We start from the raw sequence: 52,625 nt of genomic DNA, 5'->3' as shown, positions 1-52,625 counted from the left end.
TGGGCGCACGCCTATGGAAACATTGCTTGATGGAAAACAGATTTGGGCTGAAAAGAATCTAGCTCAAATTTAACCTGACACTCATCATCAAAACGGGTAACTGTCAGATCAGGTTTGAGCTAGTACAATTAAAGCCAGCCAAGGTTGACTCCCTGCGCATGACCTATGAAGAACCGATTGATACCTCTGATTGTGTCGGCCAATAAGCTAAAGGGAACTTCGGTTCCCTTTATGTTGAGCTGGCATTTATTTACGGAATCCCCTCATCCATTGAATGGCACTCCTTCCCGCACCATGATTGCAAACCTATAAAATAAAAATAAAATACACCCTCTGGTCTTGGAAGGAACAGTGTGCCGATAGCAATCCAAGCAGAGCTGCCTCAATGCCCCTTCTCTGTGAAAGAAGGGGCGGGGGTGGCTCTGCGGATTTTTTTATTGGCTCAGGTGATTGCAAGTGATGGTGGCTGATAGGCCACATTAAATCGTTGTGCCAGTTGATGCAGACGTTTATCCAGTGTCCATAACCGGGTGTCTGGCGTAATTAGGGTTGCCGCCAGCAAGGATAAGTCCACCAGTCCACAGCCCAACCCATACAGGCTATGCTGCTCAATTAATTTTGTCACTTCTGTAAATGTCGCCTGATTGGCATGACGCAGGTTATCAATATCGCGCAGGGTTTGCAGCCGTGGCGCTGGCGGTGTGCCACAGCACAGCTCCAGCACGATCATGGGATGGGTTGTTGCGATATCCACCAGTAATAATTCAATCAGGTGATCGTGCCGGTATTTGAAGTGATTGACCCAGACAGAACTATCAACAAGGACATTCATCAGTTGTGTTCTGTCCCACGTCGTGGAATATCCTGCATGTCAGGCATTGCCCCACCCAAGGCAGCCAGTCGCTTGGCAGACTGCACCCGGATAAAGGTCTTAATGGCTTCACGGAATAAATCCGATTTATCCATGGATTGGTCAGCCAGCTCAATGGCCTGCTGGTATAGGGTATCTTCAATGGTTACTGTGGTACGCATATGATCCACCTCATCAGTATTGATGCATGTATGCACCCATAATAGCATCAATAGCAAATACTGTCGTGATGCTATTATAGGTGATGGCAGGTCAATGGATGAATGATCAGGATAGATCGCTAATGGTAAAACTCAAGCAATCAGGATGCTAATGGCGGTTCAGTTTGCTCGCGGGCTGCAACCTTGGAATCAATCCAGTCACTAATCTCCTTGGCCACCCAGCCGACCCTACCTACTGTCAGCTCTACTTGTTTTGGAAAGGTGGGATCATAGTATTTTGACTTTGGCTTAAGCATTTCGTAAATGGTCGAACGGCTAAGACCAGTGAGTTGGATCACTAGCTTGATATTAATGATTTGTGTGATGGCAATGGTCATCATGGTGTTTCTCCCAGTGTGATTGAGAGTGGTTTCTCTCGATACAACCGGGCGGCTGGTGATTTTTTGCCAGAACCCTGCCTCAAAACCAAAAGTCTAAAACCCAAAAAAACCTGTCATCGATACTGGCATGCCAAAAAAAGATCAGCAGTAGGCACTCAACACTAAAAAAAAGAGAAGCCATGAGCTTCTCTTTTGGATGCAGGTTGATTGCTACTACAGCCCCATAGACATAACCACTAACTAAACTGGTAGTGGCAGTCATTACAGTGCAGGATCATGGAAGCTTGACGGGATGGCGGGTCAATAGCCTGTCCCAGGATGGAACCAATCAGTCCACCCGCCAGTTGCCCAAAGGGACTCGGCAATGGCAAGTGCCTGGCCAGTTGCGTGCCTAAAGCAGCCATGCCCAGTTGGGAACCTATACCTGGACTAGCAGATTGCTGGATACGGCTGACATTGTTGCTGTAACAGCGCGGACAATAGATCGACATGGAATACACCTCCTCAAATGAAAAAAGGCTGATCAGTTGATCAGCCATTGCCGTTGAATGTCAGGGTTGAATGAACATTCAATGCTCATGTTAATGATGTATATCCTCAGTTATTTGCAATCCAGCCTGGGCAGAGGCTAGCCAAAGCAGCGCATCCCCGGAATCCTTGCCCGCAGGTGCTGATCTTCTTTTTCAGCCCTTGCCAGATAACTGATGGCTTTTAGGGCATTTTCTACTTCCCGCTCATTGCTGCGGTGAATCATGCCAATACCCAAGGTGCCAAACCTGCGGTAATTGTCCTTATGGCCTTTACGGTTACAGTTAAATGAGTAGCCGTCACCGCCAGTAATGTCTTGCCATACCTCAGCCATCTGCTCGCCATAATAACCATCCCGCATGCATTTTGAACCGTTATAGATTAAAAGAAAGTGGCAGTGATAACCCTTTTCCCGGCCTTGCTCAATCGCCCATGAATAAGTGAGCACATCTTTAAAACAGGTATCACGGCTCTGGATGCGACGACGCAATCTTCTCAGGTCAGCATTAAACTGGTGGATATCGATGTCAGCCTCATACTGGTAACTTACATCTACCCGCACCAGTAGTAGCTTACAATGCCTGGCTACTAGCCTTTCAAACTTGTCCACTAATCTACTGAAATTGGAACGACGCTGTTGTTGCTGACGTCTGATAAAACGCTCATGCTTATCAATCAGGTCATCACACTGGTTCAGGAAATCTGTCTTGGACACAAACAAGGCGCTAGCTGATTTTCTTGGCCTGCCTATGCCTGATGAGTGGCTAATACCCATCCAGTTGAAATAGCCTTCTAGCAGTGGTGAATAATCAAGCTCAGGATCATAAATATCGCAAGCTGTTTTAAAGAGATACTCAAGTTCTTCAATCGCATTTTTCCAGTGATACTTACCTGAACAGATATCGATCATCAGGTCTTCGATCTGTATTAGGGTTTCATTACGGCTCATGTCTGTCTCCTATGGGTTAGAACCATAGGAGGGGTCAATCAGTAATTAATTAACTCACTGTTATTTACCAATTTAACCTTATCTAATAACGATCACTTTTATCCACGCGACTTGATGTTGTTTAAATATTAAGTAATTAAATTTATATCCTAGCTGGTTGATCAAGTTAAATAATAGCGGCCTGCCTGAAGTTAGGCCTCCTCAAACCATTTAAGCACAATACTTTCATTCTAATTTTCAAAATCATCATCCTGCCAAAAATGCGCCAAGATGACTGGTACAAGTTAAGGCTTGGTGGCAGTCCTGAATCAAGCCGACTAGGCTATGCGTTTTAATGGTAATTCACCGTTTTACTTGGTCTGCTTAGTCTTTTTTCTGGTTCTACCTTCTGTACCCCGGATAAGCCACTTTGGTATGTCTTGGTAAATTTTATCGTTCAATACATCTTTATAGACCACAAAGCTGGAAAGATGCTCGATAAACTCCTTTTTACGTTTTTTATTAATGGTTTCAAGGAGTAACTGATTTTTATTATATGGCAGGCTTAAAGACCAAGCAGGAAGCGGTAGGCAAGACGCCTCATATTTTAAGTCTCTTTTGATAATGTTGTAGAGTTGCGCCTGCTCAGGGTTAAGTGACTTAAAGAATTTATTACAAGCGCTTTGCCATGCCATATTCAGCTCACTATGTAAATCTTCATATTTTTGTATGGCATGTGATTTGAAGATAAAGAAAATATTTGCTGCAAAGTTTGTGTAATGACCATCAACCGATGCTGTGCCCTCCCAATAGCCTAGATACGCAGTGATTTGTGAAAGTGGCATGCGTCGCTTGCCAGCATGCAACATCGTATATAAGGCTTTTGACAATGCCTGCTGCGGTAAGGCATGCTCTTTTTCCGTCTCTAAATTGAGTTCTTCTGACGAGCTTTCAAGCAGTTCCACACCAGTACAATTAAAACGGCAACGAACCACCATCACATCAGACTTCATGGCAGACTTTAAATAGCTTCTTACTGCTTCAAGCCGGTTCTGATGGCGTGGTATATCGATGAGCTTTACTATAGCTGGCGGTTGAGTGTCATTTTCTAGAGATGGCATGCTGATTAACGGCTTTTCCTTAATGGCTCTTTTTTCAAAAAGCTCGTCTGGATAAAGAAAATCTTTGATCAGTCGTTCAAGTTTTTCGCGTCCCTTATTACGGCTAATATTAAGGCCAAGAATGGCTTCAAGCTCCGCCTTTTGCTCTACCCTATCTAGCTTTTGCTGATAGATCATCAAAAAGTGATGGAGTAGTTTTGACCTGTCGCGGTGAGCCAGTTTATTAGCCACTTCAGCAATTGCTTCCTGCTGCATCTGTAATTGAATAAATTGCAGCAAAGGACGAGTTGCCAGTTCTTCAATATGCTGCACTTGGAATTCACTTAGCTCCCGTACCGACGGGTGAGTTTCAAACGCAATATGGAGTGCCTCTTTCAAGCTCAACATGAATATTTCAATATTAACAATCAGGCTTATAGGCAAGTCTATTTTTTGGGCACTTAAAATTTCTTGGTAAACTATGGATAGATTTTCAAGGTAGTAGGCCGCATAACTGGATAAGTGGGTGGTTGACCAAACCAATGCTGCCCGGGGCACCCCCTTTAATAGATAAGGGTAGTAAATTTCTTGTGGCTCATTAGGCCTCCAGTAGCTTAAATCATGTTTTCTTGAGGCATGAGCATATTCCTGACCGATATGTCGAAAAAATTTCGGACTAATGTGCTGATAAGTTTCCCAATAGTATAAGAATCCAAAAATCCACTTCCATACCAATTTATTATTATGTCCAGAAAAATCACTCAGGAAAAACTCCCCCTGATTATCGGTTATTTCATCACTACGCAGAATAGTATTAAAATTGGTGATATGAACCACCAGCTCGGGACTCCATCTGCGATAAACTCGTAGCAGTTCCTCTTTTAAGGTTTGGATCAGACTCGCTTCTGAAAATGAATGGTCGCAATCCTGAATCAATAAAATAGCAAAGTACCCCAGGGTATTAGCAGCTCCTATTATAGGTTTAGAAACCACCCTTAGAACCCTGGAATCAAGGCCGCATATATCAAGAAAACGCTCAAAAGATGAGAAAAAATTAACAAGGTCATCAGTCTCTTTTAGGTTATGAACAAGCTCTATTTTTAAACCCAGCACGTATAGCATTCCTGCTTTTGATACGAGTTCGCTAATATCAGCCTGAACCTCCTGCTTAAATTTATCGAGCTGCTGTGCAAATTTAGTAGGCTTTGTTACGACCTTCTCGCCTTCTTCCAATAAACGCATTGGAGAGCGTTTTAGATAATGCCAGTATTTTTCAATGGTAGTTTCTGGCTTTCCATAAAAAACATTAATAATGTCGTTGTGTTTTTCAGGATTTATCTGCTTTCTAGCTGTATTGATAAACTCAATGAAATGCACAATTTCAGCGTGCTGCTGGATCAGCATACTATTTTCAACACTCGCCACCGCAGCAAACGTCACACTATTTAGTGCCACCATAAGGGATTGAACATGAGCAGTGGATAGCTTTCTTTCCATGCTTTGATCCCAGTGCCGTGCGTGAATATCTTCTTTAAAAAAATCTACGACAAGTTTCACCCATCTAAATGCTTCAAGCACTTCAGGATGGCCACCACTGCTAACCTGATTCTGTTTTACATGCAGTTGCTTTAACAATAAAAAGAAATCAGGGGGGATCATTTCCCCGTCACTATTTAACATTGCTATTTCCCAAGATATTCAAAATATGTTTTTATAGCTTAAAATGGCACTTTCCCTTGGCACTCGGTGCTATTGGTCAATTTACCTTACAAGTTTATCACATCGTAAATCATTTAATTTAACTATGTTAAATTGATGTCAAATTCAACTAATTTTCTATAAAATTAGTACATCAATTTTTAGCAATTTAAGTTTAGTTTATGAATAAGGTAGTTCTGCAATTGGGGTGGCTGAACAGTTTTTATACGTTTATATATTCAATTTCATTGCGGAAGTCACAATGGAATATCTATTAAACTAGGCATACAACCATCCTTTAACTACCTGCTCATACCAGTCCATCATTTTGACCCTCTCATCCCAATACAAAGCCCTGTTATAGGCAGCACGGATTCTATTTTGTGGAACATGGGCAAGTTGCCGTTCAATGGCATCAGCATTAAATAAATTGGACTCATTCACTACGGTGCTAAATAGCGATCTAAAACCCTGTGTAGTTATTTTTCCTGCATAACCTGAGCGTTTAATAACCTATAAAATAATGGCTGTATTAGCTCCAGAACTAGGGTAATTTAATGAATTAGACCCTGCCCACTAACCAGCTAATTAACCTGACCTAGAACTAATAATTGCCTCTAGGGATCGAACCCGGTACAATTTAAGGGATGCCTAGATGCTCAAAAAATGGATAAATTTGTTGGTATTTCTGTTGGTATTTTTACGATTCCAAAATTCTAAATTCTTTGGTATATAAGCCTTTGAATACTCAATTCGATCCTGCTTATCCCACCATATTTAGATTTAAAGAAGTCCAAAATCGTCCGAAAAGCCTTGAAGCGTATAGCTCCAAGGCTTTTTTGTTGTCCAAATTAAACGTATTTAATCTATCTAATCAAATGTCTAAGCGTTTTTCTTTAAAACAAGATAAATATGATCTAGGTGACTGTTCCAAATCTATGCAACAGTCATTATCGTCTTAAATTAAAAGCTTGCTTGTTTCAATATGACTTATTAACGCGCTGCCAAACGTAAGTGCAACAGGTGCGTGGCTATGGTATGCCGGATATGATCAGGCCGCTGGTTAAAATAACGCGCATTCATTGCAGCACCTGATAAATCTTCAACCACTTCAAAACCCATTTCTTCTACTGCCTGATGTAATGCTGAAGGTCTAAACTGACCAATTAACGGCTCTTTTAAAAACTGGGTAAATTGTGATACCGCAAAGCTTCCTAATCGCTCAATGCCCTGCAATTCCTGATAATGGATCGAATAATCCAGCACTACTTCGCTCAACGGTGCAGCAAAATCGGCAATGTGCTTAAGAGTATTTAATGTGGTTTGTGGTTCCAGATAGTGGGTGGTGCCTAACCACGAGAAAAATCCAGGCACCCCTTGCTGATAACTGCTGCGTGCCAGTGCATCGGCCAAAGATTCTTTTTCAAAATCAATCGCAACAAACTCAACATTTGCAGGCACCGTACCAAGCTGTTGTAATTTATGCTGCTTAGTGGTCTGTGTATCAGGGTGATCAACCTCAAAAATTTTAAGATCGGGATTGCACGGATTCTGGCGCAAGGCAAATGAATCCAGTCCGGCTCCCACAAGAACATATTGATTGATCTGGCGAGCCAGTGCCTGTTGCAGCAAATCCTCTGCATATCTGGAGCGCCCTACCACCTGCCCGCTCAATAATCCCAACGTCCGGTTCAATACTGGTGAATTCATGATCTTTACCAGCGATGGTGAACGCAATAGCTTTTGCCAGCCAATACTGGTGAGCGCGTAGGCATAAGGATCAGCAAATACAGGGTCAACCGTATTTTGAAAATGGTTTGCCCGTAAAGTTGCGGCAGCTAATGCGGTTCTGCTTGACTGCCCTTCTTTCATGAGAATCCTGTATTGCTATAATCACAATTTAAGTTTTTATAGCGCAATAAGCAGCGAGTACATATGGCACAAATCATAAAATTTATTCTCTGTAATTAGATATTCGGTCAGTAAATAGACTTCTTTCATAAGTTGTACCAACTCGCCTTCGACATGCTCAGGCAGCGTTGGTTGAGCTTGTCGAAACCAGACTTATGCAAGAGATCTAATGACGCATCAATAACTGATTTAAAGATTCACCCTAATATAGGATTTAATGCCCTGAATGCTTGCTGTAAGCCAATGAGTTTAAGGATGCTTTATGTGTCCAGCTAATTGATTCAACCTAGAGAAATAATGCATTGCGGCCAATAAACAACCAATCAATCCATGATTATTAAATTAGTGTTTGCCTTGCGCCAGCGAACATTATAGAATTTGCGCCAAGCCTAGATGCTCAAGCACATGAACAACTTGTTGATTTGCTAATTATTGTCCCTATCGTCTAGAGGCCTAGGACATCGCCCTTTCACGGCGGTAACCGGGGTTCGAATCCCCGTAGGGACGCCAAATTCATAAAAAAGCCTGCACCTGATGCAGGCTTTTTTATTTTTAGCCTTTCCCCTCATAGTAGCAGCTTTTTATTGAAAGGCTGGTTTAGGGCATTTACCTTAGATGCAGGTTAAGCATCAGTACAGGCCAGGGTCATATAAAATTCACCCAGCCTGTAGGCATTAGCTCATTGATACGCTGTACAGCTCTGGCGAACGCCAAAATTCCAGACAATCAGGTTTAATCCCGGTCATGGTGCTTGCCACCAATCTTGGGAACAATTTGTTCAATATTGCCACGCAGGTTATCGCGTAAGGCTCGCCCAATATTGCTCAGGCTGGATTTTTCAGTAGGCAGGCCAATGTCCAGGTCATTGCCAAAATTGGCCTCCAGCGCGGCAATCCGCTGTTTGAGCTCGAGTGGCATGGCTGCTTTTTCAAAGGTTTTGGCATCTACCATCACCACTATGGCTTCGCCAGTGGCCACAATCTGCGACTGCTGGTTGCTATGCAGCACGTAAGCCATACGAAAACCGGAATTACGAACTTCCACCACCCGCACGCCAACTTTCAGGCTGTCCGGATAAAATACTGGTCTTAAATAACGGCAACTACTGGCCGAAATCACACTGACCAATCCATGATTAAAAGCCTCGATATGGCTTAAGTATTCAATACGCGCGCTTTCCATATAGCGGTAATACATCACATTGTTGACATGGCCAAAGGCATCCATGTCACCCCAGGCGACTGTCTGGTGATAAACCACAGGACATTCTTTGATGGAACTCATACGTATTTCCTAACCTCAGGATTTAAATGACCACATTAGTGCGGTGAATTTGAATGATAACCTGTTGAGCTGATTTTTGAATTGGCCTGATTTTCAAGCTGGCAACGCGCCTGATGCAATAATTCCAGATCCGCCAGTAATTCAGGCTGGCTGGCAAGAGCCTGGGTTAGGCGTAAATAGCCAAAATCCGGATGTTGCTGCCAGTTTTGCAAGATGGCCTGTGCGGCTTCAGTTTGCTGATCTGCCATTAATTGATGCCACTGGGCTAATGCAATCGAAGGCTGCCCAGGATAACGCTGCGCCAGTTCATTAAGGCGCTGGGTAAAATGCTGGCACTCCACATTGCCTTCCTGCAACTGGTTTTGCAACCAGATGGTTAAAACCCGTGGGTCAAATTCCAGCCTTAATAGTTGATCAGCCAGTTGCTGGCGCTGCTGAATCAGGCTGTGCTGCTGTTCCAGTGACAAAGCTTGGTCGCTAATCTGTCTCAGGATAAATAGCCACTGACGCGCACTGGCAATATCCTGACCGAATTCCGGTTGGGCCTGCACTGTTTGATAATAGGCAAACAGTTGTTGTAGCTGCTCAGGGCTAGCCTGAGAAAGTTGTTGTTGCAATGCACTGAGCCAGCCGTAATGCTGCTCAGGTGTTAATGCTGGAATGTTATCTATAGCCAGCAACAGCCAAGGCTGCGCCATCAGTAATCTGGCCCATAACCCCTGAACATACGCACTCCATGCCGGATTTAATGACTGGGCAAATGCTGAAACCGGTTGCTGGCTCAAAGTTGTTAATGCAGCCTGCGCCTGTGTATAGTCTTGTGCAGCAAGGTATAGCTCAATTTGTTCCAGCACCAGCAAGTCAGTCAGGGCCGAACCCTGATTCAAGGCTTGCGCAGCCTGTTCCGGTTGGGCATTTTCACGCAGTAAATGTGCCTTAACTAACTGTTTTAAACTGGCGGACTGGTTAAAAATGGCTTCAATTTCACTTTGCTTGCTGGCTTTGGCATTTAATAGCCATAAACAGCCCAGTTGTTCAAATGGCAGTAGCTGCTGGTAATGCTCAATTTTTTGCGGATGGCGCAAGTGCCAGTTTTTAATCCAGCGATTAATACGCCGAATGGCATAAACCCCAGCCAGAATAAGGACAAACAACAGCAGCATGAATACTGTTGCACTGGTTTGCACTTCCCAGCCCAGCCACACCACCAGCACATAACCTGCCCCTGACCACAACCCCAGCAGGATAATGAGGCCAACACCTAGCAAAATCAGCCATAGCGCACGATGTTGTAAGGGCTGGTATTTCATGATGAAGCCTTTTGCCCAGTGAGCAGGGTAAGGGAAGTTAATTCAATGCTAGCAGGCCACGGTTGGTTTTTGAGTTTTTCCAGTTGCTGAGCCATTTGACGGCTGGCCGGATCAGCTAATAAATCTAGCTGGGTGAGTGATTCAGTTAAGTTGCTGGTGAAATTAAGCTGATCGCCCTGCGCCAATGCCAAGCGTGCAATCGCCACGTTAATGCTGGCCTGCTTATAAATAAAACTGCGATCCAGCATATGCTGACCAGCCTCTGGGGTTGCACGCTCAATCAAGAACAGGTGTTTAAACCAGTTGCCAATTCCTGTTTCCTTTCGCGCTGACGACTGTGCCAGCAAGCTTTGGGGTGCCTGTACCGCCATCAGGTTCAATTGTTGTTGAATCTGCAAAAGCGACTGGTTTAGGCCAGCACGAGCCTGCTGCTGCCGTGTGGCGTGCTGGTCCAGATTTAACTGGTCAATTTTCAAGGTTTGGAGCAAGGTGCCATTAAAAGGATCATTAGCGTCCTGCTGGTCTTCAATAATATTTTGCTGCAGTTCCAGCAGCAGTTGCTGCGCTTTTTTGGGATTACCCTGCCGTAAGCTGTCCTGTGCCAGTGTGAGGGCTGTCAGTGCCCACTGCCGCTGTTGTTGCCTCAACGTATTGCGCTGCTGGTTGAGTTGTATCTGTTGCGCTGGGCTAAGGTGAAGGGGCTGCGCTGAGTTAGCTGCACTGGCATGGTTGGCACTGCCAGTTTGTTGCCGTGCCACTGCAACCAGACGGTCATTCAGGTCGGCAATCTGCTTTTGTGCAGCCTGCTGGCTTTGCAGCAACTGTTGCTGGCGCTGCTGATCTTTTGCATACAGCAGATAGCTCATGCCAGACAGCAGTATCAACAAAACCAGCCCCAGCAGGACAATCAGTTTTTTTTTCATAGGTGGTGCTCACGGGACCAGACTGAATCAGTTGCCAGAGAATTTAGCAAACCGCTTATGTTTCATAAATCACAGCCCCGGTTAGGTTTTTAGCAAATTATCAGCAAAGCATAAAGAAGCTTTGGTATTGATACAATATTACATTTACGTCTGCTGACACTTTTGTAACTGGTCCAGCATGGCCAGAATGCTGGCCGGATTTAAATTCTCCAGCAGGATGACTTTAGGGCTATTGGCATGGCACGTGTTGGCATAAGCAGTTGTCGTCACTGTCATGTGCGCTGTCTGCTGGCAGATTTTCTGGTAAATCCGCGGGCCCAGCACCAGAATATAAGGCGGCGTCATGGCGCCAAACTGCTGGCCCAATTCCAGCCAATACTGCCATGACACACCACTGGTGATGATCAGTACCTGCGGCGGATGGTTTAAAAGCTGCTGATACTGCGCCTTACTGCTTTTGGGTAACTGGCGGTCATACAGGTTCAGGCTGATGACCTGCTGCTGGCTGGCCAGTTGCTTGAGCATAAACTGACGGCCACCATGCCCGCGCCAGAACATGATTGGTCCTGCTGCTGCTGAATCTGACGTTTTGTTACATGATGCCGTTGAATGCTGAGCCTGCTGAAAGATATCCAGTGCCAGCATGCCCTCACTGGTTTCCAAGGCTGGAACCTGCGCGGTAATGCCTGCCTGTGCCAGTATGGCTGCTGTACCCTGCCCTACAGCGACCCACTGGCAGGCTAACTGGCTGGGCAAGATATCAAGCTGTTTTAATCCGGCAAGGCCCAGTTGTGCGGCGGCTGGACTCACCACCACCACGACAGCCACCTGCCAAATTTTAGACAATTGCGGTTGAATCGCTTCAAAAGGTTCAGCCACCAGTTCCAGCAGCGGCAATTGGCTTACTCGATAACCAGCCTGCTGCAAGGCGTGATTTAAGCCATCAGCCCGCTCAGCAGGTCGGGTATTGAGTACATGCAGCATGGTCAATGGCGGGTACTGGCTTTAAGCATACAGGGCCGCAAGCAATTCCCCTGCTCCCTGTTCCAGCAAGCGTTGCGCCAGTTGCTGCCCCAGTTGCTCGGCCTGTTCAGGCGCCCCACTAATTTCAGCTTTTAATAATTGCTGTCCATCGGGACTACCGACTCTGCCCTGCATTGTTAGCTGATTATTTTCAAGCACGGCAAAACCGGCAATCGGCACCTGACAACCACCCTGCAAAGTGCGATTAAAGGCACGCTCGGCCCTAATGCAAATATTGGTAGCAGGATCGGATAATGGTGCAATCAGCGTCAGGACAGCCTGATCATTGCTGCGGCATTCCAGCCCTAGTGCGCCCTGTCCCACAGCAGGCAGGCTTAAATCCGCTGGGAGAATTTGCTTAATTCGTGATTCAAGCTGCAAGCGCTTTAGCCCGGCGGTAGCCAGAATAATGGCATCGTATTCACCAGCATCCAGCTTGCCCAGTCGCGTGCCGACATTGCCGCGCAAATCAATAATGGTTAAATCCGGGCGATAGGCCTGAATCTGGCTTTTACGGCGCAGGCTGGATGTGCCAAGGCGTGCACCTTGCGGCAAGTCATCCAGCGTTAAATACTGGTTGGACACGAAGGCATCAAACGGATTTTCACGCTCACAAATCACGGCCAGTGTTAAATTATCCGGCAAGTCCATAGGAACATCCTTCATGGAATGTACTGCCAGATCGGCACGGCCATCCAGCAAGGCATTTTCCAGTTCCTTGACAAATAAACCCTTGCCGCCGATTTTGGCCAGTGGCGTATCCAGAATTTTGTCACCCTGCGTCACAAACTTAACCAGCTCAACCGTCAGTCCCGGATGCAGTGCCTGCAAGCGTGCCTTGATGTGTTCAGCCTGCCACAGCGCCAGTGGACTTTGCCGGGTGGCAATTTTTAGGGTATTCATCAACTGGGTATCCTGTGGTTAAGCCTGTACGAGACATTGATAAGGGGTAGCATGCCAAATTTGCGTCACAGGCTCAAGTTATGGCGGCGGATGTCAACCAAGCGCCATTTTGCCAGTTAAGCCTAGACATAAAAAAACCAGACCCTGACAACACCAAGGTCTGGTACTCGCAAAGACTGTGCTGGTGCCTTTAAAATAACGGCTAAAACAACTGTCAGTGAACTGCTTTCTTAAATATGATGAATTTTTTCCCGTAATTGCGGTAAATGGCGACGGCTCACCGCCAGACGCTCATTAATCCCACGGCAGCGTACCTGATACTGGCCAGTGCCTACAAACTCCAGCCCTTCCAGATAAGGTATGGCTAGCAAGGCATTACGGTGAATCCGGATAAAACGGTCATGGAACTCGTTTTCAAGATCCTTGAGGGTTTCATCAATCAGTACCTGCCCGCCCGAATGGCGCACGGTGACATATTTCTGGTCAGCCAGAAAATAATAAATATTTTCAATGGGAATCAGCTCAACCCCACGATGGGTACGGGCAGCAATGTGTTTGCGGGCAGGACGGTCTGGCGATTCGCTGGCGTTCGCGTGCTGTTGCAGTGAATTGACCTGCGCACTGTTAAGCTTGCTGGCACGCTTTAGTGCATTTTCCAGTTGCTGCTGACTGATGGGTTTGAGCAAATATCCAATGGCCTGCGTGTTAAAGGCATCAATGGCATGCTGGTCAAATGCAGTCACAAAAATTACGGCTGGTGGCACGTCAAGATCAAGCAAGGCCTGAGCGCACTGAATCCCGTTCATTTCGGGCATGCGGATATCCAGCAATACCACATCAGGGCGATGTAGCCGAACCTGTTCCAGTGCCTGAAATCCATTACTGGCCTGGGCAACCACCTCGTGGCCTGCCACCTTGACCATACGCGACAAGCGCTCTCGTGCTAATGGTTCGTCGTCACAAACCAAAATATTCATGCATTCCTCCTTGCAGCATTGATTATCCTTGAAATAACCAATGTTTTTTTTATTGTTCCACGTGTGGATAATTTAAATATGTCGTAAATAATCCATTGGTTTGATGCGTTTGTAACCGGGCCTGTTTCCCGTAATACGCCTGCAATCGCTCCTGAATATTGTCTAGCGCCATCCCATTGCCAGCTCGTATGCCTGTTTTACCAGTTTGACACGGATTTGTCACCACGATTGTGACATCTTTGGCATTCACCTCGATTAAAACACTAATTGTACTACTGTGACTAAAGCTTTCAACGCCATGATAAATCGCATTTTCCAGCAGGGGCTGCAAGGTAAGTGACGGAATATTCACATCATACAGGTCATCCTCATCGGGCAGTCGCCACTCCACCTGTAAACGATCTCCCAGCCGGATGGATTCAATATCCAGATAGCTTTTGCACAGCATAACTTCATCCAGCAAACTAATTTCACCACTGGCATTCAGGCTGGCCCGAAACAGGCGCGACAGGTTTTCCACCATGTGTTCAGCCTTGGGCGGGTCAATCTGGATCAGGCTTAGCACACTATTCATGGTATTAAACAAAAAATGCGGACGAATGCGGGCCTGCAATGCCTGAATTCGCGAGAGCAACTCGGCCCGGTGACGCTTGATCATTTGTTCGCGGACATACAGGTAGCGCATAATCACCATGCCAAGGCAGCCGCCCAGAATCAGGTGATACAGCACGCGCCACCACCACGGATGCTGCACGTCCAGCGCCCAGGCCAGCCCGATATTGCAGACGATGGTTGTGATCGCAATAATGCCTTCCAGCAGCACAAAGCTCCAGATCACCGCCTCAAGCCGTGGCCGGGTACGCAGCCAGCCACGCAGCAGGTCGGCCAGCCAGGCAAATGACACTGTCACCCAGTTGACAAAAAACACGTACTGGGCCAGTCCACTCCAGTGCAGGCCCGTCAAGCTCTTGGCTTCAATTAAAGCCAGAATCACCGCCAGCAGATTGGTACTGACCAGCAGCTCCAGCACAGCACGGTTTTCGGTAAAATCCGGTAAAAAAAACGCATCCTTGTTTTGTATAGGGTTACGCATCGGCGTACTCATGGATGCCGAGGCTGATCTTTGCGCAGGATTTGCTATAATCGGTTTTATTTTGCCTAGCCTTAGTTTGCTGATACCCATATGACCGCACCCTCTCAATCCGCTGAACACCAATCTACTGCACACCAATCCACCGGGGAAAGCGCTGTTAATCCTGCTGAGCATGCGACCTCAGGCATGTGGGGCGGCCGTTTTAGTGAAGCGACTGATGCCTTTGTGGCTGAATTTACCGCATCTGTGCAATTTGACCAACGCTTTTATAAGCAGGATATTGCCGGCTCCATCGCCCATGCCACCATGCTGGCCTCGGTTGGCGTGCTCACCCATCAGGAACGCGATGACATTATTGCCGGGTTAACCGCCATCAAGGCTGATATTGAAGCAGGCCGTTTTGAATGGCGCATTGACCTTGAAGACGTGCACATGAATATTGAAGCCCGTCTGACTGACCGAATTGGCATTACTGGCAAGAAATTGCATACTGGCCGTAGCCGTAACGATCAGGTCGCCACCGATATCCGCCTGTACCTGCGTGATGAAATTGATGAATTACTGGGTTTGCTAAAAAAACTGCAAAGCGGCATTTTGGGTCTGGCGGCCAAACATACCGATACCATCATGCCCGGCTTTACCCATTTGCAAACCGCACAGCCGGTTACTTTTGGCCATCACCTGCTGGCATGGTTTGAAATGCTGGTGCGTGACTCCGAGCGCCTGATTGATTGCCGCAAGCGGGTGAATCGCATGCCACTGGGTTCGGCAGCACTGGCGGGAACTACTTATCCCATCAACCGGGCCTACACTGCCGAGCTACTGGGCTTTGAAGCCGTCTCGGAAAACTCGCTGGATGCGGTGTCTGACCGTGACTTTGCCATTGAATTTAGCAGTGCAGCGTCTTTAATTATGATGCACCTGTCGCGCATGTCTGAAGAACTGATTCTATGGACATCTGCCCAGTTCAAGTTTGTACAGATTCCGGATCGCTTTTGTACCGGTTCATCCATTATGCCGCAAAAGAAAAACCCGGATGTACCAGAGCTGGTGCGTGGTAAAAGTGGCCGCGTATTTGGTGACCTGATGAGCCTGCTCACCCTGATGAAAGGTCAGCCACTGGCCTATAACAAGGACAATCAGGAAGACAAGGAACCATTGTTTGATGCGGTGGATACCGTGCGTGGCTGTCTGCTGGCATTTGCTGACATGATTCCTGCGCTACAGCCCAATATCCCGGTAATGCGTGAAGCCGCGCTGCGTGGTTTTTCAACGGCTACCGATCTGGCCGATTATCTGGTGAAAAAAGGTATTGCCTTCCGTGATGCCCATGAGATTGTCGGCAAAGCAGTTGCTTTAGGCGTACGTGAAGACAAAGATTTATCTGAACTGTCACTACAGCAGCTCCAGCAATTTTCTGACAAGATTACCGATGATGTATTTGCCGTCCTGACACTGGAAGGTTCGGTGTCCGCACGGGATCATATTGGGGGTACTGCACCGGCACAGGTAAAAGCTGCCATTGAGCGCGCCCAGCAGCGAATTGCACAGCTTTAACCGCTTCCCAATCTTTTCTTGTTAAAGGTAGAAGTTCCCTCTTTACCAAAGAGGGTCCAGGCTAGTTTTAATAACCACCATATAGAGAGATGACATGACCCGCACCGTATTTTGCCGAAAGTACCAAAAAGACATGGAAGGGCTGGAATTTGCACCATTCCCCGGCCCTAAGGGACAGGACGTTTTTGAGCATGTGTCCAAGCAGGCCTGGCAGGAATGGCTAAAGCACCAGACCCTGCTGATTAATGAAAAACGCCTGAATGCCTTTGAACCGGCTGCCCGTACTTTTCTGGAAGAACAACGCGAAAAGTTTTTCACCAATCAGGACGTGGAAAAAGCCGAAGGCTGGACTGAAACTCAAGACAAGGGCAATTCAGCCTGATTGAGCGGCTTATACGACTAAAGTTATAGGCCATCTTTAAGTGGTTTTATACAAGCTAGACTACCAAAACAGACCAAGTGGTCTAGCTTTTATTTGATTTATATTCATTTTATTTTCCTTTAATTATTAGAGTATTGGCTCTACATTTTTATCATTTTTTGCAGGCCTATTCAGCTTTAAAAGCAAGACGTGTGATTGATTTCACCAGTCATATTATTTATTTGTCATTGATCACAAAATACTCTATATTTCGCACAAATTTTAGCCATTCCTTGCCATGCTTTTGGAGCTGTCGTCATGTTAAAGCGTTTTTTGTTTGTTGCCAGTAGTCTGGTTCTTGCCACCAGTGCTGCCGTTGCTGCCCCTGTTGAAGCAACCCTCACGGGTCTGGACTGTAGTGGCGATTATTGCCAGCTGGCTTTTACCGCCAATAACAAGGCACAGACAGCCATTTGCGCGGATGATACCTATTGTGAAGAATGGTCTGAACAGGAAGCTGTACCAGCCAGCGTTAAAGCCAAGACTGCCAAGTTAACGATTGAAAGCCAGCATCTGGAAGATCTGAATGCCAATGCTGATGTTGTCACCAAGATTGAGTTTTAAGTATTTGGTTTATCCTTCATAAGCCCAGTAAAAAAGCCCGCGGTCTATCACAAGCCACGGGCTTTTTTATGGCTTAAATTCAGCTAGCTGTTTGAGCCATCAGCTGTTTGAGCCATCAGCTGTTGAACCAGTACCATTTGAATCAGCAGCACTATTCCCATTGCCAGCATAGTTGTCACCATGAATTTTCTTTTCAATGGCTTCATAGCTGGTGTGGCGCACATCAAGTCCTTTCACCATGTAAATGACCTGTTCGGCAATATTACGCGCATGGTCACCCACACGTTCCAGCGAACGCAAAATCCATAGCACGTTAATGACCCGGCTGATATGGCGCGGGTCTTCCATCATGTACGTCATGAGGGTACGGGTTGCGGATTGATATTCGCGGTCAATATCGGCATCGGCCTGCATGACCCGCAAAGCCTGCTCGTCATCCAGACGGGCAAAGGCATCCAGCGCTTCATGGATCATCACCCGCACCTGATTGCCAATATGCCGGGTTTCCATGTAGCCACGCGGCGATTCCCCTTCTTCACACAGGGTCTGTGCAATGCGGGCAATCTTGGCTGCTTCATCGCCGATGCGCTCAAGATCAGTATTGGCCTTGCTAATGGCAATCACCATACGCAGATCACTGGCTGCCGGATGACGACGTGCCAGAATCAGGGTCAGCGCTTCATCAATCTGGGTTTCCATCTTGTTGACGATCTGGTCTTCATACTGCACTTTAAGCGCCAGCGCAGCATCAGTTTCCAGCAAAGCATGGATGGCATTGGCCACCTGTTGCTCCACCAGTCCGCCCATACTCATGAACTGGGTGTTCACGTCTTGCAGGTTTTCATTAAACTGGGAGGAGATATGGTGATTAAACACCGCTTTATTGGTGGTAGGCATAAACAAACCTGTTCAATTTTTTAGCAAATATTACAACAAAATTTAATGACATTTTGATGACAGTTACCCTGCCATCTCTCGTCCTAACCCTGCAACCCAGCCTCATTGACAGACTGGATCATGGAATACTACCAGTGGCCATGGTTTGAGCAGATGGCGTTGCTGGTACTTATTGATCCGTTGATGGCTTAGTTACTGAGGCATTCCCAGCAAGGGAGTTGTCCAGCCACTGATTGATTTCTGCCAGCGCATCAGTATCCAGTTGTCCTGTGGCATGTTTTAGCCGCAGCATATTGAGCACATAATCATAGCGGGCATTAATATAATCCTGCTCGGCAGCAAAGGAATTACGCTGCGCCAGCAACACATCCACCATGGTACGCAGTCCCAGATCATAGCCGGCCTGCGATGATTGCGCGACCAAGCGGCTGGACTGCATGGCTTGCTGGCGGGCTTCAATGCGGGCACGGTCGGTATTTAAGTTAATGAATGAGGAGCGCACCGAACCGGTAACCTGCCGTTCAGCCACATCAATCTGGTCACGTGCGGCAATCGCCTGATAACTGGCTTGCGTCACCGCAGTCTGGGTTCGGCCACCACGGTATAGCGGCAGGTTGAGTTCCAGCCCAATGGCACTGCTGCGGCCATTGTTGCTGATCAGGCTCTCCGGAGTTTGCTTGTTCCAGCCCGTTTGTGCCACCACATCCAGTTGCGGGTAATAGCCGGACTGCTGGATTTTGCGGTTTTTCTCGGCAACCTGGTATTGCAGGCGCGCCTGACTTAGTTGCGGATTTTTTTGCTTTGCCAGATCAACCCAGGCCTGAATCTGATTGGGCACGGGCGAGACAGCTTCAAAATCACTGCTAAGTGGCGCCAGATTTTCGGGCGTATTGCCCAGAATAATGGCCAGATTTTCCTGCGCATTAATCACCTGGTTTTCACCAGCAATCCGGTTAGCCACGGCATTCTGGTACTGGGCCGCCGCTTCACTGACATCCGTACGCGCCACCACGCCTTCCTTAAAGCGCGCCTGCATCATGTTTAATTGCCGCTGTAGTGCTGTTTGTTCGGCGTTCAAGGTGGCAATCAGGTTTTGTGCACGCAATACCTCAAAATAGGCTTCGGCTACCCTTAAAATAAAATCTTGCTGGTCACTAATAAAACGGCTGTCGTTTAGGCTGGTAGCAACCTTGGCCTGCTGGTACTGCTGCCACAAGTCCATGCGAAACAGGGGTTGTCGAACAGCCAATGCCGCCTGACGGCTGGTAGATGCCGAAGAATTAACTGGCTGGCCCAGCAACATATTGCCTTGCGGATTGTCTGACTGGAAACGGTTACGGTTAATGGCACCTGATAAGCCAACGGTAGGCAAAAGTCCACCCAGTGCCAGCCGTTCCTGCTGCTGATCAGCCAGATACTGGTTTACTGTGACCTGCCAGCTGGGATCATGCGCCTGTGCCTGCCGATAGGTTTCCAGCAAGTCCTGTGCAAACGCGGCGGTACTGGCTGAGGTACTCATCAGCGCCAGCAAACATCCCCAGAATAACTTTGATTGTCCCGACCATCCTGACCGGATTTTAGCTGCCTGTTTTTTCATCATGTCACATGCTATTCATTTCATTGTTGTGGAGCCTATGCCGCGCCAGATTATCAGGATCGCTATCATCTATAGAACGATCGTTTTCAGAATGCCAGCCAACTGCCTGATACAGTGGAACTGCGCCCGAAATAGCTACCGTTGAACGAACAATCAATGGCGTTTTGCATACCGTTTTTGTTTTGTGCAACTGTCATGGACAATTGATCAATTAACCACTAATCTACAGCACATACCGCTTGACGGAGCGCCTGTGGAACAGGCTGAGATTATACACACTACTCACTTGTGCAGTATAAGTACCGTTGAACCTGAGCGAGGGTTAAGCAGAGCTACTTCGTCTTGCGAAGCGATGCTTCTCATTTGTCCGAGCGCAAGAAAAAATCTTTGATTTTTTGCGAGGGTAAATAAGCTTAAAACACTATTTTAAGCCTTGGCCTGAGCAGCACAAAAATTTCGGGTTTTCGTCTTGTCTGGTTAATACCAGCGTAGGAATCAAGCAGCACTAGATGACTAGTGTACCTGATATTTTTTTATGGTTTTGCTTGATCCTCCTCCTTTCCATGTGACACGACAGAAATGGATCCTGCCATGAACCAACTCACTACCCCGCAGCCTGCGCTTTCTCAACACGAGCGTGAAGCACAGGATTTAACCCGCATTTTACCCGCCTCGCGCAAAGTCTATATTGAAGGTTCAACGCCGGATATTCGCGTGCCCATGCGCGAAATCAGCCTGACCGATACCCCAATTGGCCTGAGCAATGGCGAAAAAGGCAGTGAAAAAAATCCACCGGTACTGGTGTACGACACCTCCGGCCCCTATACCGACCCCAATGTCAAAATTGACCTGACCAAAGGCCTGCCCGATTTGCGCGGCCAATGGATTGATGCGCGTGGCGATACCGAAAAACTGTCCGGCCTGTCCTCCGAATTTGGCCAGCAACGCGCACGCGACATTAAAACCGCCGACCTGCGCTTTGCCCATATTCAAAATCCGCGTCGCGCCAAGTCTGGCCAGAATGTCACCCAGCTGCATTATGCACGTCAGGGCATCATCACGCCGGAAATGGAATATATTGCCATCCGTGAAACCCAGCGCCAGTATGAAGGGACAGACAATCGTCAGCATGAAGGCCAGAACTTTGGGGCACGTTTGCCCAAAATCATTACGCCCGAATTTGTGCGCAGTGAAGTCGCCGCAGGCCGTGCCATTATTCCTGCCAACATCAACCACCCCGAAGCCGAGCCAATGATTATTGGCCGTAACTTTCTGGTGAAGATTAATGCCAATATTGGCAACTCGGCACTGGGTTCTTCCATTGATGAAGAAGTGGCGAAAATGACCTGGGCTACGCGCTGGGGTGCAGACACCATCATGGATTTGTCCACAGGCAAAAATATCCATGAAACCCGCGAATGGATTATCCGCAACTCGCCGGTGCCAATTGGTACAGTACCCATTTATCAGGCACTGGAAAAAGTCGATGGCGTGGCCGAAGACCTGACTTGGGAGATGTTCCGCGACACCCTGATTGAGCAGGCCGAGCAAGGCGTGGATTACTTTACCATCCATGCCGGTGTGCTGCTGCGTTATGTGCCTCTCACTGCCAATCGCCTGACTGGCATTGTGTCGCGCGGCGGTTCGATCATGGCACAATGGTGTCTGGCGCATCACAAGGAAAATTTCCTGTATACGCATTTTGATGAAATCTGCGAGATCATGAAAGCCTATGACGTGTCGTTTAGTCTGGGCGATGGCCTGCGTCCCGGCTGTATTCAGGATGCCAATGATGAGGCCCAGTTTGGCGAATTGCGCACCCTTGGCGAACTGACCCAAAAAGCCTGGAAGCATGATGTACAGGTGATGATTGAAGGCCCCGGCCATGTGCCCATGCACATGATCAAGGAAAACATGGACCTGCAACTGGAAGTTTGCGGTGAAGCACCTTTTTATACCTTGGGGCCACTGACTACCGATATCGCTCCCGGTTATGACCATATTACCTCGGCCATTGGCGCCGCCATGATTGGCTGGTACGGCACGGCCATGCTGTGTTATGTCACCCCCAAGGAGCATCTGGGTTTACCGGACAAAAAAGACGTCAAAGATGGCATCATTACCTACAAGATTGCCGCGCATGCCGCTGATCTGGCCAAGGGCCATCCGGGGGCACAGGTGCGTGACAATGCACTGTCCAAAGCCCGTTTTGAGTTCCGCTGGGAAGACCAGTTTAATCTGGCGCTGGACCCCGACACTGCCCGCAGCATGCATGATGAAACCCTGCCCAAGGATGCGCATAAATCAGCGCATTTCTGCTCCATGTGTGGCCCCAAGTTCTGTTCAATGAAAATTACCCAGAACGTCAGGGACTATGCTGCAAAACAAAATCTGAGTGAGGAAGACGCGGTACAGGCAGGAATGGATGCCATGTCCGAGGAATATCACAAGCAGGGCAAGCAACTGTATAAGGAAGTTTAAACAGCTTGACTCCAAGATAACATTTACTATCGTGAAGCGTCAGTCGCGTTGTTTGAGACAGGACTAATTCTGTAGTGTACCGTTTCTGCGATGCATAGGATTGATGACAGTAGTGTTCGAGTTTGCGGCTCTTGCGCTGCTTTAGCCGCAGCTCAGGTTTTGCCCTTGCGCTACGCTCATCCCGCAAGACTTGCGCGGCAATGCCGCTCAGGTCGAGCCGAAGGCTAATTCAACCATTAGCTCATAAACCGCAAGCCCCTGCCGTGCTCACTCTATTTTTAACTAAATTTTAAGTTCAAAATAAAATCATTTTTATTTGAGGATAGACTATGTCTGCTCCCAACAATCCATACCTGATGTTTTCAACCAACGACGTAGAGATATTAAGCCGCAATATGGTTTATTCCGGTTTTGCCAAAATTGAACAGCTTGAAATCCGCCATCGCCTGTTTGAAGACCAAAGCTTTAGCAAGCCCATTCAACGTGAGCTGGTCAGACGGCCAGAAGCTGCTGGTGTATTGCTCTATGATTCCAAACAGCAATTGTTTGCCTTAATTGAGCAGTTCCGGATTGGCGCGATAGAGGATAAAGACAGCGCCTGGCAACTGGAAATTGTGGCAGGATTGGTGGATGAAGGCGAAACGGCTGAACAAACCGTAATCCGTGAAGCACTGGAAGAAGCCGGCACACAGATTGAAAATCCGCAGTTCATCTTCAGTTTTTATCCGTCTGCCGGAGCTAGTAATGAATTGTTTCATTTATATGCCGCAGATACAGAACTAAGTCACACAAACCAGATTTTTGGTGTCATGGACGAGGCAGAAAATATCAGGCTACACGTGCTAAAATATGAGCAGCTACATACATTGTTAAGTCAGGCTACATATTTAAAAAATAGTCCGATGATTATTGCCCTGCAATGGCTGGCAATGCAGTGTTCTCCGGCAAAACAGTAGCCCGTCAGGTATCAGGCTGCACCAGTACGCATAATACAGCAGGCAGGAGGCGGGTTCCGTTGTGATTTATCAGGTTGAAATTCCGGCTTCGGTGTTATCGCAAGAACGTCCCCTTCGTCTGGTGCAATGTTCAGACATGCACCTGTTTGCCGATCCGGCTACCAAACTGCTGGGACTCAATACCCAGCACAGCTTTCAAAGCGTCATTGAGCTTATCCAGCAACAACAGCCCAACATTGACCTGCTACTCACCACGGGTGATATTGCCCAGCAATCCTCGCCTGAAACCTATCAGCGTTTTTTAGCCACCATGCAGCCGCTACGGGCACCGCATTTTTGCATTCCTGGCAACCACGATCTGGATGAAGCTTATCATTCCGGCTTGCGCATCAACCAGCTGCCTTGCGAAGTCATTATTGGCAACTGGTGCTGTATCCTGCTGGATTCTACGGTTGACCATGAAATTGCGGGCAGCTTTAGCAACAGCACGCTTGAATACCTGCAACAGGCGCTGGAACGTCAGCGCAACCGCCATGTGCTGATTGCCCTGCATCATAATCCGATTGCCGTAGGGTGCGAATGGCTGGATCAGCATATGTTAAAAGCCAGTCAAACTTTTTTTGACATAATACAGCCCTTTAATAATGTTAAACTGGTGATACATGGGCACGTGCACCAGCGCTTTGAGCAGGTGTATGAACAGGTCAGTTATCTGTCCTGTCCTTCGACCTCTCTACAGTTCAAGCCTAGGAGTGCCAAATTTACCCTGGACACCGTGAACCCAGGTTATCGCTGGCTGGACTTGTACGCCAATGGCTATTTTGAAACTGATGTCTGCCGGGTGGAAAATTTTAATTTTTATATTGATTATCAAAGCAATGGCTATTAAAGCACTGGCGTTACAATAATAAAGCAGCCAAACCTACACGCTTTTTAGCAAGACATTACCCTTGTTTACGAATTAAACTATCAACTTTAGCCGAATCTCTATATGATTCGTGCGCTTTTGCAACGGCTGGTCGATATTTTTGCTTGAAGGGTTGCATATTACCCCTGTTTTTGCGTATAGATAACACGTGTTTGATGAGGATGCCCATAATGGCTATTGAGAACCAAGATTCTGGAACAAACGGACAAGTTGCAGCACTGGCTGACATTACAACACCAGCAGCAAAGCGTGGCCGCAAACCAGCAACAAAGAAAACAGATAAGGCCACTGGCGATGTCCCTGCAGGCTTATACGGGATTGCCCCTTATCAGCCCGGTGCCAAAGAAGAATACATGTCGCAAGGGCAATTGGAGCACTTCCGCAAGATTCTGGAAGCATGGCGCAATGAGCTGATGCAGGAAGTGGATCGCACCATGAGCCACATGCAGGATGAATCGTCTGCCCTGCCGGATATTAATGACCGCGCCACCCAGGAAGAAGAATTTGCCATTGAGCTGCGCACTCGTGACCGTGAACGCAAGCTGATTCGCAAGATCGAACAATCGTTACAAGCCATTGAAGATGAAGACTATGGCTATTGCGATACTTGTGGGATTGAAATTGGCCTGCGTCGTCTGGAAGCGCGTCCAACCGCAACCCAGTGTATTGATTGCAAGACACTGGCTGAAATCAAGGAAAAGCAAAACCACGGTTAATTCTTGATGAGTCAAGATACAGAAAAGCATAGCTTTTCTCTTGCGCAGCGGCAAAACGATGTTTTGTTTAATCGCTGCTCATATAAGGGCCGGTTTGCGCCATCGCCAACTGGCCCTTTGCATTTTGGTTCACTGCTCACCGCGCTGGCCAGTTATTGCGAAGCCAAAGCACACCATGGCCAGTGGCTGGTGCGGATTGAAGACACCGATATTCCACGCATTCAGGCTGGTGCAGAAACAGCTATTTTAACCGCGCTGGAAGCGTTTGGCTTTGAGTGGGATGAAACAGTGGTGCGCCAGCAGGACCGGCTGGAATATTATGAACAGGCACTTGAGCAGCTTAAAGCCAGTGGCCTGATTTATGCCTGCCAGTGTAGCCGTAAGCAGCTTAGTGGATTAGGTGGCTCAAACGGCTTAGGCACCTATCCGCAAACCTGCCGCACTTTAAACCTACCGTTTGAACAGCATGCCATTCGCTTAAAAACCATAGATCAAACCATTTGCTTTGATGATCTCATTCAGGGCTATTGCTGCGAAAACTTAAGCCAGACCACGGGCGACTTTGTACTCAAACGCCGTGATGGCATTATTAGCTACCAGTTGGCTGTGGTGGTGGACGATGCATTGCAAGGCATTACCCATGTGGTACGCGGTGCCGATCTTCTGGACAATACGGCACGACAAATCTGGCTTGGGCAATGCCTTCATGTTCCCCAGTTAAATTACTGCCATATTCCATTGGCAATGAATGATCAAGGGCAGAAACTGTCCAAGCAAAACCTGGCCAAACCGTTAGATTTAAGGCAAGCGCCGCAGTTAATTCAGCAGGCATTGCAGGCGCTGAATCAAGCGGATGTTGAGGTGGATAGTCCTCAAAGGATGCTGGTGCGGGCAGTGAATCAGTGGGATATGGGGAGGGTTTCTAGGCAGGGTCAGTTACAGGGTGTGTTTGAGTAGATATCGTTAAATATTTGAAAATACTGTCATCAAGTATAATGATTAGTAAAAATTAATACTCTGAAATTATTGCATTGAATTAATTAAGGGAATGATGAAACTAATTCACAAGTTTGAAATCTTTGCTGAATACTTTCAATTTATACTAATGGATGAATCATCCGAAGATGATTTTAGTGCAGTCTGGAATGACGAGGCATCTGAAAGAATGCTAGCTGTTGGTGAGACATCTGTATGTCTCGGCACGCTGCGCAACATCACAGTTCCCATAGCAATTCACGTTAGCCAAACAGAACCACAAATCAATATCCAAGAAGTCGACCATGCAGTTTCAGCCTCACTGAATATCCCAAGTGGTCGCCTCGCGATCATGAGCTGTACTGACTACCTTCCCAATGCCGTACGTATAGATCTACTAGCTGGCACATATCACTTAATGTATCTTGTCACAGGATTAGATAGCATTACTGACGAAACAGCACCAGCTGATGACCATTATATTATTCATATATGGCCCGGCTCGCCTCAAGAACCAACTTTACTCAAGCATTGGCGATCACATATCTAAAAAATTACTCAATGACTCTACAATAGCTCTCTACTGTTAGACAAATAGTTATGCTGTCGTCATATCTCCTATCAACTTCCCATACCGTAAACAAGCGACTTCATGTGCTTCATGGCGCACTTCCAATTGCCATTCCTTAATCCATGCCTGAACTGCTGGTAAAGCGCGTAACCTTGCGGCATAAGGCAGTGCTGGCTCACTGAGTTTGAGCTGATGGGTTTCTATACGTAATGCAACAGGTACAAAAAATGCATCTATACCAGTAAAACTATTTCCTGCTAAAAACTCGCCACCAAAACCGTTTAACCCTTCCCCCCATAACTCATCACTATTCATAAATATCAAATTATTAATCTTTCCATAGTTCAAAATTTTTGCCTTCTATTTTAATCAGGTCTCCGGACTGCATTTCAATTTCTAGAGACATCAACCCATTTTCTAGTGATAGCGGCCCATTAGAACTATTAATTGATATACTTTTTCCCCAATCATTTTTTTGAGAAACGTCAAGAGTAGTAAAATCCTTAATAAGTATTCTTGCTTTCCCTGTATCATATAAAAGTTCAATTTCAATTATTGCTTGCTGCCAATTTATATAGAAGCCAATTAAAGACCAGTCATGCAAATGGAACTGTTTTCCTTGAGATTGTTTTAACATTCTATGTTTTCCTATATTTTATAATCCTGTTATATCCTTATTTTTTGATTTATCTATCGTATTAATCATTAAATCCATAATTTTACCTTTCGATCTTTTAGCCCTCAATCATCACCTTAAAAAATAAAAGGCAGCAATTGCCGCCTTTTATCATGATTACTGCTAACTCAATTAACGCTCACGAACCGTTGCGGTTTCACTGGTTTCCCGTTCAATGCGCAAAATTACACCAATCATCATCAGCGATACCACCAGCGCCGTACCGCCATAACTGATAAATGGCAGGGTCAGGCCCTTGGTGGGCATCAGTCCCATGTTCATGCCGCCATTTACGCAAATCTGGATCACAAAAATCACCGAAATACCGTAAGCCAGATAGCCTGCACGCAGGTGATTGTTTTTCAGCGCCAGATAACCAATGCGCATGCAGGCAGCCACCATTAAAAATGACAGGGTAAACAAAATCGAAATGCCCACAAAACCCAACTCTTCGCCTACAATCGCCAACATAAAATCGGTATGTGCTTCCGGCAAATAAGACAGCTTTTGTACGCTATGTCCTAGGCCCGTACCTGTCCACTCACCACGACCAAAAGCAATTAAACTTTGCTTGAGCTGGTAGCCATCGCCCTGTTCATCAGCCCAAGGATTGGTAAACGACAGCAGGCGCTTTACCCGCCACGGTGAAGCCAGAATGGCAACTGCCACGGCACCCACTGCCGTCAGCAGCATGGCGCCAAACTGCTTGGGCGGGGCACCAGCCAGAAAGAACACTGCCATCATGCTGCCAACAATTACCACCGACGCACCAAGATCCGGTTCCAGCATAATCAGCAGCAGCACGCTTCCCATGGGAATCAGCAGGCGCAACAAGCCTTTGAGACTAAAGCGGATTTCATCGGAACGCCGCACCACGTAATCGGCAATAAACAGCACCATGACAAACTTGGCAAATTCCGAGGGCTGAAAGGTAAAGCCGGGCAAGGTAATCCAGCGTTTGGAACCGTTCACCTCCGGCAGCATCAGCACCACAGTCAGCAAGCCCAGCGCCATCAGCCACAGTAAAATGGTGTTTTTAAACCAGTAACGCAGTGGCACGAAAAAGGTAGTGGTGAGTGCAATCGCACCCAGCACCAGATAAATCATGTGGCGTTTAATAAAATACAGTGGCTGGTCGTTAATGTAATCGCCATACGGCATGGACGCCGAAGTAATCATCACTGTACCCAGACACAGCAGGCTGATCACGGTAAACACCAATAGGCGTTTGGCGGTGATTTCATCCATTAACGCGGGTGTTGTAAAAGTAAACTTGTTGTTTTGCCACCACTGGCGTAAGGCAAGTTTCATGGTTCAATCCTGTAACAATGGCGACTTATTTGGCGCTATTCACTAATGTCTTGACGCACTGAATGAACTGCTCGCCCCGATCCTGATAATTTAAAAACATGTCAAAACTGGCGCAGGCCGGTGACAGCAATACCACATCACCCGGCTGTGCCAGACTATCAGCAGTTTCTACCGCCTGTTGCAAACTGGTGACATGAATCACCTGCACCTGGGCAGCAATGGCCTGTTCAATGTGCGCAGCATCTTCGCCCATTAAAATGGCAGCCCGTGCATAACGGCCCAATGCGGCAGCCAAGGGTTTGAAATCCTGTCCCTTGCCCTCACCACCCAAAATCACCAGTAACTTGTGCTGCTGGGCAGCCAGCGGTGCGCCAAGCCCTTCAATGGCTGCCAGGGTAGCGCCTACATTAGTGCCTTTAGAGTCATTGTAAAACCGCACATTATTACTGCTTTGCGCCACAAACTCACAGCGGTGCGGCAAGCCCTTAAAAGTTTTTAAGGTTTGCAGCATGCTTTCCAGCTCTAAGCCGATGGATTCACCCAGCGCCAGTGCAGCCAGTGCATTGGCAATATTGTGATTGCCCTGTATCGGCATATCCGCAGCATTCATCAAACGGAATCGGCCACGTGCCAGCCAGGCGGTTCCATCTCCATCACGCAACACGCCATACTGGTTCATGTCAGGGGCATTGAGGCCAAAGCTGATACTGCCAATCTGGTCAGGCACCAGCGGACGGGTTAAACCATCATCACGGTTAAATACAAATTTCTGGCAATTCTGGAAAATCCGGTGTTTGGCCTGATGATAACCCAGCATGTCGCCGTGACGATCCAGATGGTCTTCGCTCATGTTCAGGATCACAGCAACGGCTGCCGACAGGTTGGACGTAGTTTCTAACTGAAAACTGGACAGCTCCAGTACAATCAATTCAGGGTCATCATTTAACAAATCCAGTGCTGGCGTGCCCAGATTGCCACCCACCGCCACACGCTTGCCCGCCTGTTTGGCCATTTCACCGACCAGTGTGGTCACCGTACTTTTGGCATTGGAACCCGTAATGGCCACAATCGGCACATCGGTGGCGCGGCGTAACAACTGGATATCGCCAATAATTTTAGCCCCATGCTGTTGCGCTTCCAGCAACTCTGGCAGTTTAGGATCAAGGCCCGGACTTAAAATAATTTCTTCAGCCTTGTTCAGCAGGTCAGCATCCAGCCCGCCCAGCGAACATTCCACCCCGGAAGGCACATCTGCCAGTCCTGGCGGCTCCATGCGGGTGTCTGTCACTGCCACCGGATAGCCAAGCCCAATCAGGTGCCGGACAACCGATACGCCTGTTTTGCCCAAACCTGCCACGACCCGTAGCCCACCGCGCTGAATCAGCATGTTCTACCCTCTTGTATGCCAAATCTATGAAAGTGGAAAATGGTATCATTCCCGGCAGGCTTTGCGGGGGTTTAAACCGTAAAACAGCAAAGATTTTTTATGTTGCAGGGCATCGAAAATACCTTCACCGTCAGCTATTTTTACTGACTGGTTTTTGCCTTTTGCCTGATCCAGCCATTTAAGGGAATGGAATAAAACCGGCCAATGGTAAAAGCCAGCATGAAAGTTCCGGTCAAAAACACCAGCAGCAATAGCAGCTTTTCATTACCTTCCACTGTCGCCGGTGGAGCTACGACCTTGATGAGACCTAAAATAATTAAATGAAACAGGTAAAGCTCATAGCTATAGCGTCCTAGTATACAAAGGGTTCGTTTTAACACGCCCTGTTTTGCTATTTGGGTTTGCGTGCTGAATTTATTGTCCTGATGCTTATTTTGCAAGCTGCCCAGAATTAAAATGGCCGTACCGCAGGCCATCAGGGTAACTCCCAGCGTATTGGTTTCTTTAATGGGCGCATATAAATAAAACAGCGTCATGCCAACAAGAGTCAGTCCCTGCACCATCCGGCGCTGGAAAAAAGCCAGATTAATCCGGTTTGCCAGTAAGGCAGTTGCGCAACCAATGGCAATGCCATCAAAACTGGCCAGATAGCCGTAGAGGTAAGCTTCGCTGTCTTCGCCAAAATGCAACCAGCGATATACGGGCGCTGCCAGCACAAAAAAGCCTAAAAACAATGCAAACTGCCGCGATGTTTTTAAACCTAAACAGACTAAGGGAAAGGCCAGATAAAACACTTCCTCAACCGATAAAGACCACAGCACGCCCAAGGCATAATTGACCCAGCCATATTGAATAATCAGCTGATTCATCCACAAGGTAAGTGCAGCCAGATTAGTCATGGCAGTAGACACTTCAATCCCATTCGGTGCCTGATTATTAAATGGCTTTAGCCCCAGCATGCCTAAACTATTTACCATCAACAGCAGCAATAACAGGCAGGGTAAAATCCGCGCAATGCGTGACCAGTAAAATGTGCGGATATTTAAATGATTTAAAGAATGCCAGCGGCCAAGGCTATGCGAGGTAATTAAAAACCCGGAAATCACAAAAAACATCGTGACGCCATAATTGCCATTACGGGCAATGGCGGTGATCAGGCTTTGCCCGGCAATATCAACGGACAGCCAAGTATCATGCAATTTGTAGGGAATATTAAAATGGTGCAGTAACACGAGCAGAATAGAAATCCCGCGTAACACATCAATTCGGGCGTTACGGTGTCGCAGCGTATTATTGGAATTGTCCATGTATGGCTCAGTTGATTAAAAAATCATAAGCTGATTTTTTAAAATTATTCAAATATTAAGTTCTTAAGGGTAAAAATTACTTTTCCCAATCCAGAAAATCAGGTTTAACGCCACTGCACTGGCTGCTCTTTTACATCATTTAGTTCAGGCATTTCTGTTTCGCACGCAGTCTTTGAACTATTCGTCTTTGAATTATTCGCAGCTGAACTATCGACGCTACAGTCTGAACAACCGGCAGAACAACCGCTTTGCGCTGCTTTTGGCATCAGCCAGCCACTTAACCGGACAAAACGTTTACTGGCAAGCCATAGTGCCATTGCCTGCTGCCATTTAAAGCTGGTTTTGGGCATAAAACGCCGTAGCACCACATAGCAGCTCCACAGCAGTAGCCCGGCAATAATCAGATATTGCACCAGATTTTGCATCAAACCTTGTGTGACATCAGCCATGATTTACTCCATGCTTGCTACAGTTTAAGTGGGCATTTGAAACACTTTTACCCGATGCTCAACCTGATTACCAAACGGGAATCAGCTTAAACACTTTCAAACCAAATACCCTACTAGCCCCAGTAATAGTGGGCCACCTGATACGTCACCAATGAGGCCAGATAGGCCAATCCAAACAGATAGGTGGTCATAATCGCCACATAGCGCCATGATCCGGTTTCACGCTTCACCGTTGCCAGTGTGGCCAAACATTGTGGCGCAAAAATGAACCACACCAGCAAGGCCAAACCTGTGGCCAGACCCCAGCCATGCTCGCCGGTAATGTACTGACCCAGACCCTGTGCAATGGCGTCTTCATCACCGGACATGGCATAGACCGTGCCCAGTGCAGCCACCACCACTTCACGCGCAGCCATGGCGGGAATCAGGGCAATACAGATTTCCCAGGTAAAGCCCAGTGGCGCAAAAATTGGCTGAATCAAATGCCCCAAACGGCCTGCCAGACTGTAATCAATAGCAGGCATGGTGGCATCAACCGGCGGCTGCGGAAAAGTACACAAAAACCATAAAATGACGGTCAGGGCAAAAATAATGCCGCCCACCCGCTTGAGGAAAATAGCGCCACGTTCGTATACACCCAGCAGCACATTGCGAAAATCCGGAATGCGATAGGTGGGCAATTCCATAATGAGCGCATGTTCGCTCTTGTCACGGCGCAAGAGCTTGATCACATAAGACACCAGTAGCGCACTGACAATTCCGGCAAAGTACAACCCAAACAGCACCAACCCCTGCAGGTTAAACAAGCCCCATACCTGCGTAGACGGAATAAATGCGCCAATCAGCAGTGCATACACTGGCAAGCGCGCCGAACAGGTCATTAAGGGCGCCACCATGATGGTGGTGAGTCGGTCACGCGGGTCATTGATGGTCCGGGTGGCCATGATGCCGGGAATGGCACAGGCGAAACTGGACAGCAGCGGAATGAAAGCCCGGCCACTCAAGCCTGCCTTAAACATCAGCTTGTCCAGCAAAAAGGCCGCACGTGGCAGGTAGCCGGTTTCTTCCAGCACCAGAATAAAAAAGAACAAAATCAGAATTTGTGGCAAAAACACCACCACACCGCCTGCACCCGCAATAATGCCATCCACCACCAGACTGCGCAGCAGATCATTGCTGATGTAAGGCCCGGCCACTTCAGACAGCCAGCCAAACCCGGCTTCAATACCATCCATAAATGGCGCAGCCCAGGCAAATACCGCCTGAAACACCACAAACATTAAAATGGCCAGCGACAGCAAACCCAGCACCGGATGCAAAAACAGCCGATCCAGCATTTCGGTACGGCGATCCCGGAAATCCGGAATGATCACGGCACTTGTTAGAATCCGGTTCACTTCGGTATGACGATCCAGTTGCTTGACTGGGGTCGTGGGCTTAAAGTCAGCCTGTTCCAAGGTTTGCAGCAGGTCGTTGATACCGCTGGACTTCACAGCCACGGTTTCTACCACAGGCACACCCATTTCCTGTGCCAGCTTTTGGCGATCAATCTGGATACCACGCCGTTTGGCTTCATCCATCATGTTTAGCACCAGCAGCATAGGCCGACCTAACTGGCGGATTTCCAGCGCAAAACCCAGATGCAGGCGCAAGTTAGTGGCATCCACCACACACACCAGCAGGTCAGGCACTTTTTCACTGGCCAGCTCGCCCAGGCACACCGCGCGGGTAATGGCCTCATCGGGACTGGTGGCATCCAGACTATAAGCGCCCGGCAAATCCAGAATCCGCACCTGCCGCCCCGAAGGTAACTTTAAAAAGCCTTCCTTGCGCTCAACGGTAACCCCGGCATAATTGGCCACTTTTTGCCGCGCGCCAGTTAAATGGTTAAACAGTGAGGTTTTGCCGCAGTTGGGATTGCCCACCAGTGCAATATTATTTATGGATGACATAGTTTCAACTGCGCTCATGCCTTAACCTCAACCTGAATCCGGTCTGCTTCGCTCCGGCGCAACGCAAAGCGGGTAAACCCAATCTGTACCAGTACCGGATCACCACCAAACAAGCCCAACGCCAGTACGGTCACTTGTTCTCCGGGAATAAAGCCCAGTGTTTGCAGGCGTCGACCAATGGGATCAGCATGAGGAGGCGATGCGGAATCCTGTAATACTGAATCCCGCATCGTGGTTGTCGTGGCAGGCGTTACGGCGCTGGTCACGGCAGTAATAATTGCCTGTTGATGCCGTTTAAGCTGGGAAAGTCGCACCATGATCTTCCAAAAGTTAGATTTTCAAAACATCAGTAATTCAAAGCGCCAGTGATCCCAAGCATGATCTGGGCTATTGGCTGCCCTGCAATAATTTGAATTTGCGGCAGCAACAGCAAAATAGCGCCACTCTCAAAATGAGAATAATTACTAATCGTTAAGTGTAATCGCTTACACCTTTAAATCCTACGAAAAAAATGACTTTGTTTACAAAATCGGCGGATGCCAGCGGCTTTTTTAAGTTTTGTTTAATAGGTTTTTAGGATTGAAGCTGTCTTTATTACTATTGCTCAGACGGCCAGTATGATTGGCAATTTCCAAATCATGCAACAGCCAACTTAGCCAATGATCACGTATGGCGTACTGATTGCCAGAAAGATTATAGTAAGCCATCTGTCGTTTTTAGTGTGCTCACCATGCCTGCTTCATCCACCACTGCCTTAGTCCGGCCTGCTGCCCGCAAGGCCGCGCCACGCAAAAGTGTGGCCAAGGCACCTCGCCTGCCAACGCCGGTTAAGCTGCCAGAACATGCGCCGTGGCTACAGCAGTTTCGTGAATACCTGATTGGCCAGGCGGTTAGCCCACATACGCGCAATGCTTACCTGTCTGATTTGTGCCAGGCACAAGACTTTATTGATACGGCGCTGCCAGCATGGAGCAAGCAGCAGGTGAGTGAATATCTGCTGTTTTTACATCAGCAGCAAAAAAGCCCGCGTTCCATTTCACGGGCGTTATCGGCATTGCGCCAGTTTTTTAAGCATCAGCGTGAACTGGGCCTGCGTGAAGACAACCCCACGCAGGAACAAAAAAACCCGCAGCAGGGCCGTCCCTTGCCCAAGGATTTAAGTCAGGCTGATGTTGAAGCCCTGCTGGATGCACCGGATATTAATACCCCGATTGGCCTGCGTGACCGTGCCATGCTGGAAGTGCTGTATGCCTGTGGGCTACGCGTGACCGAGCTGATTGGCCTGCCGCTGGATGCCCTCAACCTGCGTGCCGGTTTTTTACGGGTTAAAGGCAAGGGTAACAAGGAAAGATTGGTGCCACTGGGTGATATTGCGGTGGAATGGCTGGAAAAATATATCCAGCATGGCCGTTCTGCCCTGTCGGCGCAGCAGCATGACGGGGTGTTTTTAAGCTCGCGCGGTGGCTTGATGACGCGGCAAAACTTCTGGCATAGCATCAAGCGCTATGCGCTACACGCCAATATTCAAACTGAATTGTCACCGCATACCCTGCGCCATGCCTTTGCCACCCATTTGCTGAATCATGGCGCCGACTTGCGTGCGGTGCAAATGTTGCTGGGACATAGTGACCTCTCCACCACACAGATTTATACCCATGTGGCACGCGCCCGCTTACAGGAACTGCATCACCAGCATCATCCACGTGGTTAAGCCCTCAGCAGCCGTATTGGCATATTTGCTCACAGAAAAATCCGGCCAGTGCTGCTGCAAAATCAAGCGCAAAAAATGGTTTTTTGTTATGCTGTGCCTCTTTGTATGAGCTTGCTTTAGCCTCAGAGAGGCTAATTACATCGCAATTTACAATGTATTTATACCAATTAGTTTAAGGATTCATTATGCGGTTTGTCCTCACGTCAATGGCGGCGGTGATACTGGGTTTTAGCCTGTCTGGCTGCTCCAATGCTGACACCAGTTCAGCCCCTGATAATTCCATGACCGCCACCACGCCAGCTGCTGGTGAAGCCCTGGACATTACCGAGCGCAATGCCAACAACCGCTTTAAGGACACCTTAAGCAAAAGCCTGAAAGCTGCCGGGATTAATGCCAAAGTTACCAATGTACGCCGCACCGAACTGCCCAATATGTACTGGGTGAGTTTAGATGGCCTGCCATCGGTTTATGCCACTGCTGATGGCAAATATATTTTTCAGGGCGATGTGGTGCGTCTGGACAAAAACAACGTGCATAACATCAGTGAAGAACTACAGTCTGGCGATACCAAAGCCTTACTGGCCAGTGTGAAGCAGCAAGACACCATTACCTATAAGCCCAGCGGCAACACCCGGGCTGTGGTGTATGTATTTACCGATGCCAGTTGCCCTTACTGCCACAAGCTGCATGAAGAAATGGCCAACATTAATGCCAAGGGTATTGAAGTGCGCTATCTGGCCTGGCCGCGTGCCGAGCAGTTTGTACCAGCCATGGTTGCCATCTGGTGCAGTGAAGATCGTGCCGCGGCCTTTAATACCGCCATTAAGGGCCTGCCAGTGAATGCCCCACAATGTAAAAATCCGGTGATGGAACATCACAGTCTGGGTCAGCAAATTGGTGTGAATGGCACCCCAGCCATTTATAGTGTGGATGGTAAATATCTGGGTGGTTACCTGACAGCGGATGAACTGGCAAAACGTCTGGGCCTGTAATCCGGCTTATGTGTCAAATGCAAAACAATAGCAGGCCCACAGTGGCCTGTTTTTTTAGCCCGAATTTAGAAATTCCCTGATGAACCAGCCTGCAAATCCCAATTTTTGACTGGTGAAACCAGCGGTTTTTGGCTATGATTTGTGCCTTTATTTTTAGTTGTTTGGAGTGTGACGGTGAAACCAGTCCGACTGGCGATTTTAGGCCTAGGCACCGTAGGTGGTGGCGCCTTAAAACTATTACAAGAAAACGCAGCAGAAATTGCGCGTCGTACCGGTCGTGATATTCAAATTACCCATGTGGGTACACGTCGCCCACGCCCTGATTTAAACCTAGATGGCATTGCGCAAAGCGACGACCTGCTGTCGATTGTACGACAGGATAATGTTGACATTGTCATTGAAGTGATTGGCGGGACATCTCAGGCCCATGATGTGGTGCTTGAAGCCATCCGTCATGGCAAGCATGTGGTCACCGCCAACAAGGCACTCCTGGCTGAACATGGCAATGAACTGTTCAGGGAAGCCGAACAGCATAACGTCCAAATTGCCTTTGAAGCGGCAGTTGCCGGTGGTATTCCTATTATCAAGGTAATGCGCGAAGGTCTGGCAGCCAATAAAATTGAATGGCTGGCTGGCATTATCAACGGTACTGGCAATTTCATCCTGACTGAAATGCGTGACAAGGGCCGTGCCTTTGAAGATGTATTGAAGGAAGCACAACAACTGGGCTATGCCGAAGCTGACCCTACTTTTGACGTTGAAGGCATTGATGCCGCGCATAAACTGACCCTGCTGGCCTCAATAGCCTTTGGTATTCCGCTGCAATTTGAAAAAGTTTACACCGAAGGCATTAGCAAGCTGACCGCGCAGGATGTCAATTACGCCGAAGAGCTGGGCTATCGCATCAAGCATTTGGGTGTAGCGCGTCGTTTGGCACATGGCATTGAATTGCGTGTGCATCCAACCCTGATTCCGGAAAGCCGCCTAATTGCCAATGTGAATGGCGTGAAGAACGCCGTACTGGTGCAGTCCAATGCCGTTGGCCCTACCCTGTATTATGGTGCCGGTGCTGGCGCTGGCCCCACAGCTTCGGCAGTGGTGGCTGATGTGCTGGATCTGGTGCGCTTTATCAGCACCCAAAACAGTGCCAGCTATGTGCCGCATCTGGCATTCCAGCCCGATGCACTGGCCGATACGCCGATTCTGGCGGCAGACCAGATGACCACAGCCTATTACTTGCGTCTGGATGCTGAAGACCATCCGGGGGTACTGGCTGAAGTCACCAGTATTTTAAGCCGTGCCGGTATTAATATTGATGCCATCCTGCAAAAACCAGCACAGGATCAGGGCCACGTTCCGGTTATTTTGCTGACCCAGCCTGTACTGGAAGCCAAGATGAATGACGCCATTGCCCAGATTGAACAGCTGGCAGCCATTTGTGCCCCTGTTGTGCGCATTCGTTTGGAAACACTGGACAGCTAAGCCGGATTTAATCCGAAATTTTTGATTTTAAGGGCTGTCCAGCTAATGCTGGCAGCGACCACAGCCTGTAGTCAGCCTTATTGGTCGACTAAAATATTGGAATACTACTATGTCAAACGCCACCCGTTACACTGGCCTAATTGATCGTTACCGTGATCGCCTGCCGGTATCTGCCAGCACCCGTGCCATTTCTTTGGGTGAAGGCAATACGCCGTTGATCAAACTGGAAAACATTCCAGGCTTAATTGGCAAGGATGTTGAAATTTATGTCAAATATGAAGGCCTGAATCCAACCGGATCATTTAAAGACCGTGGCATGACCATGGCCGTGACCAAAGCAGTTGAAGAAGGCAGCAAGGCCATTATTTGTGCTTCTACCGGCAATACCTCTGCCGCTGCTGCCGCTTATGCAGCCCGTGCTGGTATCAAGGCATTTGTACTGATTCCCGAAGGCAAGATTGCCATGGGTAAAATGGCACAAGCCATGATGTATGGCGCCATTACCCTGCAAATCCGTGGCAACTTTGATGCAGGCATGCAACTGGTCAAAGAAGTGGCTGATCAGGCACCAGTCACCATTGTGAACTCCATCAACCCGTATCGTTTACAGGGTCAGAAAACTGCCGCGTTTGAAGTGGTTGAAGCCCTGGGCCGTGCACCGGATTTCCACTGTCTGCCAGTAGGTAACGCAGGTAACATTACCGCACACTGGATGGGCTATACCGAACATGCGGTTGATCCGCTGCACTATGCCACCAATCGCGCCGTATATGATCCATCCACTGACGCCTTTACCGGTCTGGCAGCAGCACAGGCTCGTCCAAAAATGGTGGGCTATCAGGCAGCTGGTTCTGCACCATTTCTGCGTGGTGGCCCGGTTGCTGATCCCGAAACACTGGCTACTGCGATTCGTATTGGCAATCCACAAAGCTGGAAACATGCGCATGCTGTGATGAAAGAATCCGGCGGCTGGTTTGATGAGCTACAGGATCAGGAAATTCTGGAAGCCCAGCGTATGCTGGCCATGTATGAAGGCATTTTCTGTGAACCTGCTTCGGCCGCTTCACTGGGGGGTGCCATGCGTGACATTAAGGCTGGCAAAATTCCTGAGGGTTCAGTGATTGTCTGTACCCTCACAGGCAATGGTTTAAAAGACCCGGATACTGCGATTCAGCAATGCTCTGATGCCGTCATGTTGGGTATTGATGCCACACTGGAACAGGTTAAAGCTGGCATCCTGTCCAATATGGAATAAGCAGGTCATAACAATATAAAGCCTGTTTAAGCCCCTAAAAAAACCCTGAAATTATTCAGGGTTTTTTGTTGATAGTTTTTAGTGTAAAAAAGCTGGGTTTAAAGCCCATTGTCTAGCACTCGTTAGTTATAGCGATTTAGTGCACCACTAAGCCAGGTAAAAATACGGTTGGCATCATTGGTGCGACCGGCACTGCTGCTGGCACCCAGTAATACCACAACAGTAGGACGCTGGTTGATATTGGCCTGCATGACCACACAGCGTCCTGCTTCATTAATATAACCGGTTTTGGACAAGCCAATATTCCAGTTGCCTTCACGCACCAGTGCATTGGTGTTGTTGGAACGCAACACCCGGGTCGGCAGGTTGAAATCATAATGTGGCGTGGTGGTAAACTGGCGGATTAAGCCATATTGATAGGCAGTACGCACCAGAGTACCCAGATCCTTGGCAGACGCCACATTGCGCGCATCCAGGCCGGTTGGGTCGCCAAACCAGGTTGAGGTCATCCCCAGATCACGCGCCTTTTTGTTCATGGCGGCCATAAAGGCAGCTCGACCCCCCGGATAAGTCCGGGCTAGTGCTGCTGCTGCCGGGTTTTCCGACTTCATCAGCGCCAGTAGCAACACTTCTGCGCGGTTCATTTCATCGCCAACACGCAACGTCGAGCTGGCCCGTTTTGGGCCATTAAAATCTTCGGGCTGCAAGACAATGCGCTGCGCCATATCCAATCGGGCATCTGCAGTCACCACAGCGGTCATGAGCTTGGAAATCGAGGCAATCGGCAATGCCTTGTCCATATTTTTGCTGTATAGCACCTCACCAGTCTGGGCATCCAGTACCAGTGCCGCTGCCGCGCTGACTTCAGGCTGGCCTTGCAGCCTGTTAACAATTTGTGTACCCAGTTGACGAACCGGCTCTTTAACCCGCTCCACCACTGTTGATAGATTACCGGAACGGCCTGGCAACTGGCGCACGTCTACAGCAACTTCGCTGCTGTCACGGTCTTCATGCATCAACCGGCTGGCTTCATCTGCAGACCATGACAGTTGCCCACTGCCCTGTGCCGCTGTAACCTGAGTAGATTCGTAGACTGCGGCCTGCCCCATACCGGACATACCCATGATACCTGCGGCCAGCGACAGATACGCCAAGCCAGTTAAACGCCACTTTGGCTGCTTTGCAATAATGTGTTTTGATTTGGCCATAAAATACGCTTCCTGCAACAATGCCAAACAGGTCATGTGTGAGTAACGACTACCCAATGACCATGCAATGACATAAAATTCGAGCTAGAATATAAGAATGGCGAAATTCCCATCTACTTGGCAAGCGCTTTTCGCTGCTATTAACAAAAAACTTTGCAGTTTTGTAAAGGAGGGCACAGTTTGATTAAAGTTCTGGTGGTAGATGATCACGAGCTCGTCCGTACCGGCATTTGCCGGATGCTGGCCGATACCGTGGATATTGAAGTCATCGGTCAAGCCGAGTCCGGGGAAATGGCCATTGATATGGCACGGCGTGAAAATCCGGATGTGGTGTTGCTTGATGTGAACATGCCCGGTATTGGCGGGGTTGAAACCACCCGTCGCCTTATTCAGAGTGTACCCACCATCAAGGTTCTGGCGGTGAGTGGGCTGGCCGAAGAACCCTATCCCTCCTTAGTATTAAAAGCTGGCGCCAAGGGTTACATTACCAAAGGCGCGCCATTGTCTGAAATGGTACGGGCCGTCAAGAAAGTGATGCAGGGCGGCAAGTATTTTAGTGCTGATATTGCCGAACAAATTGCCAGCAGCTATCTGTCCGAACAGCAGCAATCCCCCTTTGATTTACTGTCTGAACGGGAAATGCAGGTGGCTATGATGGTGGTCAATTGCATCAGTGCGCAGGAAATTGCTGACCGGCTATTTGTTAGCGTTAAAACTGTGAATACCTACCGCTACCGGATTTTTGAAAAATTGAATGTGGATAGCGATGTCAAGCTAACCCATCTGGCCATTCGCTATGGCCTGATTAAGCCTTAGTTTCTTTAAAGTTTATTGGCTCAACGCCTTGTAGACTCAGCGTTTTTAAACAAAACATGCCATAATAAAGCACATCCCTCGTTGTGTTCATTCATTTCCTCAGGGAAGAGGTCAATGTTTAAAATAAAGCGCCTGTTTTCTGCGGTTCAGCAGCCTTATGATTCCAATGTTTTATATCGGCTGGTGCTGATTTACTCCGGTTACCGGCTGGCCCTGTCATTTTTCCTGATTGCGCTGTTTTTAATGACCCTGAACAATCCGGTCGTGGGGGGCAGCGCACCGTATTTATATTTAAATGCGCTGGCAGGCTATGCCTTTGTGACCCTGATGTCCTATGTGTCGTTACGGCACTGGCCCTATCAGCTTGATAACCAGATTAGCTTCATGTTAGTGGTGGATGTTTGTGCACTTACCCTAATGCTTTATGCCAATGGCGGCCCCAGCCTGCAAATGTCCATGCTGTATATGGTGGTGGTGATGGCTGCCAATATCCTGCTACCAGCTTTGCGTGCGCTAGCAATTGCCTTGTTTGCGGCCATTACCGTGATTTACCAGCAGTTTTTTTATAGTCTGGCACAGGATGCGGATATTCGTGGCATTAGTGGGGCGGCTCTGCTGGCATCCAGTTTTATTGGTATTTCGCTATTTGGCCAGTTGATTACCCAGCGCTTGCGGCTGGTTGAACGACTGGCGCAGGAACGCTCACGTGAAATTAACCAGCTACAGGCCATTAACCAGCAAATCGTGGAACAAATTGAAACCGGCCTGCTGGTGCTGGATGAACATCACAATATTTTGCTGATTAACAAGGCTGCACAGCAGCTGGCATTTTCCTTAAGCCTGCCCATTACCGACATGATAAACCAGCCACTGGGCCGGATAAACTCGCAACTGGCAGAATATATCCAGCAGGCGCTGGATCAGCAGCATTATGAATTTTTATTAAAGCCGCAGGGCAAGCATCAGGATCTGAATATTCAGCTGACCCGCCTTAACCATGATGACAAAAGCAGTCATTTTCTGGTGATCATGCAAAGCCTGCAACGCCTTAATCAGCAGGTACAGCAGCTTAAGCTGGCATCTCTTGGCCAGCTCACTGCCAGTATTGCGCATGAAATCCGCAATCCGCTGGCAGCCATTAGCCAGGCCAGCGAGCTAATGGCCGACAGTAAACTGGATGAAACCAATCAGGAATTGCTGGCCATGATTCAGCGCCAGACCCGCAGGCTGGACCTGATTATTGAAAACATTCTGCAAATGTCACGCCGCAAGCCGGTAAGTCCACAAAAAATCCAGTTAAATGGCTGGATTAAGGACATGATTAATGACAATGTGGCGCAGCTTGCACCGTATATCCAGATTCAGGTGCAGGACTGTTTAAGTGTCTGGTTTGATCCCCTACAACTGCAACATATTCTGGTTAATCTGCTGCAAAACGCTGTACATCACAGCAAGAAACTGCATGACCAGCCTGTTATCCGATTGCTGGCCAGCCACAATGAGCAGCAGCATGTGGTGCTGGATGTAATGGATTCTGGCCCCGGCCTGAGCGCCAGCGCCATTAAGACCCTGTTTGAACCATTTTTTACCACCGAACCCAATGGCACTGGTCTTGGCCTGTATTTGTCAAAAGCATTTTGTGAGGCCAATGATGCTCAGTTATTATATGTGCCACAAACCCGTGGCGCCTGCTTCCGGATTGTGTTTCGCTCCCCCACCAAGTCATGTTAGGCTTGGTTCGTATTTACCCCTGTCATGAAGGATCATGCACGTGAACCGCCCACTGGCTCTTATTGTTGATGACGAAGAAGATTTACGCGTTTTGATGCGCATGACGCTCAAGCGCATGAATATCGACTGCTATGTGGCAGACAGCCTGCAACAGGCGCATCAACTGCTGAAAAAGACCAAGTTTGACGTTTGCCTGACCGACCTGAACCTGCCGGACGGTAGTGGCCTGCAACTGGTACAAACCATCAGCCAGCATTATCCGCAGCTTCCAGTGGCCGTAATCACTGCCTATGGCAGTATGGATATTGCCATTGATGCGCTAAAAGCAGGTGCCTTTGACTTTGTCAGTAAACCCATTGAAATGCCCCGGCTCAAAAGCCTGATTGAGCAGGCACTTAAAGTCAATACGCAGGAACAACTGGTTACTCAGGGCATTGAAGACCAGAAACTACTGGGTAAATCACCCGTAATGCAGCAGCTTAAAGCCACCCTGCACAAACTGGCACGCTCACAGGCCCCGGTATATATCAGTGGTGAATCCGGTACGGGTAAGGAAGTGGCCGCACGGCTCATTCATCTGCTGGGGCCGCGCAACAATGGCCCGTTTATTCCAGTGAACTGTGGTGCCATTCCCAGCGAACTGATGGAAAGTGAATTTTTTGGCCATAAAAAAGGCAGCTTTACCGGCGCCACTGAAGACAAGGTTGGCCTGTTTCAGTCTGCACAGGGCGGTACATTATTTCTTGATGAAGTGGCCGATCTGCCGCTGTCCATGCAGGTTAAGCTGCTGCGTGCCATTCAGGAAAAAAAGATTCGCCCCATTGGCACCCAGCAGGAAATCAGCGTAGATATCCGCCTGCTCAGTGCAACGCATAAAAATCTGCAGCAGCTGGTACAGCAAGGTATGTTCCGGCAGGATTTGTACTATCGCATTCATGTGATTGAAGTAAATATGCCGCCACTGCGTGAGCGCGGTTCAGATATTTTGCTACTGGCCACTAATTTTATTGAAAAAATCTGTCAGGAATGGGGTATTGCCCAGCCGGTATTATCCAGGGCCGCGCAGCAGGCATTGATGCAATATAGCTTTCCAGGCAATGTGCGTGAATTGCATAATGTGCTGGAGCGGGCGCTGACCTTAAGTGATGGGCAGGAAATCCAGCCGGATTCACTGCAATTGCCCGGTTTTGGTGGTAGCCAGCCGCCAGTTTTATCCACCCAGCAACTGGTTGCAGAACCCCCTTGTCTAACGGATGCGGTGCCGTCAAATCGTCCGGAGAACAAACTGGACAGCAAAGGCCTGCCCAGTGAAGGACTGGAAACCTATCTGGAAGACATCGAAAAACAACTGATTTTGCAGGCACTGGAAAGTTCCTACTGGAATCGCACGGTTGCTGCCAAAAAACTGGGCATGACCTTTCGCTCACTGCGCTACCGGCTTAAAAAATTCGGGCTGGATAGCGACAACGATGACGAGGATGAGAACAGATAAACGAAGCACTGCTTCGTCTGTTCGCAAGACGGAAGGCTCTGCCTGAAGTGGGCAGATAAGTAAAGCCGCTACGCCTTGCGACATACATGTCTCATTTACCTGCTTGCAAGACGAGAAGCTGTGCTTCGAGTAGAACAGATAAGTAAAGCGGCTACACCTTGCAACATCTAGTTCTTATCTGCTTCCTGATAAAAAGTAAAAACCAGCGAATGCTGGTTTTTTATTTCAGTCATAAAAGAAAGTTCATTGTCAGGTTGAATCACGCACTCATTTAGCCCGCATGAAAACCCCAATCAGGGCAACTGGTAATGCTTTCGCAGCAATTCCACACTGCTATTTAGTGTATTGTCGACGTCGTTCGTGATGAGCTGGTCTTTGATTAAAATATCAGGCTGAATCCCCTTGCCTTCGATCAGCCGCCCCTTGGGCGTGTAATAGCGTGCAACAGTTAGCTTAATGGCATAGCCATCTGCAATGGGCCACAGCTTTTGTACCGAGCCTTTGCCATAACTGGTTTCACCAATCACAATGGCACGCTGGTGATCCTGAAAGGCGCCGGCCAATACTTCCGCTGCTGATGCAGAATAATGGTTGACCAATATGCCTATAGGTAACTGCGCATAGCGTGCTGGCGGTACGGCCTGATAACGCTGCTCGGGCTCGCCACGTCCCTTGGTATAAACAATTAAGCCCTGATTTAAAAACAGGTCGGCCACTTCCACAGCCGCAGACAGCAAGCCGCCTGGATTATCACGTAAATCCAGCAGCACAGCCTTAAGGGGTATCTTTTTCTGATAGGTTTCAATTGCCTGATTAATCTGGCTAGCGGTCTGGCTCTGAAAGGCACTCACTTTAAGTACCAAGATACCATTGGGTTCTTCGATTACTTTTACAGCATTGTCTTCCGGCGTAGCCCGAATGACCCGCACATTGCGACTGTGCTTGCCAGATTCGGCCACACTTAGCTCAACCGTGGTTCCCACCGCGCCACGTAATAACTGGTCAATATCATGCTGGCTCAGGTTACGGGTACTTTTACCATCAATGCGGTATAGCAACATGCCTTCCTGCAAACCCGCACGTGCTGCAGGCGAACCTGCATCCACCTGATCAATTTGCCAGTTGGCATCAGCTCCCGTGAGCGGACGCACGGTCAGGCCGGTTTGTGCCACTTCTCCTTCGGTAAAATCCAGTAAAGCCTCGTAGGTTTTGGCATCCAGATAATCCGAATACGGGTCTAGTTTGGACAACAGGCCATGCAGGGCATTTTCAAACAGCTCGTTGTCATCAACCGGTTCAACATAGTTGGCTTTGACTTTTTCATAAATACTGACAAAACGCCGGATGGCATCAACCGGCACATCATCATAGGTGGGCGCACTGGCTGAACCGGCCTGCGCCTCATCCCTTATTCCGTCGAGTTGATCAAAGTCACCCGACTGCTCCATTTCCGCATCATCACTGTTTACCGTTGTTGCCGGTGTGATACCAGAAGCAGGCGCTGCATGCAGCAGTGTATTAGCAGCAAGCACACTGTATGTCAGCAGCACGATACTGGACAGCCGGGTTTTTTTCATGTTAAACCGCTGCCTGAGCTGCTGGCTGCAATGTCAGCAGATTACGTCCACTCATGTCACTGGGTACTGGAACCTGCATTAGGTTCAGCAAGGTCGGTGCCACATCTGCCAAGACGCCACCAGCTTCAATGCTAGCGCTGGTTGGGCCAACGTAAATCAGCGGCACGTATTCAGTGGTATGCTGGGTATGCACCTGCCCGCTGTCATAATCCATCATTTGCTCAACGTTGCCATGATCAGCAGTAATCAACATATGGCCGCCCTGCGCCATTACCGCGTCATACACACGGCCAATGCACTGGTCCAGCGCTTCCACCGCACTCACCGCTGCGCCAAACACCCCGGTATGGCCAACCATGTCGCCATTGGCATAGTTCACCACCAGTACATCAAACTCACCGGAATTAATGGCGTTTACCAGTTCATCCGTGACTTCAAAGGCACTCATTTCTGGCTTGAGGTCATAGGTGGCCACATCTGGCGATTTAATCAGGATACGCTTTTCCCCGTCAAACGGCTCTTCACGACCACCACTAAAGAAAAACGTCACATGCGCATATTTTTCAGTTTCGGCAATGCGTAACTGGGTTTTGCCAATGCTGGCCAGATATTCACCCAGTGAATTTTTCAGGTCTTCCGGCAAGTAGGCAACAGCCGCAGGAATGGTCTTGGCATAACGGGTCAACATGACAAAGCTGGCAAGCTGTGGCCGCTTCACGCGGTTAAAACCAGCAAAATCATCCTCCACAAAAGCACGGGTAATTTCACGCGCACGGTCAGCCCGGAAATTCATGAACACAATACTGTCACCATCCTTGATGATAGCTGGCTCGCCAACGGTAGTGGCTTTGACAAACTCATCGGTTTCATTCTGGGCATAAGCCTGTGCCAGTCCATCCTGAGCATCAGTAGCATGACGCGCCGTCACGCCTTCAGTGAGCAAACGATAGGCCTGTTCCACCCGATCCCAGCGCTCATCACGATCCATGGCAAAATAACGGCCAATCAGGCTGGCAATTCTAATCTGACCAGCATTGGTGCCGTTTTCTGTAGCCACTTTATGTTCAAAATCCGCAATATATTTTTCAGCACTTTTGGGCGGCGTATCCCGGCCATCCAGAAAGGCATGTACCAGTACATTGACCCCGCGTCGCGCTGCCAGCTGGCTCATGGCCACAATATGGTCAATATGGGCATGTACACCGCCATCGGACAGCAAGCCCAGTATGTGCAGGCTGCCCCCTGTTGCTTTGGCTTTTTCAACCGCATCAATCAGAACCGCATGCTCAAAAAACTGGCCTTCACGGATTTCCTTGGTGATCTTGGTAGAATCCTGATACAGCACGCGCCCGGCGCCCAGATTCATGTGGCCGACTTCGCTATTACCAAACTGGCCTTCCGGCAAACCCACGTCCTCACCCGAACCGGAAATCAGCCCATGCGGATGCCGGGCCTTGATGGCATCCAGATTGGGCGTATTGGCTGCAAGATAGGCATTGTCCTTGACTTCTTCACGGTGGCCAATGCCATCCAGAATCACCAGTACATGAGGCGTTTTACGAGGGGTTGCAGCAGTCATACGCGCAGGCTCTTATCGACTTAAATTTGAATATGCAAATTTTAACCAAAAGTTGCCGTCTGCACTATGTTAAAACCGTATCAATAGTCGATTTTTCAACAGGATTTGCATCCGGCTTTTGCCAAATCAGACTACTGGTATGATTTTTTTGCTGCCCGTGGCCTATCAGGCTGCTTGCGAGGCAGTTTCATCGCTAACCATCTCTGGCTGTAACTGTTGCTGGGCTTTTTGCTCTAGGGTCAGGTTTTGCTCCAAGCGCGCAAATACCTTGGGCAAGTTCCTGCGTGCCCAGGCATTCAATGGCTGTTCAATAAACGCAGGCAAATTCATTCCCAGCAGGTTGGATTCCATCAGTTCATGGGTAGAGGCCACGCGAGTGCCCATTACGTAATCAAACCAGGGCCGGGTAACACACCAGTTGGCATCCTGATTGCTATTCATGTGGTGGTCATAATGCCACGGAATCCGTTTTTTAGCCCAGTCCGGCTCCAGATGCGCGCGGCGATGCACATAAAAATACTTGCCGGCACAATACCAGAATGACAACGCCATACCCTTTGAAAACGGATACGCCATGGCGCTGGTAGTACTGGCCACAATCACCAGCGACAATAGTTCCAGCCGGGTGCGGTCATTTTTCAGGCCTTCCACATAGCCGTCATCGCCAAACTGTTGCTTGCGTACAAAACGATGATGTGCCCAGTGGCTATTCATGCTGGCTGGACTCGGGCTAAAACGCGCCTTACCCTTACGGTGTACCCCATGCAAAATATATTTGTGTGCCACCCATTCAAAGGCGTTGGAAATCATCACACCGGCAATAAATCCTCGAATCATTGCATGTTTATCCTGTCTAATTTTTCTTGATTTTGCCGCGATTTTTCGGCTAAATCTTGACGACAACCTCTTGTTTATTGACAAAACACGACACATCAATAGTTATGACGCTTTGGCAAGGATTTTGGCAAAAGGATAACCGGCATGGCATTTGGATTTAATCAGGAATCGGTCAATGGCGGTCTGGCCAAGCTGGTACAACACTTTTGCCTGCAACAAGGCTTAGCTGTACCGGCAGAGTGTCTGGCCTATCAGGATGCCCAGCGCATTCCGTTTAATGTCTGGCAGCATCTCCTGCATCAGGTCAATGAACACTACCAGCAACCAGCGTTAGGTCTTCAAATTGCCCGCCTGATTGAACCGGCTCATATTGGGATCATGGGTTATCTGGGCTTATCGTGTCAGAATCTGGGTGAAGCCCTGCAACGTTTTGAGCGCTATCACCGTTTGGCCTATGATTGCAATGACCTGCAAATTAACATCAAGGACAATCTGGTAGAAATCAGTTGGGGAATTAATGCTGGCAAACCGGGGCAGCTGGTGGACGAAACTGCCATTGCCCTGTTTAAAAATATTGCTGAACAACTGATTCAGCCATTAGCGCTGACCCTTAGCCATGTGGAATTTGTCAATCCGCAGCCTGCCCACACAAGGATCTATGAGCAGTATTTTGGCTGCCCGGTATCTTTTAACGCCGCACGCACGCGGATTGGTTTTCCCATTACCTTACTGGCAGCTCCGGTTAACCGCGCCGACCAGACCCTGCAAAAACTGCTGGAAAATCATGCCGCAGCCCTATTGCATGAATTGCCTGAACATGATGATTTTGACCAGCAATTGCAACTGTACATGACACAGGCCGTGCAGCAGGGCAGCATCTGTATTGATGACATTGCACAGCGTATGAGCCTATCGGCACGCGGACTGCAACGGCAACTGGTGAAGCGCAACTACAGCTTTCAACAGCGGCTGGCGCAGGTGCGTGAAACGCTGGCCAAGCAATATCTGCTGGATTCCAAACTCAGCCTGATTGATATTGCCCTGTTACTGGCCTACTCTGAGCAAAGTGCCTTCCAGCGTGCCTTCAAGCAATGGACGGGTCAAACCCCGCACCAGTGGCGCAGCAGCCAGCAAGGCCATGCCGGGACAATCTCTTAGGTTTAATATTTAAGGTTTATCCATAAAAAAACCGCTACACCTAAACAGGAATAGCGGTTCTTTTTACAACTTTTATAGCGGGATAATTATTCCACACGCTGCCATGTCTGGTTACGGCCCAGCAGGGACACGCCTAAATAGCCGCGCAGGTTAAGTACCTTACCGTCATCAGACAAAGTGCCTTTAAGCTTATAGGTTTTGCCAGTTTTTGGATCAAGAATGCTACCATAATCGTAGCTGTTTCTCACGCCACTAACAGGCTTTAAGCCATGTACAATGGTCATACCAACAATAGGCTTATTTTTCAGGCTGCCAGTACAATTGGCACACACTCTGGCTGCATCTTTGTCTACCACGTTTTGCACTGTCCCAGCCAGTGAACCATTTTGCTCGGTAAACTTGACAATAGCACGCGGCTTGCCGGTCTTATCGTCAATTGTTTTCCAAGTTGTACCATTGAGTTGATCAGCAGCAAAGCCTGCCGCGCTTACTGCCATCATCAGTGACATCAAAACAAAACGACGCATCTCAACATCCTTTTAGTATGTAAATCGCCCTTTATAATAATCGGTTTATAATTTGCTTCAATATGATTATGTGACTATCCAGTTTTTCAATGTAAAGTATTTCTTCATATTTTTCTCATTTTATCTGCCAGATTTGCCTTGTGGAGTATGACATGGCTTTACCCGAACACCTTAAACGTTATGCTATTGAAAAAATCTTAAAATTAACCTGCAAGATTCCAAGTCAATATCACCTGCCAGTGCCTGTATTGCGCCAGAGTATGGCGCTTGCCAGTAAAAGTTTTCCTGTCCGTCCCGAGATTGATATCACCGCCGTTAAACTGGGTAACTGTAATGCAGAACAGCATGTGCTATATACCAACGGCTTGTCCAAGAAAGTGGTTTTGCATATCCATGGCGGTGTGTTTTTTCTGGGCGGCCTTGACACTCACCGTGCCCTTGCCAGCCAGATTGCGGCACAAACTGGCGCTACCGTATATGTACTGGATTATCCATTATCACCTGAGCATATTTATCCAACAGCGGTTAATGCCATTAAGGATGCCTACATGGCTCTTATTCAGGCAGGCCATGATGCCAAGGACATCATCATTTCTGGTGATTCCTGTGGTGGTAATCTGGCACTGGCAACGGTAATTGCCTTACGTGAGGCCAAAATCATTTTACCTTCTGCCATGATCTTGATGTCGCCATTTCTGGACTTAACCTTAAGCGGTGAATCCATGCAACTCAACAAAAAACTGGATGCCATGCTTAACCGGGAGTTGCTGGCACAGGGCAGCCAGTATTATGTAGGCGACTATCCGCTCGATCATCCGCTGGTTTCTCCTTTATTTGCCGACCTGTCGGGTTTGCCACCCACCCTGGTACAAGTGGGTAGCAAGGAAATCCTGCTGGATGATGCCAATCGCTTTAAGGCACTGGCCGATGCTGCCGGTAATGATATTGAACTCAACATCTATCCCGGCATGTGGCATGTGTTTCAGATGTTTAGTCCCTGGGTGAGTATGGCTGAACAATCTATTATTGAATTGCGTGACTTTATGCAGCGTCATGCCTAAATAGATCTATATTCATCTAAGCCAGCGTATGCTGGCTTTTTTATTCATTTTTACGTGTATAACCAAAAATAATTCATGCAGTCTTTTTAAACCTTTGCTAATTCACGCTACACTAATTTCAATAATGATATTTTTGGTTAAAGAACAACAGAATGGCTGATCTTAATGACTATTACTGGTTTGCACTGGTAGTAAACCATAATGGCTTTAGCGCCACAGAACGTGCAACCGATATTCCAAAATCCAAACTGAGCCGCCGCGTGCAGCAACTGGAACAGGATTTAGGTGTCCGTCTGATTCAGCGGACCAGCAGGCAATTTGCCGTGACTGATGTTGGTATGAGTGTATATCGTCACGCGCAAGCCATGCTCATGGAAGCGCAAGCTGCCGAAGATGTGGTTAATCACCTGCGCGCTGAACCTCGCGGTGTAGTCCGCGTTAGCGTACCAGTAAGTATTGCAGAGCAGGAAATGGTACAAATTCTGCCAAATTTTTTAAAGCGTTACCCAGATATCAAAGTTCAGTTAATCATCAGCAACCGTCGGGTTGACATCATTAATGAAGGGATTGATGTTGCCTTACGGGTCAGAAACCAGTTGGATGAAGATGCCTCATTCATTATCCGGCGTTTTGGGCAAATTAATCATCGTCTGATTGCCTCACCCAACTATTTGAACCAGCATGGCCGTCCTAAACATCCAGATCAATTAACTGAACATACCACGTTGAGCATGAGTGAAGACGAAGTAAACCAGTTCTGGGTCCTGGAAGACCATAATGCTCAAGTAAAACGAATTAAAATTCAGCCTACTGTCATGGGCTCAAATTTTGGAATGCTAACCTGTTTTACAGAACAGGGCATGGGCATTGCCCTCTTGCCAGAAACCATGTGTGCCCCACAGGTTAAATCAGGCAAACTGGAAGTTGTATTACCTGACTGGAAGCTGGCACAGGGAACCTTTCACGCGGTATATCCGTCACGTCGGGGATTATTACCGGCGGTACGGGTATTTATCGACTATCTGGTTGAGGAGTTACCTGTTCTGGTTGCCGCCAACCAGCTTTAGCGGGTTGTTAAAGGCTTTAAAGTTTTAATCAAGAAACCCGCATCAGTTTACTGATGCGGGTTTCTTGATGAGTTGTGAGTAGGCTACCACGCAAGACAAGGGCGATGTCCACTTGCGCTGCTGCACTGCACAGCAAAGGAATCCTGGCTGTTTGCTTTCGGCACGGTTCCTAAATAAAAAAGGGGATCAGTATTGAACTGATCCCCTTAGGAATAATGAGCTGGCGATGCCCTACTCTCACATGGCGAATGCCACACTACCATTGGCGCAACGTGGTTTCACTTCTGAGTTCGGGAA

Annotated in this window: 46 protein-coding genes, 1 tRNA gene and 3 pseudogenes; 20 read left to right on the top strand and 30 right to left on the bottom strand. The window is 48.2% G+C overall.

Translation table 11 applies throughout. From position 1 onward, the window contains the following. Nucleotides 1-442: 442 nt before the first annotated feature. The 8 genes and pseudogenes from E2B99_RS05930 to E2B99_RS05895 form a co-directional block, all read right to left on the bottom strand. Nucleotides 443-832: a type II toxin-antitoxin system VapC family toxin gene (locus tag E2B99_RS05930; RefSeq protein WP_134244031.1), complete on the bottom strand. Its 390-nt coding sequence runs from the start codon at nucleotides 830-832 to the stop codon at nucleotides 443-445. Then, the gene (locus E2B99_RS05925) at nucleotides 832-1,032 is read right to left on the bottom strand and encodes a type II toxin-antitoxin system VapB family antitoxin (protein ID WP_134244030.1); all 201 of its coding nucleotides are present in this window, start codon (nucleotides 1,030-1,032) and stop codon (nucleotides 832-834) included. Before E2B99_RS05925 ends, E2B99_RS05930 begins: the two co-directional genes overlap by 1 nt. A gap of 140 nt (nucleotides 1,033-1,172) precedes the next feature. Continuing rightward, the gene (locus tag E2B99_RS05920; RefSeq protein ID WP_134244029.1) at nucleotides 1,173-1,412 is read right to left on the bottom strand and encodes a helix-turn-helix transcriptional regulator; all 240 of its coding nucleotides are present in this window, start codon (nucleotides 1,410-1,412) and stop codon (nucleotides 1,173-1,175) included. A 236-nt stretch (nucleotides 1,413-1,648) separates the two neighbouring features. Further along, nucleotides 1,649-1,903 (bottom strand): hypothetical protein, encoded by a 255-nt coding sequence (locus E2B99_RS05915; RefSeq protein ID WP_134244028.1) that lies wholly within the window; start codon nucleotides 1,901-1,903, stop codon nucleotides 1,649-1,651. A gap of 137 nt (nucleotides 1,904-2,040) precedes the next feature. Continuing rightward, complete coding sequence (locus E2B99_RS05910) at nucleotides 2,041-2,889, bottom strand: YagK/YfjJ domain-containing protein (RefSeq protein WP_134244027.1); 849 nt, start codon at nucleotides 2,887-2,889, stop codon at nucleotides 2,041-2,043. A 350-nt stretch (nucleotides 2,890-3,239) separates the two neighbouring features. Next, nucleotides 3,240-5,648 (bottom strand): hypothetical protein, encoded by a 2,409-nt coding sequence (locus E2B99_RS05905; RefSeq protein WP_134244026.1) that lies wholly within the window; start codon nucleotides 5,646-5,648, stop codon nucleotides 3,240-3,242. A 297-nt stretch (nucleotides 5,649-5,945) separates the two neighbouring features. After that, nucleotides 5,946-6,179, bottom strand: a pseudogene (locus E2B99_RS05900) (tyrosine-type recombinase/integrase); the annotation flags it as partial. A gap of 480 nt (nucleotides 6,180-6,659) precedes the next feature. Continuing rightward, nucleotides 6,660-7,538, bottom strand: coding sequence for a class I SAM-dependent methyltransferase (locus E2B99_RS05895; protein ID WP_134244025.1), 879 nt, complete (start codon nucleotides 7,536-7,538; stop codon nucleotides 6,660-6,662). A 473-nt stretch (nucleotides 7,539-8,011) separates the two neighbouring features. Here E2B99_RS05895 and E2B99_RS05890 point away from each other — a divergent pair. Beyond that, a tRNA-Glu gene (locus tag E2B99_RS05890) sits at nucleotides 8,012-8,087 on the top strand. Between the two features lie 348 nt (nucleotides 8,088-8,435). Here the strand turns inward: E2B99_RS05890 and E2B99_RS05885 are convergent. From E2B99_RS05885 to E2B99_RS05855, 7 genes and pseudogenes are all read right to left on the bottom strand, one after another. Then, nucleotides 8,436-8,861: pseudogene (locus tag E2B99_RS05885) on the bottom strand (acyl-CoA thioesterase); the annotation flags it as partial. A gap of 35 nt (nucleotides 8,862-8,896) precedes the next feature. Next, nucleotides 8,897-10,171, bottom strand: a complete 1,275-nt coding sequence (locus E2B99_RS05880; RefSeq protein WP_134244023.1) for a hypothetical protein — start codon at nucleotides 10,169-10,171, stop codon at nucleotides 8,897-8,899. Next, nucleotides 10,168-11,094: a hypothetical protein gene (locus E2B99_RS05875; RefSeq protein WP_134244022.1), complete on the bottom strand. Its 927-nt coding sequence runs from the start codon at nucleotides 11,092-11,094 to the stop codon at nucleotides 10,168-10,170. The genes E2B99_RS05880 and E2B99_RS05875 overlap by 4 nt, the downstream gene beginning before the upstream one ends. Before the next feature lie 144 nt (nucleotides 11,095-11,238). Beyond that, complete coding sequence (locus E2B99_RS05870) at nucleotides 11,239-12,078, bottom strand: uroporphyrinogen-III synthase (protein WP_205669641.1); 840 nt, start codon at nucleotides 12,076-12,078, stop codon at nucleotides 11,239-11,241. 21 nt (nucleotides 12,079-12,099) lie between these two features. Beyond that, nucleotides 12,100-13,020 (bottom strand): hydroxymethylbilane synthase, encoded by a 921-nt coding sequence (gene hemC, locus E2B99_RS05865; RefSeq protein WP_134244020.1) that lies wholly within the window; start codon nucleotides 13,018-13,020, stop codon nucleotides 12,100-12,102. A gap of 230 nt (nucleotides 13,021-13,250) precedes the next feature. Continuing rightward, on the bottom strand, nucleotides 13,251-13,997 hold the full coding sequence (locus tag E2B99_RS05860; protein WP_134244019.1) for a LytR/AlgR family response regulator transcription factor: 747 nt from the start codon (nucleotides 13,995-13,997) through the stop codon (nucleotides 13,251-13,253). Nucleotides 13,998-14,046: 49 nt separating this feature from the next. Beyond that, nucleotides 14,047-15,090 (bottom strand): sensor histidine kinase, encoded by a 1,044-nt coding sequence (locus tag E2B99_RS05855; RefSeq protein WP_166738997.1) that lies wholly within the window; start codon nucleotides 15,088-15,090, stop codon nucleotides 14,047-14,049. 186 nt (nucleotides 15,091-15,276) lie between these two features. Between E2B99_RS05855 and argH the strand changes: the two genes are divergently transcribed. The 3 genes from argH to E2B99_RS05840 all read left to right on the top strand — a co-directional run bounded on the left by argH (nucleotide 15,277) and on the right by E2B99_RS05840 (nucleotide 17,632). After that, complete coding sequence (gene argH / locus E2B99_RS05850) at nucleotides 15,277-16,647, top strand: argininosuccinate lyase (RefSeq protein WP_240687751.1); 1,371 nt, start codon at nucleotides 15,277-15,279, stop codon at nucleotides 16,645-16,647. A 94-nt stretch (nucleotides 16,648-16,741) separates the two neighbouring features. Continuing rightward, a complete protein-coding gene (locus tag E2B99_RS05845; RefSeq protein ID WP_134244016.1) occupies nucleotides 16,742-17,029 on the top strand; it encodes an oxidative damage protection protein in 288 nt (95 codons plus the stop codon). Between the two features lie 297 nt (nucleotides 17,030-17,326). After that, nucleotides 17,327-17,632, top strand: coding sequence for a hypothetical protein (locus E2B99_RS05840; protein ID WP_134244015.1), 306 nt, complete (start codon nucleotides 17,327-17,329; stop codon nucleotides 17,630-17,632). 180 nt (nucleotides 17,633-17,812) lie between these two features. Here E2B99_RS05840 and phoU read toward each other — a convergent pair. Both phoU and E2B99_RS05830 read right to left on the bottom strand, forming a co-directional pair. Then, nucleotides 17,813-18,529, bottom strand: a pseudogene (gene phoU, locus E2B99_RS05835) (phosphate signaling complex protein PhoU); the annotation flags it as partial. A 169-nt stretch (nucleotides 18,530-18,698) separates the two neighbouring features. Continuing rightward, nucleotides 18,699-20,129, bottom strand: coding sequence for a TolC family outer membrane protein (locus tag E2B99_RS05830; protein WP_240687750.1), 1,431 nt, complete (start codon nucleotides 20,127-20,129; stop codon nucleotides 18,699-18,701). A gap of 588 nt (nucleotides 20,130-20,717) precedes the next feature. Between E2B99_RS05830 and thiC the strand changes: the two genes are divergently transcribed. From thiC to E2B99_RS05800, 6 genes are all read left to right on the top strand, one after another. Further along, nucleotides 20,718-22,607 carry a phosphomethylpyrimidine synthase ThiC gene (gene thiC, locus E2B99_RS05825; RefSeq protein WP_134244013.1) on the top strand — a complete coding sequence of 630 codons (1,890 nt, stop codon included), beginning with the start codon at nucleotides 20,718-20,720 and terminating at the stop codon, nucleotides 22,605-22,607. A 329-nt stretch (nucleotides 22,608-22,936) separates the two neighbouring features. Further along, nucleotides 22,937-23,563 carry an NUDIX domain-containing protein gene (locus E2B99_RS05820; protein WP_240687749.1) on the top strand — a complete coding sequence of 209 codons (627 nt, stop codon included), beginning with the start codon at nucleotides 22,937-22,939 and terminating at the stop codon, nucleotides 23,561-23,563. 61 nt (nucleotides 23,564-23,624) lie between these two features. After that, nucleotides 23,625-24,452 (top strand): 3',5'-cyclic-AMP phosphodiesterase, encoded by an 828-nt coding sequence (gene cpdA, locus E2B99_RS05815; protein ID WP_134244012.1) that lies wholly within the window; start codon nucleotides 23,625-23,627, stop codon nucleotides 24,450-24,452. Between the two features lie 209 nt (nucleotides 24,453-24,661). Next, a complete protein-coding gene (gene dksA, locus E2B99_RS05810) occupies nucleotides 24,662-25,207 on the top strand; it encodes an RNA polymerase-binding protein DksA (RefSeq protein ID WP_134244011.1) in 546 nt (181 codons plus the stop codon). A 6-nt stretch (nucleotides 25,208-25,213) separates the two neighbouring features. Next, nucleotides 25,214-26,164 (top strand): tRNA glutamyl-Q(34) synthetase GluQRS, encoded by a 951-nt coding sequence (gene gluQRS / locus E2B99_RS05805; protein ID WP_134244010.1) that lies wholly within the window; start codon nucleotides 25,214-25,216, stop codon nucleotides 26,162-26,164. Between the two features lie 91 nt (nucleotides 26,165-26,255). Then, nucleotides 26,256-26,732, top strand: a complete 477-nt coding sequence (locus E2B99_RS05800) for a hypothetical protein (protein WP_134244009.1) — start codon at nucleotides 26,256-26,258, stop codon at nucleotides 26,730-26,732. 48 nt (nucleotides 26,733-26,780) lie between these two features. On the opposite strand, the gene E2B99_RS05795 is transcribed toward E2B99_RS05800, so the two are convergent. The 8 genes from E2B99_RS05795 to E2B99_RS05760 all read right to left on the bottom strand — a co-directional run bounded on the left by E2B99_RS05795 (nucleotide 26,781) and on the right by E2B99_RS05760 (nucleotide 34,152). Then, entirely contained in the window at nucleotides 26,781-27,101 is a 321-nt protein-coding gene (locus E2B99_RS05795; protein WP_134244008.1) for a hypothetical protein, read from the bottom strand. Next, a complete protein-coding gene (locus E2B99_RS05790) occupies nucleotides 27,082-27,390 on the bottom strand; it encodes a hypothetical protein (protein ID WP_134244007.1) in 309 nt (102 codons plus the stop codon). The genes E2B99_RS05795 and E2B99_RS05790 overlap by 20 nt, the downstream gene beginning before the upstream one ends. 171 nt (nucleotides 27,391-27,561) lie before the next feature. Next, nucleotides 27,562-28,740 carry a putative lipid II flippase FtsW gene (gene ftsW, locus E2B99_RS05785; RefSeq protein ID WP_051526801.1) on the bottom strand — a complete coding sequence of 393 codons (1,179 nt, stop codon included), beginning with the start codon at nucleotides 28,738-28,740 and terminating at the stop codon, nucleotides 27,562-27,564. 25 nt (nucleotides 28,741-28,765) lie between these two features. Next, the gene (gene murD / locus E2B99_RS05780; RefSeq protein ID WP_134244006.1) at nucleotides 28,766-30,127 is read right to left on the bottom strand and encodes a UDP-N-acetylmuramoyl-L-alanine--D-glutamate ligase; all 1,362 of its coding nucleotides are present in this window, start codon (nucleotides 30,125-30,127) and stop codon (nucleotides 28,766-28,768) included. A 140-nt stretch (nucleotides 30,128-30,267) separates the two neighbouring features. Next, on the bottom strand, nucleotides 30,268-31,434 hold the full coding sequence (locus tag E2B99_RS05775; protein WP_134244005.1) for an acyltransferase family protein: 1,167 nt from the start codon (nucleotides 31,432-31,434) through the stop codon (nucleotides 30,268-30,270). A 104-nt stretch (nucleotides 31,435-31,538) separates the two neighbouring features. Next, complete coding sequence (locus E2B99_RS05770; protein WP_134244004.1) at nucleotides 31,539-31,883, bottom strand: DUF6587 family protein; 345 nt, start codon at nucleotides 31,881-31,883, stop codon at nucleotides 31,539-31,541. Between the two features lie 113 nt (nucleotides 31,884-31,996). After that, the gene (gene feoB / locus E2B99_RS05765) at nucleotides 31,997-33,835 is read right to left on the bottom strand and encodes a ferrous iron transporter B (protein WP_134244034.1); all 1,839 of its coding nucleotides are present in this window, start codon (nucleotides 33,833-33,835) and stop codon (nucleotides 31,997-31,999) included. Nucleotides 33,836-33,849: 14 nt separating this feature from the next. Beyond that, nucleotides 33,850-34,152, bottom strand: coding sequence for a FeoA family protein (locus tag E2B99_RS05760; RefSeq protein WP_430981448.1), 303 nt, complete (start codon nucleotides 34,150-34,152; stop codon nucleotides 33,850-33,852). Nucleotides 34,153-34,565: 413 nt separating this feature from the next. On the opposite strand from E2B99_RS05760, the gene xerD reads away from it, so the two are divergent. The 4 genes from xerD to thrC all read left to right on the top strand — a co-directional run bounded on the left by xerD (nucleotide 34,566) and on the right by thrC (nucleotide 39,275). Continuing rightward, the gene (gene xerD / locus E2B99_RS05755) at nucleotides 34,566-35,546 is read left to right on the top strand and encodes a site-specific tyrosine recombinase XerD (RefSeq protein ID WP_134244003.1); all 981 of its coding nucleotides are present in this window, start codon (nucleotides 34,566-34,568) and stop codon (nucleotides 35,544-35,546) included. A gap of 185 nt (nucleotides 35,547-35,731) precedes the next feature. Then, nucleotides 35,732-36,538, top strand: a complete 807-nt coding sequence (locus E2B99_RS05750; RefSeq protein ID WP_134244002.1) for a DsbC family protein — start codon at nucleotides 35,732-35,734, stop codon at nucleotides 36,536-36,538. 174 nt (nucleotides 36,539-36,712) lie between these two features. Next, the gene (locus E2B99_RS05745; protein ID WP_134244001.1) at nucleotides 36,713-38,020 is read left to right on the top strand and encodes a homoserine dehydrogenase; all 1,308 of its coding nucleotides are present in this window, start codon (nucleotides 36,713-36,715) and stop codon (nucleotides 38,018-38,020) included. Between the two features lie 109 nt (nucleotides 38,021-38,129). After that, nucleotides 38,130-39,275, top strand: a complete 1,146-nt coding sequence (thrC, locus tag E2B99_RS05740; protein ID WP_134244000.1) for a threonine synthase — start codon at nucleotides 38,130-38,132, stop codon at nucleotides 39,273-39,275. 122 nt (nucleotides 39,276-39,397) lie between these two features. Here thrC and E2B99_RS05735 read toward each other — a convergent pair whose 3' ends face one another. Next, nucleotides 39,398-40,483 carry a serine hydrolase gene (locus tag E2B99_RS05735; protein WP_430981447.1) on the bottom strand — a complete coding sequence of 362 codons (1,086 nt, stop codon included), beginning with the start codon at nucleotides 40,481-40,483 and terminating at the stop codon, nucleotides 39,398-39,400. Nucleotides 40,484-40,663: 180 nt separating this feature from the next. On the opposite strand from E2B99_RS05735, the gene gacA reads away from it, so the two are divergent. From gacA to E2B99_RS05720, 3 genes are all read left to right on the top strand, one after another. Then, complete coding sequence (gene gacA, locus E2B99_RS05730; RefSeq protein WP_134243999.1) at nucleotides 40,664-41,299, top strand: response regulator transcription factor GacA; 636 nt, start codon at nucleotides 40,664-40,666, stop codon at nucleotides 41,297-41,299. A gap of 114 nt (nucleotides 41,300-41,413) precedes the next feature. Next, nucleotides 41,414-43,030: a two-component system sensor histidine kinase NtrB gene (locus E2B99_RS05725; protein WP_134243998.1), complete on the top strand. Its 1,617-nt coding sequence runs from the start codon at nucleotides 41,414-41,416 to the stop codon at nucleotides 43,028-43,030. 34 nt (nucleotides 43,031-43,064) lie between these two features. Next, nucleotides 43,065-44,522 (top strand): sigma-54-dependent transcriptional regulator, encoded by a 1,458-nt coding sequence (locus E2B99_RS05720; RefSeq protein WP_134243997.1) that lies wholly within the window; start codon nucleotides 43,065-43,067, stop codon nucleotides 44,520-44,522. A gap of 293 nt (nucleotides 44,523-44,815) precedes the next feature. Here E2B99_RS05720 and E2B99_RS05715 read toward each other — a convergent pair whose 3' ends face one another. The 3 genes from E2B99_RS05715 to E2B99_RS05705 all read right to left on the bottom strand — a co-directional run bounded on the left by E2B99_RS05715 (nucleotide 44,816) and on the right by E2B99_RS05705 (nucleotide 48,515). Next, entirely contained in the window at nucleotides 44,816-46,099 is a 1,284-nt protein-coding gene (locus tag E2B99_RS05715; RefSeq protein WP_134243996.1) for a S41 family peptidase, read from the bottom strand. A gap of 1 nt (nucleotide 46,100) precedes the next feature. Then, nucleotides 46,101-47,678 carry a 2,3-bisphosphoglycerate-independent phosphoglycerate mutase gene (gpmI, locus tag E2B99_RS05710; RefSeq protein ID WP_134243995.1) on the bottom strand — a complete coding sequence of 526 codons (1,578 nt, stop codon included), beginning with the start codon at nucleotides 47,676-47,678 and terminating at the stop codon, nucleotides 46,101-46,103. A 165-nt stretch (nucleotides 47,679-47,843) separates the two neighbouring features. After that, nucleotides 47,844-48,515 (bottom strand): hypothetical protein, encoded by a 672-nt coding sequence (locus tag E2B99_RS05705; protein WP_134243994.1) that lies wholly within the window; start codon nucleotides 48,513-48,515, stop codon nucleotides 47,844-47,846. A 144-nt stretch (nucleotides 48,516-48,659) separates the two neighbouring features. Here E2B99_RS05705 and E2B99_RS05700 point away from each other — a divergent pair, with 144 nt between their 5' ends. Next, the gene (locus E2B99_RS05700) at nucleotides 48,660-49,673 is read left to right on the top strand and encodes an AraC family transcriptional regulator (RefSeq protein ID WP_134243993.1); all 1,014 of its coding nucleotides are present in this window, start codon (nucleotides 48,660-48,662) and stop codon (nucleotides 49,671-49,673) included. Between the two features lie 86 nt (nucleotides 49,674-49,759). Here the strand turns inward: E2B99_RS05700 and E2B99_RS05695 are convergent, their stop codons facing one another. Next, nucleotides 49,760-50,200 carry a DUF2147 domain-containing protein gene (locus tag E2B99_RS05695; protein ID WP_134243992.1) on the bottom strand — a complete coding sequence of 147 codons (441 nt, stop codon included), beginning with the start codon at nucleotides 50,198-50,200 and terminating at the stop codon, nucleotides 49,760-49,762. A 152-nt stretch (nucleotides 50,201-50,352) separates the two neighbouring features. Between E2B99_RS05695 and E2B99_RS05690 the strand changes: the two genes are divergently transcribed. Together E2B99_RS05690 and E2B99_RS05685 are read left to right on the top strand one after the other, a co-directional pair. After that, on the top strand, nucleotides 50,353-51,261 hold the full coding sequence (locus E2B99_RS05690; RefSeq protein ID WP_134243991.1) for an alpha/beta hydrolase: 909 nt from the start codon (nucleotides 50,353-50,355) through the stop codon (nucleotides 51,259-51,261). Nucleotides 51,262-51,413: 152 nt separating this feature from the next. Further along, complete coding sequence (locus tag E2B99_RS05685; RefSeq protein ID WP_134243990.1) at nucleotides 51,414-52,328, top strand: LysR substrate-binding domain-containing protein; 915 nt, start codon at nucleotides 51,414-51,416, stop codon at nucleotides 52,326-52,328. Nucleotides 52,329-52,625: the final 297 nt, after the last annotated feature.

Origin of the sequence: Alkanindiges illinoisensis (assembly GCF_004377485.1) — a bacterium.
Classification (GTDB): Bacteria; Pseudomonadota; Gammaproteobacteria; order Pseudomonadales; family Moraxellaceae; genus Alkanindiges; species Alkanindiges illinoisensis_A.
Note: the sequence above shows the minus strand (reverse complement) of the source record. Positions and strands in the feature narration are given on the sequence as shown.

Bases quoted from the DNA above. Each gene is read 5' to 3' on its own strand.
- E2B99_RS05725 (WP_134243998.1), top strand. From the start codon at position 41,414: ATGTTTAAAATAAAGCGCCTGTTTTCTGCGGTTCAGCAGCCTTATGAT.
- E2B99_RS05690 (WP_134243991.1), top strand. From the start codon at position 50,353: ATGGCTTTACCCGAACACCTTAAACGTTATGCTATTGAAAAAATCTTA.
- E2B99_RS05695 (WP_134243992.1), bottom strand. From the start codon at position 50,200: ATGCGTCGTTTTGTTTTGATGTCACTGATGATGGCAGTAAGCGCGGCA.
- E2B99_RS05860 (WP_134244019.1), bottom strand. From the start codon at position 13,997: ATGAATATTTTGGTTTGTGACGACGAACCATTAGCACGAGAGCGCTTG.
- E2B99_RS05845 (WP_134244016.1), top strand. From the start codon at position 16,742: ATGACCCGCACCGTATTTTGCCGAAAGTACCAAAAAGACATGGAAGGG.
- E2B99_RS05880 (WP_134244023.1), bottom strand. From the start codon at position 10,171: ATGAAATACCAGCCCTTACAACATCGTGCGCTATGGCTGATTTTGCTA.
- E2B99_RS05685 (WP_134243990.1), top strand. From the start codon at position 51,414: ATGGCTGATCTTAATGACTATTACTGGTTTGCACTGGTAGTAAACCAT.
- E2B99_RS05840 (WP_134244015.1), top strand. From the start codon at position 17,327: ATGTTAAAGCGTTTTTTGTTTGTTGCCAGTAGTCTGGTTCTTGCCACC.
- E2B99_RS05930 (WP_134244031.1), bottom strand. From the start codon at position 832: ATGAATGTCCTTGTTGATAGTTCTGTCTGGGTCAATCACTTCAAATAC.
- E2B99_RS05715 (WP_134243996.1), bottom strand. From the start codon at position 46,099: ATGAAAAAAACCCGGCTGTCCAGTATCGTGCTGCTGACATACAGTGTG.
- xerD (WP_134244003.1), top strand. From the start codon at position 34,566: ATGCCTGCTTCATCCACCACTGCCTTAGTCCGGCCTGCTGCCCGCAAG.
- E2B99_RS05820 (WP_240687749.1), top strand. From the start codon at position 22,937: ATGTCTGCTCCCAACAATCCATACCTGATGTTTTCAACCAACGACGTA.
- E2B99_RS05775 (WP_134244005.1), bottom strand. From the start codon at position 31,434: ATGGACAATTCCAATAATACGCTGCGACACCGTAACGCCCGAATTGAT.
- gluQRS (WP_134244010.1), top strand. From the start codon at position 25,214: ATGAGTCAAGATACAGAAAAGCATAGCTTTTCTCTTGCGCAGCGGCAA.
- E2B99_RS05720 (WP_134243997.1), top strand. From the start codon at position 43,065: ATGCACGTGAACCGCCCACTGGCTCTTATTGTTGATGACGAAGAAGAT.
- E2B99_RS05800 (WP_134244009.1), top strand. From the start codon at position 26,256: ATGATGAAACTAATTCACAAGTTTGAAATCTTTGCTGAATACTTTCAA.
- E2B99_RS05910 (WP_134244027.1), bottom strand. From the start codon at position 2,889: ATGAGCCGTAATGAAACCCTAATACAGATCGAAGACCTGATGATCGAT.
- thiC (WP_134244013.1), top strand. From the start codon at position 20,718: ATGAACCAACTCACTACCCCGCAGCCTGCGCTTTCTCAACACGAGCGT.
- feoB (WP_134244034.1), bottom strand. From the start codon at position 33,835: ATGTCATCCATAAATAATATTGCACTGGTGGGCAATCCCAACTGCGGC.
- E2B99_RS05830 (WP_240687750.1), bottom strand. From the start codon at position 20,129: ATGATGAAAAAACAGGCAGCTAAAATCCGGTCAGGATGGTCGGGACAA.
- E2B99_RS05905 (WP_134244026.1), bottom strand. From the start codon at position 5,648: ATGTTAAATAGTGACGGGGAAATGATCCCCCCTGATTTCTTTTTATTG.
- E2B99_RS05790 (WP_134244007.1), bottom strand. From the start codon at position 27,390: ATGTTAAAACAATCTCAAGGAAAACAGTTCCATTTGCATGACTGGTCT.
- argH (WP_240687751.1), top strand. From the start codon at position 15,277: ATGTGGGGCGGCCGTTTTAGTGAAGCGACTGATGCCTTTGTGGCTGAA.
- E2B99_RS05750 (WP_134244002.1), top strand. From the start codon at position 35,732: ATGCGGTTTGTCCTCACGTCAATGGCGGCGGTGATACTGGGTTTTAGC.
- E2B99_RS05925 (WP_134244030.1), bottom strand. From the start codon at position 1,032: ATGCGTACCACAGTAACCATTGAAGATACCCTATACCAGCAGGCCATT.
- murD (WP_134244006.1), bottom strand. From the start codon at position 30,127: ATGCTGATTCAGCGCGGTGGGCTACGGGTCGTGGCAGGTTTGGGCAAA.
- ftsW (WP_051526801.1), bottom strand. From the start codon at position 28,740: ATGAAACTTGCCTTACGCCAGTGGTGGCAAAACAACAAGTTTACTTTT.
- E2B99_RS05855 (WP_166738997.1), bottom strand. From the start codon at position 15,090: ATGCGTAACCCTATACAAAACAAGGATGCGTTTTTTTTACCGGATTTT.
- E2B99_RS05770 (WP_134244004.1), bottom strand. From the start codon at position 31,883: ATGGCTGATGTCACACAAGGTTTGATGCAAAATCTGGTGCAATATCTG.
- E2B99_RS05920 (WP_134244029.1), bottom strand. From the start codon at position 1,412: ATGATGACCATTGCCATCACACAAATCATTAATATCAAGCTAGTGATC.
- hemC (WP_134244020.1), bottom strand. From the start codon at position 13,020: ATGAATACCCTAAAAATTGCCACCCGGCAAAGTCCACTGGCGCTGTGG.
- E2B99_RS05700 (WP_134243993.1), top strand. From the start codon at position 48,660: ATGGCATTTGGATTTAATCAGGAATCGGTCAATGGCGGTCTGGCCAAG.
- E2B99_RS05705 (WP_134243994.1), bottom strand. From the start codon at position 48,515: ATGATTCGAGGATTTATTGCCGGTGTGATGATTTCCAACGCCTTTGAA.
- E2B99_RS05895 (WP_134244025.1), bottom strand. From the start codon at position 7,538: ATGAAAGAAGGGCAGTCAAGCAGAACCGCATTAGCTGCCGCAACTTTA.
- E2B99_RS05875 (WP_134244022.1), bottom strand. From the start codon at position 11,094: ATGAAAAAAAAACTGATTGTCCTGCTGGGGCTGGTTTTGTTGATACTG.
- E2B99_RS05760 (WP_430981448.1), bottom strand. From the start codon at position 34,152: ATGGTGCGACTTTCCCAGCTTAAACGGCATCAACAGGCAATTATTACT.
- E2B99_RS05735 (WP_430981447.1), bottom strand. From the start codon at position 40,483: ATGGCCAAATCAAAACACATTATTGCAAAGCAGCCAAAGTGGCGTTTA.
- thrC (WP_134244000.1), top strand. From the start codon at position 38,130: ATGTCAAACGCCACCCGTTACACTGGCCTAATTGATCGTTACCGTGAT.
- dksA (WP_134244011.1), top strand. From the start codon at position 24,662: ATGGCTATTGAGAACCAAGATTCTGGAACAAACGGACAAGTTGCAGCA.
- E2B99_RS05915 (WP_134244028.1), bottom strand. From the start codon at position 1,903: ATGTCGATCTATTGTCCGCGCTGTTACAGCAACAATGTCAGCCGTATC.
- gpmI (WP_134243995.1), bottom strand. From the start codon at position 47,678: ATGACTGCTGCAACCCCTCGTAAAACGCCTCATGTACTGGTGATTCTG.
- E2B99_RS05870 (WP_205669641.1), bottom strand. From the start codon at position 12,078: ATGCTGCATGTACTCAATACCCGACCTGCTGAGCGGGCTGATGGCTTA.